We start from the raw sequence: 44,432 nt of genomic DNA on the forward strand, positions 1-44,432 counted from the left end.
TTGAATTGCCATGTTTTTCCTCTTCTCTGCTGATAGGGGACTGCTGTTGCCGCGTGAGCGGATCGACCGCTTCATCGCACGCCTGTAGATACTCGTCGCGCGCCGTGTCGGCAACCGCAATGATGCTAGCACGTGTGACTCATGCTGCTTGACTTAGTTTATTTCATGATCTATTAGTACATCATGATTAAGCTCAACATACACGAGGCGAAGACCCACCTCTCGAAATACCTCGCACGATTGGAAAAAGGTGAGACCATTCTCCTTTGCAAGCGCAACACGCCTATTGCGGAGATCCGCCCGTTGACCCAGCAGCGGAAGAAGCCACGTCCGCTCGGACTTGCGGCAGAGAATTTTTCCGTTCCCGACAGTTTCTTCGACCCGCTTCCTGACGACCTGCTCGATCTATTCGAGGGCAAGGGCGAGTGAGATTGCTGCTCGACACCTGTACTTTTCTCTGGTTGATTGAAGGCGGGGCGCGGCTCTCGCGCGAAGCACGCTCGTTGTTCGCGGCAGCGGAACACGAGGTATATCTGAGTGCAGTGTCGGCGTGTGAGATCGCGCAGAAGAATGAATTGGGGAAGCTTCCCTTGCCAAATTCCGCCGACCTTTTCATCGTTACGCAGCGCAAACTGCGCGGTGTAGAAGCGCTACCGCTTGATGAGGACGCGGCGCTTCAGGTCGCAAAGCTGCCAAGACTGCATCGGGACCCATTCGATCGCATGCTAATCTGTCAGGCGATCGTGCACGGGTTAACGATCCTGACGCCCGATCCGCAGATCTCAAAATATCCGGTGCGCACGGCCTGGTAAGAAGATTAGGACAAATCTCAATATTTCTCGCCGATCTCAGCGAGGTCCTCCTCCGGAATGCAACGCGCGCGCTAAAGTCATCCGGCGCGTCGCGACGCGTAGCTCGCATCCATTCCTGGAATGTCTCGTGTGCCACCGTCAATATCCTCTGACCGTCGCGCTCGTCAGGTTTGAGGTTGCGCGCGGGGTGGTTCGCCGCTAACTGTTACCGCCCTCTTAAACGAACTCGGCCGGTAGCGGCGGATGGCAACTTCCGACGATCGAATTCCCGAGCAGAAGGATCTGCCGCTTCCGTTTCCGGAATTCTCCGGCGATCTGCCGCTGTTGCCCGCGCGCATGGTCAACGAATATCAGTATTGCCCACGGCTTGCATATCTCGAATGGGTGCAGGGCGAGTGGGCGGCGTCCGCCGACACGGTCGAGGGCACGCACGCGCATCGACGGGTGGACAAGCCTGCCAGCAAGTTGCCGCTGCCGGGCGAGACTGAGAACGACAAAAAAATCCACGCGCGTTCCATAACCTTGTCATCCAATCGACTGGGCCTGATCGCGAAGCTCGACTTGATCGAAGGCGAGGGCAATGTCGTTACGCCTGTCGATTACAAGCGCGGCATGCGCCCGAGGCGCATACGATCCCGAGCGCGTGCAACCGTACCCTTAACTACCAAGTAACCAAGCTGACCTGGCTCGCCGTCGGATGAAACCAAGCGCGCTGCTGGGGCGTGATCCGCGCCGTGGTATCGGATTGTCGGCTGTGAGCCAGCACGTAGCCGGCTGGATCAAGCCAGCTCACCCGATCCTCGTTGATGAGCGAGACGACGGGATACGCCGGCGAGCGCGGCGGAAGTTCCCCCACGGCGACGGCCGCGATTTCCGATTGGATTTCAGCCTCGGGGATGCGCCGAGGCCGAACCTCGTCCGCCCATTCGCGAAGCCGCTGCGGATGGTAGATGTCCGCTTCGATCAACGTCCCGTCGCGAGCTTCCAACCACGCGAGGTATTCCGGCAGCCGGGTCTGCCCCTCAAGCCGAGTTGCGGCGCGATTCGTTGCCATCAGATAAGCGACCAAAGGTTCGAGCGTGCCCCACGCGAGCAGCTCTCGAATCCAGATCGCCGACCACGGCAGGCCCGTCGCGGCCCCGCGCAGTTCGCGGGCGACGGTGAGGCGGAGTTCATTGAGCTGCGGCATCGGGAGTGTTCAGCGTGTTGGCGTAAAGGCCGGCGTAAAGCTCCTCGATCAACGCACCCGCGCCGGGCAGATGCACTTCCACGACCTGCAGAGGCCGGCCTCCCGCGTAGTTGGTGTTCTTCTCCGCGATGCTGATCCGCGGCGCGTTGTAGTTCTTGATTGCTGGATTTTCGAAGATCAGCACCAGCAAGTCGTGCCGCGGAACGGGGGACTGGCGCGCACGTTTGATGATCCTTTCGAGGTCGAGAATCGTCGCCTCGAAACCTTCCGGGTCGATCTCAGCGAGCAGCCGTTTCAATTGCCCAAGGCTCACGGGCACCGCGGCCTGTGCGCCGAGATCGGTCAGAGCCTCCCGCGCCTTTGTCGTGTTGAAGTGTCATAACACTTCGCCTCCGCACCCAGGATCGCCTTTACCGTGCCATCCCCGTTCAACGATAGCGCGAGGTTGTCCGACCCCGTGCGGCCCACGATCGTGCCGGCGGCCGGCTCGCCCGTAATCAATCGCATGAGATACTCCTCAGCCTGGTTGTGCAGGCGAAAGAGGAAGATCGGAACCGTCCATTCGTCGTCAGCGTGAACCTGCCCGGCCTCGGCGAGAATCCCGCAGAAGACCTCGCCGAATAGCCTTTGCGGGTCATCAGCGGCAAACTGCCGGGATACTCGACGGGCGGACGTCCACCGCGCGGATCGAGCGTGATGCCGAGGTCTTCGGGAAAAATGCGGCGCGCGTCGGCGTGAGCCCATTCGAGATATTGCGCGATGGTCGGGCGAAGGTTCTGCCAGCGAGTAGCGTCGCGAGCGCGCAGGCGGAAATTTACATAGTTGCCGGCAGCATCGTCCGTCCGGACGGTCTCGAACCAATTATCAAAATCGGTCGATCCGAACGTCGGTTTTACAGATCCGCTACTTGTCATTTCGGATTACACATTCGTCGCTGTGATTGCAACACTAAGCGGACTGTGCCTTTTTGTTAGGCTGCCCACTCGTCGGAACAGGAAGATTCGTTTTGCACTGCGCCGAGCCGCGATCGGCTTCGGTCCGGGCAGACGACAGGAGGCGCTCAGGGAGCCGCCAGGCAACTCGTCGTAACCGTCATTGCGAGCGGCCTTTAGACGCAAAATGACGACTTGTTCAAAAGGGGTATGGGTTGGCTAAGCGACGATCCTCGCCACGCCGCCACGGCGCGGATCGCCCGCGCCGCGGAATTCACGCCCCGCGCGCATTACGGTATGCGCGCCGCCAAAAAACAGATTCAATTCGGGCCAGGTCTCGTGCTCGGGGAAAGCGGCCAGCAGCGGCTTTACTTTTTCAATAGTGAGGCCGCCTTCCAAGCTCAGCTTATCGCCCTCCATATGAATTCGTGAACTGCGCACCGCGGGCTCCACGTCCATATCGAAATCGACGAGATTGATGAGCACCTGCAGGATGGCAGTGCGAATGCGATTTGAACCGCCCGAGCCGGTCGCGATTACGTCGCCGCGCGGCCGCAGCACCAGGCTCGGCGCCATCATCGAACTCATGCGAAGCCCGGCGCGCCAGTTCTTCAAGCCGTGCGGACTCAAGTCGTCTTCGCCAAGCATGTTGTTCAGCATGATGCCGGTGCCCGGCACGATCTCGCCGCAGCCTTCGCCGTTCGAAAGGCTCATGCTCGCCACGTTGCCCTTGCCGTCGATAATGCTGATGTGGGTGGTGCCGCGCATGGCGCGCGGGCGCCCGAGAACCTGCTGACGATATCTCGCCAGATAGTTGGCATCCAGCAGCTTGCGCGGGTCGAGATATCCGTCAGGTTGCAACGCTTCCACTCTCGCGCTGGATGTCGCCCGCATGACTTTGGCGAGCAGGGCCAGGTGTTCGATCGAGCCGAATGGATGAGCGCCTAAGCGCGCCCCATCCAGCAGCTTGAGCGCGAACGCAATGAGAATGCCGCCTGACGACGGCAGCGGATTGGTCATTATTGTCACGTCGCGATAATCGGTGACAAGCGGCTCGCGGAGAATCACCGCGTAGCGCTCGAAGTCGGCGCGCGTGAGCAGGCCACCGCCTTGCTCGCAGTCGCGCGCGATTAAATGCGCGATTTCGCCGCGGTAAAACAAATCGTCGCCCTCGATCGCCAGCGCTTCGAGCGTCTCCGCCAGCTCGGGTTGCCGAATGATGTCGCCTTCCAGCAGTCGGGCATGCGGACCGCTGCCGCCGTAGATTGCGCGCGCGACGGGAGATTCGGTATAGATGGGATGCACCACGCCGGCGTTGTAGGCCAGCAACGCGTTCATGCGCACTCCCTCGCGCGCATAACGGATCGCCGGCGCGCACAGCTCGCGCATGGGCATGGTGCACAAACGCCGGTGGGCTTCGAATACGCCTCTTACCACCCCCGGCGTCGCGCTGGTGCCGCGCCCGATGTGAAACGTTTGCCGCGCGGGGCCAAAATCGATCGCGACCTCACGCGCATCGAGTGCATCCGGCGCGCGCTTTTCGTATGGCGTATGCACGAAAAAATCGAATACCAGCGGCTGCTCATCTGCCGGTTTGGCCAGAAGAAAACCGCCGCCGCCCAAGGATGTCAATACCGGCTCGGCTGCGCAGGCGGCGAAATGAGCGGCGACGATCGCGTCGAACGCGTTGCCGCCCTCGCGCAGTACCACCTCCGCAGCCTGCACCGTGAGTTCGTGACCGGCCGCGATTACGCCGCGCATGTCAGCGCTATCGGGCCGGCAAGTGCGGGTGGGTCAATCGCGCGTGCTGTGGTCATGGATATCATTGATTGTGCCGGATTAGTCTTGCGGGTTGTGGGGCCGGGTTATTGCACACAGGATGCGTGCTTGTGTCGGACGCCGCATTTAAGTACGGTTACCGGCTTTGCGCAACCTCCGCGGTACACTCATGTCGTCGATCGAAAAGCCCGTCTGGAACGGAACGCCGTCGCAGGTCATCAACCTTCCGGCGTTCATCCTGCTGGGGCTGTTCTTCTGGCTGGTGATCCCCGTGTTCATGATGCTGTGGAAATGGCTGGTGGTGAAGAACACCAAGTACGAACTCACGACGGAACGCCTCAAGACGCGATATGGCGTACTGAACAAGCAGATGGACGAGATCGAGCTGTACCGGGTGCGGGATTACCGCTTCGAGCAGCCGTTCTTCTTAAGGATTTTCTCGCTCGGCAATGTGGTCATGCAGACTTCCGATAAATCACACCCGCTGGTGACGATTCGCGCGATCCCGAACGGCGAGGAGTTGCGCGAGCGGATTCGCACGCACGTCGAGGAATGCCGGGCGCGAAAGGGCGTGCGCGAAATAGATTTCGAATGAGCAGGGACCAATGACCGCGTTCGAAATTATCCTTGTGACGGTCGGCGCCGCGTTGCTGCTGCTGGGCGGCGTGTCGGCCTTCGCACTGTTTGGCCGCGCGCTGAAAATCTCCGACCGTTTTGGCGACGAGACTAACGTCGGTACCTTGTGGGGTTTGTTTCTGCTGGGCGTGTCGGCGGGGCTGTGGCTGATGTGGTGGGGGCTGCCGTAAATCCGGCAGCACCGTCTCGGGCCTGTCCGTAGCCAACAGCGCTACATAATCTCGAATACCAGCGACTCGGTCGAAGTCTGCCCGAACATGTCGGTGGAGCGAACCGTCACCGTGTGCACACCTGGCATCAGCGTTCCGGGCAGTTCCATCTCCCAGATATGCGAGGACGGCGCCACCCCGGTGATCGATCGCGGTCAGCTGGCGGGCATGACCAAAGTCGTCGCGTCGGTGAGATCAGCGGCGGGTCCAGCACGATGCGCATCTGCTTTTCCGCGCCCTGACTGGCCGACTTGAGGCGCGTCCGGTATTCGTTGCCGTCGAACGAAATGATGTAATAGCCGTTCGGATTGCCGTCCTGCATGGAGGCTTCGCGCACGCCGCGTTCGTCGCGCGCACCGGCCCAGGGGCTTGCGCGTTTACACTGATCGCGCCGAAAATGCAGAGTATCGCGAGTTTCTTCATGGGACATCGGGTTGGCGACTGCTGGTTCGAGAGCAGCGTTCGAAATTCGCCAGTCAACGTAGCGGTTACTCCTTTCAAAAAGATTAAGCCGTAACGACGCCGACGTGCTCACCCCCGCGACGATTGAACGCAGCCGCGATCTATGCTGTCTGCAAATACCGGCGATGACGCGCCGCCGACGCCAATGTAACTGATCGATGAACCTGATACGCCTGTGCAACCTCGCTGACCTGACCGCTACCGGCGCGAAGTCGTGTCGATTGACACACGACGGCGCCGCGCGCGAGTTATTCGTGGTGCGCAAAGGCGCTGAAGTCTTCGCGTACGAAAATCACTGCCCGCACACAGGCGGTCCGCTGGACTGGATGCCGGATGAGTTCCTAGACGAAGACGGCGAACTGATCGTGTGCGCCACGCACGCGGCCTTGTTCCGCATCCACGATGGCCGCTGTATTGCCGGTCCGTGCGCGGGCGGGCGCCTGACACCGGTCCCTGTTGCGGTCGCAGAGGACGCGGTGTTTCTAAACGAAGGAGGTAGTCTTTAATGGACATGCGGACGCGCACCGGCCGCCACGCTATTCAGGTCTCGAACTTGAGCAAGCGCTTCGATGATACAACGGTGGTGGACGACATCAGCTTCGAGGTGGCGCACGGTCGCACGTACGCGCTGCTGGGCGCCAATGGCGCCGGCAAGACCACGACTTTAGCCATGTTGCTGGGCCTGCTGATTCCCACGGCAGGCGAGATTTACGTGCTGGGCGTGGACATGCTGCGCGACCGGTATCGCGCGCTGCCGCGTATCAATTACGCGTCGCCGTACGTGGATCTGCCCCAGCGGCTGACCGTACGGCAGAATCTCAAAATTTACGGGCGGCTTTACGGCGTACCGCAACTCGGGCTTCGTATCGAAGAACTGGCGGCGGAGCTGGATCTGGAATCATTTATCGACCGCGCCTACCGCAATATGTCTTCCGGCCAGAAGACGCGCGTGGCGCTGGCGAAAGCCCTGCTGAATCGTCCCGAGGTGCTGCTGATGGACGAACCCACCGCCTCGCTGGACCCCGACACCGCCGATCGCATCCGCGCGTATCTTGAGTCTTATCAGCGCACCACTGGCGCGACCGTGCTGCTCGCCTCGCACAATATGCTGGAGGTTGAGCGGCTTTGCGATCAGGTGTTGATGATGCGCGCCGGGCGCATCGTCAATCGCGGTACGCCACAGGAGCTGGTTGTCCATTACGGTCGCCACTCGATGGAAGAGGTGTTTCTGGACGTGGCCCGGCACGAGGTCCTGACATGAGCGGCACCGTCACCCGCGTCAGCACCATGGTGCTGCGCTACGTGTATCTGTTGCGCGGCTCCTGGCCGCGCATTCTGGAACTGGCCTACTGGCCGACCGTGCAGATGATTCTGTGGGGTTTCATCACGCAGTTTTTTATGAGCCACAGCGACTGGGTGGCGCAGGCCAGCGGCGTGCTGCTGTCCGCGGTGCTGCTGTGGGACATGCTGTTTCGCGCGCAGCTTGGCGTGACGTTACCGTTCTTCGAAGAGCTTTATTCGCGCAACCTGGGGCATTTGTTCGTGAGTCCATTGCGGCCGACCGAGCTGATCCTGTCACTGGTCGGAATCAGTCTGATCCGCACTGTGATCGGCGTCGGTACGGCGGTGCTGCTCGCCATCCCGCTGTATCATTTTTCCCTGTTCAGCCTGGGTTTGCCGCTGATCGCTTTCTTCGCCAACCTGCTGGTGCTGGGATGGGCGATCGGCATCATGATCGCGTCGCTGGTACTGCGCTTCGGTCTGGGCGCCGAGAGCCTGGCGTGGGTCGCGATCTTCGCGCTCGCGCCCGTGAGCGGGATCTATTACCCCATAGCCACCTTGCCGGACTGGCTGCTGCCGGTCTCTTACGCCCTGCCGTCGAGTTACGTTTTCGAGGGCATGCGCGCGGTGTTGATGGAGGAGCGTTTCCCGGTCGATCTGCTGATTTACGCAATCGCGTTAAACACGGTTTATCTTGTCGCGGCCATCTGGCTGTTCCAGACGCTGTTTCAACACGCGCGCCGCGACGGGCAGCTTTTGCACATCGGGGAATAGCGCGCGGCGCGATATGCGCTTCGAGATGGTGGGGTTTCGTTTGCCCCGCGCGTTTGGCATCATGCACGCAAACCGCCGTTTATACGCGGGCAACCTCAAACGGCACGGGCATAAAACAACAATGATCGAAGCGGTTTTCCAGGCGGTGCCCATCCTCCGCATCTTCGACGTCGACAAGGCGAAAGAATTTTATGTCGGGTGGCTCGGTTTTAAGGTCGACTGGGAGTACCGCTTCGAGGTGAACTCACCGGCTTACATGCAGGTCTCCAAAAAAAGCCTCGTGCTGCACTTGAGCGAACATCACGGCGACTGCTGTCCCGGCTCCACGGTGCTGGTGCTCACCACCGAAATCGATTCACTGCACCGCGAAATCATGGCCAGGGATTATCCGTACCAGCGACCCGGCATCGAGATGGCGCCGTGGAACGCGAAAGTGATGGAGGTCATCGATCCGTTCGGCAATCGGCTGCGATTCAACGAAGATATCGAAGATGAACAACCGGCCGGATAAAAGTATCCTCGCGCCGGACCGCTCGTTAACGCGATCGATGCCGCGAACAATCGCATCAACGAGGTTCATCAATGGCCGATAATGCCGGCAACACCGTCTCGACCGTCGTTCCAACGATGCGCTACCGCAACGCCCGCGCCGCCATCGACTGGCTGTGCCGCGCATTCGGGTTCGAACAGCATCTGCTCGTAGCGGGCGACAACGGCGCGATCGCGCATGCGCAGCTTACGTTTGGTAACGGTATGATCATGCTCGGCTCCGCCAGCGACGATGGTTTCGGCATGCTCGTCAAGCCGCCGATCGAAGCCGGCGGCGTCAACACCCAAAGCCCGTACGTGATCGTCGACGACGCCGACCGACACTATGCGCGGGCCGTGGCGGCGGGCGCGGAAATCGTCATCGACATCAAGGACGAGGACTATGGCGGTCGTGGCTACACCTGCCGCGATCCGGAGGGGCACATCTGGAATTTCGGCACCTACGACCCGTGGGCAGCAAAGCATTCATAAATGCTTGTAGACATCGACGCTCGCGGCGGCCTGCGTTGCACTAGGTCAGCTCGGCGCCGCGGCACGTGTACCACCGTTAACACCTCTTGGTCTCGGCAATCGAGATCGTTAGACCGTTCCGAAAAAGGAGGAAATACATGGCAAGTCTGGATTCGATCTCCACGACCTGGGCGCCGCGTATCTTAAGCATTCTGCGCATCGTCACCGCCTTTCTGTTCATGCAGCACGGGCTGCAAAAGCTGTTCGACTTTCCCGCCCCGCCGGGTTTTCCGGTCGAACTGATGTCGCTGATCGGGCTCGCGGCAATACTGGAAATCGTCGGCGGTGTGCTTATGTTGATCGGCCTGTTCACGCGGCCGGTGGCGTTCATTCTCTCCGGCGAGATGGCGTTCGCCTACTTCATGGCGCACGCGCCGGAAGGATTCTGGCCGATACTCAACGGCGGTGAACTGGCCGCACTCTACTGCTTCGTGTTTCTTTATTTCGCCTTCGCGGGGGGCGGCGCCTGGAGCGTTGACAGTCAGCGACGCGGCGCCATCTGAAGCTCGTTGCTACGGCGCGGATTCGCCGTCTTCGCGCTGCCCGCGCCGCGACGCGAGCCGGTCGGCCCGACGCGTGGTCTCCGGCAATCGAAAGCGCGTGGTACAGCGCATGACATAGTCGATCGCCGAATTCAGACTGACCTTGTGCCCGATGGTGACGTAGACCGGCCTGACGTGCACCCGCGTGCGCAAGGCCGAACCGATGATCTCGTCGTGATGCAGGATCGGCGTCCAGCCGCCGCGCGCCTCCGGCACCGTATCGTGCGTGCCGATAAGCATTGACTTGGCCACACCGATGGTCGGCCGGTCGGTTACCACACCTACGTGACTGGTGAAACCGCAGCGGCGCGGATGCACGATGCCCTGACCATCGCATAGCAGCAAATCCGGTTCGGTGTTCAGTTGCGCCAGCGCATCCAGCACGGCCGGAATCTCGCGAAATGAGAGCAGCCCGGGCACGTAGGGAAAACTCGTCGGCCGTCGCGCCACGGCCTGTTCGATTGGTTCAAGTGCCGGAAACGACAGTACCACCACCGCGGCGCGCGTGGTCTTCCCGCCGTCCTCAAAACCCGCATCCACGCCGGCGACGCTCTTGACGATTCCGAAACGATCCTCCCGTATGACGTGACCCCGCAGGCTTTCCTGAATCGCGCGCGCCTGGGCCGGCGTTACGTCCCAGGCATGCTGATGCTGAACAATCACGGTGGCGAATCTAGATGCTGCGAGCAGTCACACCTGGCCAAAGCGCATCGAGCCGCCCAGCCAGCGTTGCAGCAATGGCTCGATATGCGGCGAGCGCGCCGCGATCATGCGCGCGGCGGTCGCGCTGACCTCCGGCAACATGTCCTGATCGCGCGCGAGGTCGGCGATACGCAATTGCGGCTGGCCGGTCTGGCGCGTGCCCAGCAGCTCGCCGGGGCCGCGCAAATCGAGATCGATGCGCGCAATCTCGAAGCCGTCGTTCGTGCGGCGCAGCGCATCCAGCCGCTCGCGCGCCAGCGCCGCCAGTGGCGGCCGGTATAACAGGACGCAACTGCTCTCGGTATCGCCACGGCCCACCCGTCCGCGCAGCTGGTGCAGTTGCGCGAGACCAAGACGTTCCGCGTTTTCAATGATCATCAGCGAAGCGTCGGGCACGTCCACCCCCACCTCGATCACGGTGGTGGCGACCAGCAGGTCGATGCCGCCCGCCTTGAGCCCCGCCATCATCTGCTGTTTGTCCGCTGTCTTTATGCGCCCGTGCAGCAGCGCCACCCGCAGGTGTGGGAGGGCTTCGACCAGTTGCGCGTGCGTATCCTCCGCGGCGCGGCATTGCAGGACTTCCGACTCCTCGATGAGGGTACAAACCCAGTACGCCTGACGACCCTGACCACAGGCGCGGCTGATGCGCTGGATGATCTCGTCACGGCGCGTATCCGCAACCGCGACGGTGGTAACGGGCGTGCGGCCCGGCGGCAGTTCGTCGATCACGGAACAGTCCAGATCGGCATATGCGGTCATCTGCAAAGTGCGCGGGATCGGTGTGGCGGTCATGATGAGCTGATGTGGCAGGCGCGCATCCTGGCGTCCCTTGTCGCGCAACGCGAGACGTTGATGCACGCCGAAGCGATGCTGTTCGTCGATTACGACCAGCGCGAGATTCCTGAATTTCACACCTTCCTGAAACAGCGCGTGCGTGCCGATCGCCACGGGCGACTCGCCACTGGCGATGGCCGCGAGCGCATGGTCCCGGCTGGACGCCGTAAGCCTGCCGGACAACCAGGCGATGTTCAGTCCCAGCGACGTCAGCCAGGCGGTAAACGTTCGATAATGCTGTTCCGCCAGCACCTCGGTGGGCGCCATGATCGCGGCCTGATAACCCGCCTCCACGACCGCGAGGCAGGCGACGGCGGCAACCACGGTCTTGCCCGCGCCGACATCGCCCTGCAGCAGCCGCAGCATCGGGTACGGGTGAGCCAGGTCGCTTGAGATTTCGTCGATCACGCGCCGCTGGGCCTCGGTCAGCACGAATGTCAGACGGGAAACAAAGGCGTCGCGCAGAGCGCCCTGGGCGCGAATAGCAGGCGCCGGTAGTTCCCGCGCGCGCGCGCGCAGCCGTAACTGGCTCAACTGATGGGCGAGCAACTCCTCGAACACGAGTCGTCTCTGCGCCGGATGCCGCCCTGCCGCCAGTAGCCCTACATCGGCGTCGGGCGGTGGCCGATGCACGTACAACAACGCAGCCTTGAGACTCAGACCGCCGCATTCGCGCGGCACGTCGTAGACGAGATCGGCCCGCCGCGGCGCGGGTTCATCCAGTCGCCGCAATACCTGCGCCACCAGCCTGCGCAAAGCGGGCTGGCCCAGGCCCTCGGTCACGGGATAAACAGGCGTGAGACGGGTTTCCACCGGCTCTTCACCCGCGACTACGTGCCGGTATTCCGGGTGCACCATTTCCAGCGAATAATTGCCACCGCGCGCTTCGCCGAAGCAGCGCAGGCGGGCGCCGCGCGCCAGCGCCTGCTGTTGGGCGCGGCCGAAATGGAAGAATCTCAAACTTATTACACCGCTGCCGTCGTTGAGTTGCACGATCAGCATGCGTCGGCGACGGGTCAGCACTTCCGCGTGTTCCACCGTGCCCTCGATAACGGCTTCATCGCCGTGGTTCAGGTTCGAGATCGCTGTGACGCGGGTTCGATCCTGGTAGCGCGCGGGCAGGTGAAACAACAGTTCCGAAACCGTGTGGATATTCAGGCGCGCCAGCTTTTTCAGCATGGCCGGGCCGACTCCGGCGAGCTGAGTCAGCGAGCCTGCGACGAGCGCATCGGCTTCGATCGCGGTCATCCCATGCGGCGCCTCGGCCCACCGGTTCAAGTCTACTGCACGGGTCTACGATGCAGGCGCCCGGCATTTAACCCGCGGCTAGCCCAGCACCATAATCGCGTCCATTTCCACCGCCGCGCCTTTGGGCAGCGCCGCCACGCCCAGCGCGGCGCGTGCCGGATAGGGTTCGCGAAAATGCTCGCTCATGGCTTCGTTGACCAGCGCGAAACGCGATAGATCGGTCAGGTAAACATTGAGTTTCACGATGTCGTCCAGGCTGCCGCCCGCGGCTTTGGCCACCGCCGACAGGTTATCGAACACTCGACGGATCTGCGCCGCAAAATCGCCCTCAACCAGCGCCATGGTGCGCGGTTCCAGCGGAATCTGCCCCGAGAGATAAACTGTGTCCCCGACCTTTACCGCCTGCGAATAGGGGCCGATCGCCCGCGGCGCAGATTCGGTCGCGATGATTTCTCGGCGCATGCATGTCTCCTTAAAGTAGTTGTTGATAGCGGCGGCGGTCACCAATCCACGCCACCAGGGTTCATCGCTAAACGCGCAATAAGCTGGGAGCCATGAGCTCCGCGCGACCAAGGCTTCGCCGGAAGCAAAGTGACGACGCGCCGCCCGGCTAGCCTCTGGCGCGCTGCACCCTGTACACCTCCGGCGTATTGCGTACGACGCGCATGATGCGCGCCAGGTGCTTGCGATTCTGAATTGTCACCACGAAGATGATGGTGGTGGTGATGCCGTCGCGTTCCTCGAACGACACGTTCTCGATGTTGCAGCCCTCATCGGAAAGCTTGGCCGCAAGCACCGCGAGCACGCCGCGCTGATTTACGGACTGCACGCGGATCGCGGTGGTGAAATCGCGGGCTGGCGCCGGGGACCAGAATACATGTATCCATTTGTCCGGCTTGTCACGATGCACGGCCACGTTGCGGCAGGAATCGCGATGGATTACCAGCCCGCGCCCGGCGCTCATCACGCCGACGATAGGATCACCGGGGATGGGCAGACAACATTTGCCGAAACTGACCACCATACCCTCGGTGCCCTGTATCGCCAGCGACAGGCCGGCCTCGGAACGAGCTTCGTCCGGCGGCCGGTCAGCCGTGTCGACCAGGCGCCGGGCCACCAGTTGCGCCATGCGGCCGCCGAGACCGATGTCTTTCAAGAGCGCATCGAGGCTGTCGAGCCCGAGGTCTTTCAACAACAGTTCGATGTTCTGCCTGGCGATGCCGGCGATATCGAGCCGGTAAGCCGTGAGCGCGGTTTCCAGCAGCCGGCGACCCAGGCGCACGGCCTCTTCATGCTGCTGGTTTTTGAGAAAGTGACGAATACTCGCCCGCGCTTTGGCGGTCACCACGAAGTTAAGCCAGATCGGATTGGGCTTCGCGCTGGGCGCGTTGATGACTTCCACCGTCTGGCCGTTTTGCAGCGCGGAGTTCAGCGGCGCCAGACGGCGGTCGATCTTGACCGCGACGCAGGTGTTGCCTACATCGGTGTGCACCGAATACGCATAGTCCACGGCGGTCGCGCCGCGCGGCAGTTCACGAATTTCGCCCGCTGGCGTAAACACATAGACTTCATCGGGGAACAGGTCCGCCTTGATGCCTTCCAGGAATTCCAGTGAGTTGCCCGCACTCTGCTGGATCTCCAGCACGTCCTTGAGCCATTGGTGAGCGCGCGCGTGCGCCTTGATGCCGGAATTGTCGCCAGATTTGTAAAGCCAGTGTGCGGCAATACCGACGCGCGCCACACGATCCATCTCTTCTGTGCGAATCTGGGTCTCGATAGGGATACCGTGCGGACCGAACAGCACGGTGTGCAACGATTGATACCCGTTGACCTTGGGGATCGCGATGTAGTCCTTGAAGCGGCCGGGCACCGGCTTGTATAAATTGTGGATCGCGCCCAGCGTGCGATAACACGTATCGACATTTTTTACCACCAGACGCAGCGCGAACACGTCGAACACCTGGCTGAACGACAAATGCTTCTGCCGCATCTTTTTGTAGATGCTGTACAGGCTTTTTTCGCGACCGAGCACGCGGCTCTCGATGCCGGCTTCCAGCAGACGGTTACGCAAGGTGGTCTCGATCCTGGCCAGCAGCTCCTTGCGGTTGCCACGGCTGCGCCTGACGGCGGTATCGAGCAGACGGTAACGGTTCGGGTACAAGGCCTCGAATCCGAGCTGCTCGAGTTCGCCGCGCAAGGTATTCATGCCCAGCCGTTGCGCGATCGGCGCGTAGATCTCCAGGGTTTCACGCGCGATGCGTCGCCGTTTATCCGGCGGCATCACCTGCAAGGTGCGCATGTTGTGCAGACGATCCGCGAGCTTGACCACGATCACGCGCAGATCGTTGACCATGGCCAGCATCATCTTGCGGAAGTTCTCCGCCTGCGCCACGGCGCGGGATTCGAACTTGAGATGCGTCAGCTTGCTGACCCCGTCGACCAGTTCGGCTACGTCCTGCCCGAACTCGCGCGCGACCTGCTCCTTCGCGGTGGGGGTGTCCTCGATGACATCGTGCAGGATGCCGGCGATGATGCTGTCGGCATCCATGCGCATGTCGGCCATGGTGTGCGCCACGGCCAGCGGATGGTAGATGTAGGGTTCGCCTGTGAGTCGGGTCTGACCTGCGTGCGCCTGCGCCCCGAACAGGTACGCGCGCTGCACCCGCTCTATCTGCGCGGGTTCGAGATAGGATTCCAGCAGCGCGCAGAGATGGCCGACCTGAAAGCGTGTCGGGTCATCGATGGCCCGGTCGGCGGGTGCGGATATGACAGCGTCAGCCATTACGGCCGCGACCGGCGGGATTCAGTGCCCCGGTTGCTCGTGCTCGTCACGCACGGGCTTGAAAGCGCGTACTTTTTCCGCGTCCCCGAAACCCGGCTCATCGACAATATCGTCCTCGCCGATGTACACCCGGCTGCGGCGCGTCTCCAGGTCGTGCTCCCAGCCCTCCATTACGGGCTGATCCAGCACCTCGGGACCGATCAGTCCTTCCGCGATCTCACGCAGCGCTACGACCGTGGGCTTGTCGTTTTGGAACTCGACGTATGACTCCACGCCGCGGGCAAGCTGGCGCGCCCTGCGGCTGGCCATCAGCACCAGCTGAAAGCGGTTATCGACTTTCTCCAGGCAGTCTTCTACGGTAATACGAGCCATATTAACCTCAAAAAAGCATTGACATCGCAGTGTAGAGCATCATCCGATGCTAAGCCAGCAAAGTCCCCAGCAGCTCAAGGCGTGCGATAGCCTGCGATACGAGCCGCTGGCGGCTGGCCAGCACTATTACCTTCAGCGTTTCTACCGCCTGGTTGAAATCATCGTTGACGACCAGGTAATCGAACTCGTCGTAGTGACGCATTTCCTGCACCGCGGCGCGCATGCGGCCAGTGATGGTTTCCTCGCTGTCCTGCGCGCGCGCGCGTAGCCGCTGTTCCAGGGCCTGCCGCGAGGGCGGCAAAATGAAGATCGACAGACAATGAGGCAGGTTCTGGCGCACCTGGCGGGCGCCCTGCCAGTCGATTTCCAGTATGACATCGAGTCCTTGCGCGAGCTTGTGCTGCACGCTCGCGCGCGCGGTGCCATAGCGCCGATCGAACACCTGCGCGTACTCGAGAAATTCGCCGGCGTCGACCATGTCCTGAAATCTGGCGTCATCTACAAAATGGTAATGCACGCCCTCCTGCTCGCGCGGACGGCGCGGACGGGTCGTGTGGGATACCGAAACCACCACGCCCACCAGTGACTCCGAAAGTGCGCGCACCAGACTGGTCTTGCCCGCGCCGGAAGGTGCTGCGACTATCAATAATGTGCCGGGCAAGTTGCCGGTGGGGGGGGCTGTATTTGGCATCGGTCAGGGCGAATGGCGACGCCGGTTGTTCGTGGCGCCCGCCTGAGTTATTAGGCGATATCGAGCTTGAGCCTGCAAAGTGCGTCTACAGGGAAACGCGCCCGATCAGGGCATTGTGGAGTCCGTAGCGCCTGAAGTATCGCCTGAGGTGTCACCTGAAGTATCGCCCGAGGCGGCCTCCTCAGTTGGGGACGTGGAACTGGGCTGCCCGCCCATGTACAGCACAAAAAAAGTGCTGTAGAGGGCAAAAATCAGCGTTACCGAGAGCAATACCTGCATGCAGACGATGGTCACCTTGCGGTTGCGCGTCATCAGTATCGTCACCAGACAGGCGAGCGCAATACCGAAACTGCCTATGAGTATCGGCGACGCGTTACGTATGCTTTCCAATGCCTGCATATAATCCTGCTTTGCCGCTCAGGCGCCAATCCCGAACTTAATCTGCTGCGCGCTGGTGCGCCCTATCGCCACTGAAAATTAAAGGCCCAGCGCTCCATAAAATGGTCGGAGTGAGAGGATTTGAACCTCCGACCCCTGCCTCCCGAAGGCAGTGCTCTACCAGGCTGAGCTACACTCCGATTTGTTCAATATGTTCAGAAACTGCGGTTAACCGAAAAGCGGGCCAGGGCAATGAGCGCCTGTTTGTACGCTGAGTCCGGCAACTCGGCGAGTTCGTCAATGGCATTATCCGCCGCTTGCCGGGCAACCGTCTCAGTGTATGCAATGGCTCCGGTGGATTCAACGGCTTCCAGCACCGCGTCGATGCGCTCCGCGCCGCCACGTTCGATAACCTGACGCACCACCCGCGCCTGCGAAGGCGTACCCTGATGCATGACATAGATCAACGGCAGGGTCGGTTTGCCATCGGCGAGGTCCGCGCCGCCGTTCTTGCCCATCTGCTCGGCCGAGGCGCTGTAGTCCAGCGCGTCGTCGATCAGCTGAAATGCGGTGCCGAGGTGCATGCCGTAGGCCGCCAGTGCGCGTTCCTTAGGAGCGCTCGCTTCGCCGAGTACGGCGCCGGTCTGGCTGGCGGCCTCGAACAGCTTGGCTGTCTTGCTCTCGATCACCTCCATGTAGCGCGCCTCGGTGGTGCCAGGATCACGGCAGTTGAGCAACTGCATGACTTCGCCTTCGGCGATGGTGTTGGTGACGCGCGCCAGAATCCGCATGATGCGCAGGCTGCCGACTTCCACCATCATCTCGAACGCGCGGGAATAGAGAAAGTCGCCTACCAGTACGCTGGACTCGTTACCCCAGATCGCATTGACCGTCTCCTGTCCGCGGCGCAACTCCGAGGCGTCGACCACGTCGTCGTGCAGCAAGGTCGCGGTGTGAATGAATTCGATAATCGTGGCCATGTCGATGTGACGCTGGCCGCGATAGCCGCAGGCGCCGGCCGCCAGCAGCACCAGCATCGGCCGCAGGCGTTTGCCGCCGCTGTTAACGATGTAATGGCTCAACTGATTGATCAACACCACCTGCGATTGCAGCCGCCGGTGAATGGTATCGTTAACTGCGGTCATATCGCGCGCGACCAGGGCGTTGACCTGTTCCAGATTCATGAGGGTATCGTTGCGGGAATTCTTTAGCATGCTAGGGTCGCCCGCCGGCGTCGTCAACCTCCTGTATTTGACCCCTTTGCGCCAAGCCGATACACTTCGCCATCTTTTTTTTAGCATAAATCGAATATCAAACTATGCATGCCGTAATCAAGACCGGTGGCAAGCAATACCGGGTTACACAAGGCGACGTTCTGCGTGTCGAAAAGCTGACATCTGACGTCGGCGCCACCGTGGACTTCGAGCAGGTGCTAATGGTTACCGACGGAGACGACATCTCTGTCGGGACGCCGTTTATCGACGGCGGCAAGGTAACCGCAAAGGTCAGAGCGCACGGGCGCGGCGACAAGATTAAAATCGTGAAATTCCGTCGCCGCAAACATTACCGGCGGCAGATGGGTCACCGGCAGAGCTACACCGAAATCGAAATTACCGGCATCGGCGACTAGGAGCGCAGGCAAGTATGGCACACAAAAAAGCGGGCGGCAGCACGCGCAACGGCCGCGATTCGGAATCCAAGCGTCTGGGCGTAAAACGCTTCGGCGGCGAACAGGTGCTGTCCGGCAACATACTAGTGCGACAGCGGGGTACGCGCTTTCACCCCGGTGTAAATGTCGGCCTGGGCCGCGATCATACCCTGTTCGCCACCGCCAGCGGGCAGGTGCGATTTGAAACCAGAGGAGCCCGGCAACGCAAATATGTGAGCGTTGTCGCTGGCTGACCCTTCGCCATGGAAGATTTAAGAAAAGCCCCGCCTGGCCGGGGCTTTTTTGTGTACGCAGGGTTGAGACAGCGACATCGGGCCCATCAAACCGCATGAAGTTCGTCGATGAAGCAAACATCGAGGTCCGGGCGGGTGACGGCGGTAACGGCTGCGTCAGTTTCCGCCGCGAAAAATTCATTCCGCGCGGCGGGCCCAACGGCGGTGATGGTGGCGACGGCGGCAGCGTGTACCTTCATGCACTGCGCGCACTCAATACCTTGGCGGACTTCCGGCATGCGCGTCTGTTCAGCGCGCCGCGCGGGCAGGGCGGCATGGGCAAGGATCGCACGGGCAGACAGGGAGATGACCTGGTCATTGACGTACCGGTCGGCACGCGTGTAATAAACGCGGAGACGCAGGAACTGATCGGTGATTTGACGCGCGACGGGGAGCGGTTGCTGGTCGCACAAGGCGGTCGCCGCGGCCTCGGCAATACGCGCTTCAAAAGCTCCACCAACCGCGCGCCGCGACAGTCCACGCCAGGGCAGCCGGGCGATGCGCGGATGTTACATCTGGAGTTGCAGGTGCTGGCGGACGTGGGTCTGCTCGGTCTGCCCAATGCTGGCAAATCCAGCCTCATCGCCGCCGTCTCCGCGGCGCGCCCGAAGATCGCCGATTATCCATTCACTACGCTTTATCCGCATCTGGGGGTGGTGCGAATCGCGCCCATCCGCAGTTTTGTCATGGCCGATATTCCCGGTCTGATCGAAGGCGCCGCCGATGGCGCGGGGCTGGGCATAAGGTTTCTGAAGCATCTTGCCCGCACCCGGCTGTTACTGCACGTTGTCGATGTTGCGCCGCTGTCCGGACAAAACGAGCCGGCGAAGGCAGTGTCGGCAGTCGCCGCGGAGCTGGATAAATTCGATCCGTCGCTCGCCACCAAAGAGCGCTGGCTGGTCTGCAATAAGATAGATTTGTTGTGTTCCAAACGGCGCGAGACCATCAAGCACGACCTGCGCGAGCGGCTGGACTGGCGCGGCCCGATGTTTATGGTATCGGCCGCCACGCGGGAAGGGACCGATGAGCTGACCTTGCGTGTGATGAATTATCTGGAGGAGCACCACGCTGAATCGCAAGCAGTTAGCTGAAGCGCCCCGCTGGGTAATCAAGATCGGCAGCTCGCTGATCACCGATAACGGTCGCGGCCTGAATCTTGCGGCCATCCATTCCTGGTCGGAACAGATCGCGGCCTTGCGCAAGGCCGGCAAAGACGTTGTGCTCGTATCGTCCGGCGCGGTTGCCGAAGGTATGAGCCGGCTTGGCTGGCGCCGGCGCCCGCAGGCGCTGCACCAGTTACAGGCCGCGGCCGCGGTCGGTCAGATGGGTCTCGTTCAGGCGTATGAATCGCATCTTCAGAGTCACGGCATTCACAGCGCCCAGGTTTTGCTCACGCGTGAGGATCTTGCCGACCGGCGCCGCTACATCAACGCGCGCACCACCTTGCGGACCCTGCTGAGTCTGCGTGTCATTCCCGTGGTCAACGAGAACGACACCGTGGCCACCGACGAGATCCGTTTCGGCGACAATGACACCTTGGCCGCACTGGTAACCAATCTGGTCGAGGCGCAACTGCTGATAATCCTTACCGATCAGCAAGGACTTTACGATCGCGATCCGCGCTCGTACCCGATTGCCAAGCTGATCGACACAGCGCAGGCCGCCGATCCGTCGCTGGAGGCCTGTGCGGGACCGAGCGCCACCGACATCGGCCGCGGCGGCATGGTAACCAAACTGTACGCCGCGCGGCGTGCCGCGCGCTCCGGCGCGGCGAGCGTGATCGCCTGCGGGCGCGAACCCCGCGTGCTCGAACGTCTCGCCGGCGGCGAAACATTGGGCACACTGTTGCTGCCCAGCCGCGAACCGCTGGCCGCGCGCAAGCAGTGGATCGCCAATCAGCTCGAAGTACGGGGCGCGCTGGTGCTGGACGACGGCGCGGCGCGCGTGCTGCGCGAACGCGGCAGCAGCCTGCTATCGATCGGCGTCACCGACGTACGCGGTGCATTTGTAAGAGGGGATATGGTGGCCTGCATCGATGCGCAGGGAGAGGAGGTCGCGCGCGGCCTGGTCAACTACGACGCTGGCGATGCACGTCAGATCATGCGCAAGCCGAGTCACGAAATTCAATCAGCGCTGGGCTACGTCGCCGAGCCGGAACTGATTCACAGGGATAATCTGGTGTTGGTTTAACGGCGTGTATGCCTAATCGTGGCGCAGCGCCCGTTATATCTCCGCGGTGACGCCGGGCCAGGATTGCCCTAGACCTGCATTGCCTTGATACGCGCGTGCAAACGGCTTTTGTGGCGAGCAGCCTTGTTCTTGTGAATCAGACCTGACGTCGCGGTCGAGTCAATGATCGGCACGGCGCGTTCGTAGCTGCTCTCCGCGGCCGCCTTGTCGCCCTTGGCGATCGCCTTGACCACATTCTTGATGTAGGTGCGTACTCTGGACATCTGACTGACATTGCGTTCGCGCCGCTTTACAGCCTGCCGTGCGCGCTTCTTGGCTGTTGCTGAATTTGCCAACCTGATTTCCCTTAATGTTTGAGTCTAAAAAAAGTAGCGTAATATGCCGCGCGCGTGGCCCATTGTCAACGCGGCGGCAATGCGTGACGGGTGCGGCCGACTTGTACCCGCGCGCGGGTTGCCTGTATCTTCGCCTGCGCACAACCCTCGCCTGGATGCCGCCCTGACCCAGAGACTGTTCAAATCCACCGCCACTGTTGGTGGGATGACTTTCATATCCCGCATTTTCGGCTACGCGCGCGACGCCGTGGTGTTCATCTCGTTTGGCGCCGGCGGCGGTACGGACGCGTTTTTTGTCGCGTTCCGCATTCCCAATTTTCTCCGGCGACTGGTTGCCGAAGGCGCGTTCGCGCAGGCGTTCGTACCAATCTTCTCGGAATACCGGGAGCATCGCGAAGCGGCCGCGCTCACGGAACTGGTGGATCACGTCGCCGGCACGCTGGCGGTAATCCTGATGCTGATCACCGCGACCGGCGTCATCGCGGCGCCGCTGCTGGTATCGATGTTCGCGCCGGGGTTCATGGACAACCCGGAGCGACACGCACTGACCGTGGACTTGTTGCGCGTCACCTTTCCGTACATTTTTTTCATATCGTTAACCGCGCTGGCGGGCGGCATTCTGAATAGCGTCGGCCGCTTCGCCGTGCCGGCGTTCACGCCGGTATTTTTGAACCTGTCCCTGATCGCTGCTAGCGTGTGGCTCGCGCCCATCTTCGAGCGGCCAATCACCGGCCTGGCGTGGGGCGTCTTTATCGCCGGTGTGGTGCAATTGGCGTTTCAGCTTCCATTTCTGTATCGGCTGAATCTGCTGCCACGTCCGCGGCTCGCGCGCGCTCATGAGGGTGTGCGACGCATTCTGCGCCTGATGGGGCCGGCGATTTTCGGTTCGTCGGTGGTGCAGATCAACGTATTGTTCAACACCATGATCGCATCGTTCCTGGCCGTCGGCAGCATTAGCTGGCTGTACGCGTCCGACCGCTTTGTGGAGCTGCCGCTGGCGCTGCTGGGCGTGGCCACCGCCACCGTCATTCTGCCGCGCTTGTCGCAACAGCATACGCGCCAGTCGGGACCGGCGTTCAGCCAGACGCTGGACTGGGCGCTGCGCATCTCCGTGCTGGTCGCGGTGCCCGCCACGGCCGGGCTGGTGCTGCTCGCCGGACCGATAATTGCGACCCTCCTTCAATACCGCGAATTCACGGCCATCGATACGGGGATGTCCAGCATGAGCCTGATCGCCTATGGCGCCGGGCTGCCGGCGTTCATTTTGATCAAGGTGCTGGCGCCAGGGTTTTACGCGCGGCAGGATACGCGTACGCCGGTGCGCATTGGCGTGATTGCGGTGCTGTCCAACATGGCGCTCAATGTGCTCATCGTGGCGCCGTGGATTTATTTCGATATCCCGGGCCCGCATGCGGGGCTGGCGGCCGGTACGACTTTATCGGCATACCTGAATGCCAGTCTATTATACCGCCGGCTGCGCGGTGACGGCGTTTATCGCGTGCAGCCGGGCTGGGCCGGGCTGACGCTCAGGGTAATCGCGGCGACGGCGGTGATGGGGGGCGTGCTGTTCATGATGACACCAGCGCCGGGGGCATGGAGCGAATGGGCGGCGATTCAGCGCGGCGTGCATTTGTGCACCCTCATCGCGCTGGGTGCGGCTGCGTACGTACTAAGCCTGGCGCTGCTGGGCGCCAGGCCGCGACAGTTCGCGGGCGCGGCCTGATGGAGCTGATCCGCGGTCTGTACAATCTGCGCGCGGCGCCTGGTGGTTGTGTGGCGACCATCGGCAATTTCGATGGTGTCCATCTGGGGCATCAGGCGGTATTGACAAAGCTTGCCGCCCGCGCCGCGGACGGGCAATTACCTTCCGTGACAATCATCTTCGAGCCGTTGCCGCGCGAGTTCCTGCATCCGCCCTCGGCCCCGGCGCGTTTGACCCGTTTGCGCGAGAAGCTGATGGTATTGCGAGAACACGGAATCGATAGTGTGCTGTGCCTGCGTTTTGACGCGGCACTGGCGGCTATGACTGCCACCGAGTTCATCGACCGGATACTGATCCAGGGATTGGGTATACGCTACCTAGTGCTGGGCGACGACTTTCATTTCGGCAAGAATCGGGAGGGGAATTTCGATACGCTGCGCGCCGCCGGCAGCGCTTACGGCTTCGAAGTGGCCAGCATGCCCACGTTTCAGGTCGAGGGCGAACGGGTGAGCAGCACGCGCATCCGGCAAGCGCTCAAGCGTGGCGATATGAGGACGGCCGAGGCTTTACTGGGCCGGCACTATTGCTTGTGCGGACGCGTTCGGCGCGGCGATGCACTGGGCCGGACGCTGGGCTTTCCGACCGCCAACCTGGCGCTGGGCTGGCCGTTGCCGCCAGTCCACGGCATCTACGCCGTGGACGTGTTCGGGCTTGAGCGGGAACCGCTCCCCGGCGCGGCCAGCATCGGCAGCAGACCGGCGGTCAACGGCACGGAGTATCGCCTGGAAGTTTATTTGCTCGATTTCAACGAAGATATCTACGGTCGCCATTTGCGAGTGGAGCTATTGCGCAAAATCAGAGGCGAAGCGCATTTCGATTCGCTTGACGCGCTGAAAACCCAGATCGCGAGCGATGTAGCGGCAACCAGGCAGTTCTTCAACAGGCGGTAAATTCGCAACAACGGGCGCGCACTAAACGTCCGTTCCCAAAGCGGGTAAACTTCTGCTCTTTTTTGGCATCGATAACAACCTCGTGACGGATTACAAACACACCCTCAACCTGCCGAAAACCGACTTTCCGATGCGCGGCAATCTCGCGCAGCGGGAGCCGGAAATGCTGAAAAGCTGGGCGGTGATGGATTTATACGCCAGGATTCGAGAGTCTTGCGCGGGTCGGCCGAAGTTCATCCTGCACGATGGCCCACCGTACGCCAACGGCGATATTCATATCGGTCACGCGGTCAACAAGATCCTCAAGGACATCATCGTCAAGAGCAAAACCCTGAGTGGCTTCGACTCTCCGTATGTGCCGGGCTGGGACTGCCACGGGCTGCCCATCGAGTTGCAGGTAGAGAAGAAAGCCGGCAAGACAAGCGCGAGGATTGACGCCAGAGCGTTTCGCGCGGCCTGCCGGAAGTTTGCCGGCAGGCAGGTCGATGGACAGCGGCGCGATTTTATTCGCCTGGGCGTATTCGGAGAATGGAACAATCCGTACCTGACGATGGATCATCGCTATGAAGCCGGTATCGTGCGCGCACTTGGGCAGGTTATTGCGCGCGGCCATGTGTTCAAGGGCTTCAAGCCGGTGCACTGGTGCGTGGATTGCGGCTCCGCGCTGGCCGAGGCCGAAGTCGAGTATGAAAACAAGACTTCGCACGCCATTGACGTACGATTCAGAGCCGCGGACGAGGCTGCTTTTCTGGATAGATGGCCGCTGGACGATCGAGGGCACGGGCCCGTGTCGGTGCTAATCTGGACGACCACGCCCTGGACGTTGCCCGCCAATCAGGCAGTCGCGCTGCATCCGGGGTTTTCTTACGCGCTGGTGCAACTGCAAGACGAGCGAGTGGTACTCGCCGTGCCACTGCTAGCTCGCGCGCTCGAACGCTATGGCAGGGAACGCGGGGAAATACTCGGCCGCGCGCAAGGCAAGGCGCTGGAGCATCTGCGCTTACAGCATCCGTTCTACGCGCGACAAGTGCCGGTGGTGCTGGGCGAGCACGTCACGACCGAAGACGGCACCGGCGCGGTGCACACGGCGCCCGGTCACGGCCAGGACGACTATATCGTCGGGCGGCGTTACGGCCTGCCGATTGACAATCCGGTCGGCGGCGACGGCCGCTTTCTGCCCGGCACCGAGTTGTTTGCGGGCGAGCCGGTCGAACAGGCCAATAAACACATTATCGAAGTGCTGAAAGCGCGAGGCGCGCTGCTACATCAGGCGATGCTCACGCACAGCTACCCGCACTGCTGGCGTCACAAGACGCCGATCATCTTCCGCGCCACGCCGCAATGGTTTATCGGTATGGAGCAACAGCGCCTGCGCGAACAGGCGCTGACTGCGGTCGGCGAGGTGCGCTGGATACCGGGCTGGGGCCAGGCGCGTATCGACGGCATGGTGCGCAATCGTCCCGATTGGTGCATCTCGCGGCAACGCAAGTGGGGGGTGCCGATCGCGTTGTTTACACATCGCGAAACCGGCGAATTGCACGCGGACACACCGAAGCTCATCGAGGCCGCCGCGGCGCGGATTGAGGCTGGCGGCATCGATGCATGGTTTGACCTGGACGCGAGCGACCTTCTGGGTGATAGTCACACCGAATACGAAAAAGTTACCGATACGCTGGACGTATGGTTCGATTCCGGCGTAACGCATGCCTGCGTGCTGGAGCAGCTGCCAGAGCTTGGATTTCCGGCCGACTTATACCTTGAAGGCTCTGATCAGCATCGTGGCTGGTTTCAGTCCTCGCTGCTGACCTCGATCGCCATGCGCGGAAACGCGCCTTATCGTCAAGTGCTCACGCACGGCTTTACGGTGGACGCGTCTGGTCAGAAGATGTCCAAGTCGCGCGGTAACGTCGTTTCGCCGCAGACGGTCATGAAAACCCTGGGTGCGGATATTCTGCGCTTGTGGGTGGCGGGCACCGATTACAGCGGCGAGATGGCGGTCTCCGACGAGATTCTCAAGCGCACGGCCGACGCATATCGACGCATTCGCAACACGGCCCGCTTTCTGCTCGCGAACCTGCACGGCTTCGATCCCGCGCTGCATCAGGTTCCGCCGGAACGCATGTTGGCGCTGGATCGCTGGGCGGTCGATCAGGCGCTACTGTTGCAGCGGCAGATACGCCAGGCGTTCGAGGAATATCAGTTCCATCTTATTTATCAGCAGGTGCACCGTTTCTGCGCGGTGGAGATGGGCGGGTTTTACCTCGACATCATCAAGGACAGGCAGTACACGGCGCAGGCTGACAGCGCGATCCGCCGCTCCGCGCAGACCGCGATGTATCACATCAATGAGGCGCTGGTGCGCTGGCTGGCCCCGATCTTGAGTTTTACCGCCGAGGAGATCTGGCGATCGATGCCCGGCGCGCGCGCCGAATCCGTTTTCTTGAGCGCCTGGCACGATGGCTTGTTCTCCCTGGGTGATGACGCCGTGTTTGACCACGCCGAATGGACCCGGCTGATCGAAATCCGCGACGCCGTCGGCAAGCAACTGGAGAGCTTGCGCAACGCCGGCGAGATCGGCGCATCGCTGGATGCCGATGTCACGCTCTATTGCGACGGTACAATGCTGGAACTGCTGAAACGTCTGGAAGACGAGTTGAGATTTCTGCTGATCACGTCATACGCGCGCGCGCTGCCGCTGCATCAGCGCCCGGCCGAGGCGCGGGAAGCGCGGCTTGCGAGCGGCGCCACAATTGATATCCGGGCATCGCCGGTCTCACATTCAAAATGCGTACGCTGCTGGCACCGCCGCGAAGACGTGGGACAACACGCGCAGCACCCGCACTTGTGCGGCCGTTGCGTCGCCAACGTTGCCGGCGCGGGCGAGCAGCGAAAGTATGCGTAAGTGATGGCTGGAATGGCACGGAGGCTAACGCCATCTAACCCGTAAATTTTTGGATAATTATCAGCATGCTTAAATGGACATGGCTCTCGATGCTGGTGGTTGTGATCGACCAGATCACCAAGTGGATGGCAAGCACGTGGATGGAACCTCACGTAGCACATCCGGTGCTTTCCTGGTTCAATCTGACGCTCGTACATAACACGGGGGCGGCGTTCAGTTTCTTGAGCGACGCGGACGGCTGGCAGCGCTGGTTTTTTATCGTGCTTTCGATTGCTGTGAGCGTGGCGATCGTTATCTGGCTGAAATGCCTGCACTCCAGCGAACACTGGACCGCGGCCGCGCTCGCCCTCATATTGGGCGGCGCGCTCGGCAATGTGATCGATCGCATCGCCCATGGTCATGTAGTGGATTTTATCCAGTGGTATTACGGCCAATGGTATTGGCCGACCTTCAACATCGCGGATTCTGCGATATCGGTCGGCGCCGCTATCCTGCTTATGCACGGTGTATTTTTTGCCAGCCGGGAGGAACGCGGGTAACGCTGAGGTCTCAATTCCGCCCGTCATCAATTAAAAGGGGTCATCGTGAACGGTTTTTAATCAACGGCGATCAGCGATACACTAAATGCTCGGGAATCATGTCATTCTGAGGCTGAAAGCCGAAGAATCTTCCGTTCGCCAAGGAAAACCAGATGTTTCACGCCGAGAGCAGTCGCTGTGCTCAGGATAACAGCTTGTTTGTAATGTGCTTATGCGAGCCTCAATAGTCCTCAAACGTTGTAGCCTAATTTTATGCAGATATTACTTGCCAACCCCCGCGGCTTCTGTGCCGGCGTAGACCGCGCCATCGATATCGTCGAGCGCTCGCTGGAGCTGTTCGGGGCGCCGGTTTACGTGCGTCACGAAGTCGTCCACAACAAGTTTGTGGTCGACGGCCTGCGCACCAAAGGCGCGGTATTCGTGGACGAGCTGGAAGAAGTCCCCGACGGCGCCACCGTGATCTTCAGCGCGCACGGCGTCTCGCAGGCGGTGCGCCGCGAGGCCGCGTCGCGCAATCTCACGGTGTTCGACGCGACCTGTCCGCTGGTAACCAAAGTGCACATGGAAGTCAGCCGCTATTCCAGGGAAGGACGCGAGACCGTACTCATCGGCCACCAGGGTCATCCGGAAGTCGAGGGCACCATCGGTCAGTACGAAAACGCGAAGCTGGGCGCGATCTATCTGGTGGAATCGGCTGAAGATGTCGAAAGTTTACAGGTGAAGAATCCGGAGCAACTGGCGTTCGTGACGCAGACCACCCTCTCGATGGACGAGACCAGCGACATCATCGACGCGCTGCGCGCCAGATTTCCCGATATCATCGGACCTTATAAAAAGGACATCTGCTACGCCACGCAGAACCGGCAGGATGCGGTCAAGCAACTGGTGGACAAGTGCGACCTGATGCTGGTGGTCGGCTCGCCCAACAGTTCGAACTCAAGTCGCCTGCGCGAAATTGCCGAGAAGAAAGGCGTGGAAGCCTATCTGGTCGAAGGGCCGGAAGCCATCGAAGACGCCTGGCTGGTTGGCAAGCAATCCGTCGGTGTCACCGCCGGCGCCTCCGCGCCCGAGATCCTGGTCGAGCAGTTGATCGAGGTACTGAAGAGCAAAGGCGCAAACGTGGTGCAAGAGCACGACGGCATCCGCGAGCAGGTGGTGTTTATGATGCCGAAGGAGCTGCGCTAGAACCGCAAGACGAACGGCGACAGCGATTCGATTTGACCGCGCCCCGTCATGCTGACGCTCTCACCGTCGATCGGGCGACGACCGCACCATATCCTTCCCTTTAGGGTGGTATCGTCGGTTAATCCAAGGCACCGCCGCGGAGCGAACGAACTGGCGAAAGATTGGACGGGGTACCGGAATTCACTGGGAAGACCTTGACGAAGACGTTAGCGTAGAAGGTCTGATTGCCGGGCGCCGTTCCGGTGAGAGTCAGGAATCCTTCAGGCGCTGGCTTGAAAAACGTACGGTCACTTAACCCATCATTAGATCTCGCCCGAGGACGCCGGGCGGCCACTGTATAAGTCCGCTCCCTCCGCGCTGAAAGTGCTGGTCGAAAGAGTCGTAGCTTTATTGCACGACAAGTACGCAAGCATCGTGCAGGAGCACAACGGCGTCCGCGAGCAAGTCGTGTTCGTCATGCCAAAGGAACTGCGCTGACTCCGCGACAAGGGTGGCGGCACTTCGCATCTTCCTGGCCCCCGACTAAAAGCCGATCTTGCGCCATCTATCGCGGCTCGAGTTGTCTCCGACGATGGTATTGGTGGCCGATGTCCATACGCCGCCGGTCTGACGCGCGAAGTGTTACCTGCCAATTTACCGTTGGGAGGCAACCTTCTCCAGAACCAAACACATGCAATTCCGCGGATCCCTCCACTTATCGCTGACGATCCGCCCGCTCTCCTCCTCAAAGCGAAAGGTCGGCCTTTTGCCGCCCGTCTTAGCTTTGCAGCCGCTTGCATACCTTCCGTGAGACAGCGGCCGGACGGACTGCTATCTAAGGCCGATGAACGGAAACAAGCGTTTTCTCCTCGGCTTCACGCTCGTGGAACTGGTCGTGACTATTGCCATCTCCGCCATCTTGCTCACCACCGCGATCCCGAGCTTCCAGGCACTTATTCAAACCAACCGCATGGCCGCTAACGTCAACGAGTTTATTGGCGCGTTAAACCTCGCCCGTAGCGAGGCCATTAAGCGCGGCGTCGACGTGACGGTGTGCAAAGGAACGGCGGCGGGTTGTAATCCTGACGCTGATTGGGAAAACGGCTGGATTGTATTTTCCGACCTTAACGGGAACATTACCATAAACGCTGGCGACGAAGTGCTGCGCGTCTACCCGGCGCTGGATGCCGGTTATACCTTCTACGGCAACAACAATGTGACGAACCGCGTCACTTACAACCCGAAGGGCATGTGCGCCATGGGCACCTTGGTCATGTGTGACGCTCGTGGCTTCGATGAGGCTCGCGCAGTAGTCATCGCGCGCACCGGGCGCGCTCAGACTATCGCAGCCACAGTGTCTACACAGACAACGTGCGCGGCATCTGGTTAAGAAATCAGATGATAACCGACGGGGGAGAAAACTCGGCGATCGCACGTCGCATGCAAAGTAAAGGCTTCACGCTCATCGAGGTTCTTGTCGCACTCGCGATCGTGTCGATCGGTTTGCTGGCAATCGCCGCATTGCAGGCGACTGGGCTGCGCGTCAACCACGGTGCATACCTGCGCACCCAGGCCAGTTATGTCGCATACGACATTGCCGATCGCATGCGCGCAAACTTGGCGGCGGCGGTCGCCGGAAATTATCAAGTCAACGCCAATACTCCACCGACAGCCCCGGTCGCCCCGGCGGCCCCTGGTTCTGGCTTCGATTGCATAACGAACTTCACCGGCACCTCGGTGGCGAATACTTGCGGCCCAGCCGAGCTGGCTCAGGCGGATTTGTTCGAGTGGTACGCAAGCGTTGCGGGGCGCGCAGGCCCGCCGATAGTGCCTGCCCTGTTACCCGCCGGCGAAGCGACAATCGCTTGCGCCGACACTCCTTGCACGCGTGGCTCACTACACACCATTACCGTGCGCTGGGACGGCGACCGCACGGGGGCCGCAGGGCGGAACTGCCCACCACAGGACAATGACGACCTGCTTTGCGTGCGCATCGTTGTGCAGCTATGACGCGACACGGCGCGAGCCGCGACCAACACGGCTTTACCCTGGTCGAGATGATGATCGGGATGGTCCTCGGGCTGCTGCTGCTGGCGGGCGTGATCAATATCTTTCTGAGTGGTAGGCAAAGCTATCAAATGCAGGAGGGTTTCTCGCGCCTGCAGGAAAACGGCCGCTTCGCAATGGACGTCCTCGCGGTTAATCTGCGCCACGCGGGGTTCAAACCCAATGCGCTGGGCGTCGATGACTTCGCGTTTCCGGCAAGCGCCACGGCGATTGCGCCAACGGTTGCAACCTTCGCAACAGCTTCCCAAGTTGTAGCGGGCACTGACAGCAATGCGAATACGGCCGACCTCATTCGGGACGGCACCGACACACTCAGCTTTCGCTTCCAGGGTACGGGTGCCGGCGTACCCTCGCCGCTAACCGATTGTTTGGCCGCAACGCCGGCCGCTGGTGCGCTGGGTATTAACACCCTCTACGTGCGCACACCGGAGAATCAGCTCCACTGTCGCGATGGCGCGGGCCAGGATCAGCCGATGCTGGACGGTGTAGAAGGTATGCAGGTGCTTTACGGCGTAGACACCGACGGCGATCCCGATCGCACCGCGAACCGATACGGTACCGCCGCAACGTTGACCACCAACGGTGATTGGGCCCGCGTCGTGAGCGTGCGCGTGGCGTTGCTGCTAAGCACCGTTGAGGACGTCACCAACGCCCCGGACACGACTACGTACATCCTGCTTAACAATGCCGCGGTAGGACCGTTCAACGACCGCGTGCGCCGTCACGTGTTTACCACTACGGTCGCTCTGCGGAACCTGCTCCCGTGATCAATCCATGAATAAACCCATACGGAACTCAAGCACGCAACCACAATCCGGCGCCGTGCTGGTCGTCAGCCTCATCATGCTGCTGGTCATGACTATCATCGGCATCGCCGCCATGCGAACCACCGTGCTGCAGGAAAAGATGGCGGGCAACGTGGGCGACCTCAATCGCGCCTTCGAGGCCAGTGAGGCCGCGCTGCGCCAGGGCGAGCGTTGGGTGAATGATCTAGTGGCGAGACCCGACACCACGACATCATGCGCCGCGCCCTGCGAGGTTGTATGGGACAAGGTTGATGCGACCCTGAATCCGATCGAGGCCACAAGCACCTGGGATTCGGACAACGTACGCGCTTACGCGGGAACAATCCCCGCGGTCGCGGCTTTACCCGAGTACTACATAGAACATGACGAATTCCTTAAAGATAACCTGAACGTCGGCACGGCGAACGACAACGTGGGACGCGACCTTTACCGCATGACGGCGCGCGGCGTCGGCAGCGCCGCTACGACTCAGGCGATCGTGCGCACGGCCTATGCGCGAAGATTCTAAAAAAATAGGTGGTGTGGGCCGGCGTCGAATAGAAATCGCCGACGCGCGGACGGGGAAGAGATTGCCATGACATACTTTAAAACGGTCAGCACCGTATCAAGCAGCGCGGCGCTGGCCGCCGCCCTCGGCTACGCCGCCTCCGTGGCGGCGCTGCCCTTAAATTTAAGCAACGGCCCACTTTTCCTGGGCGGCAACGTGGAGCCGAACATCGTCTTCAACCTGGATGATTCCGGCTCCATGCAGTTCGAATACCTGCCTGGGGCGGGATTTCACGACGTCAGCACATTCATGTTTCCCCGCCCGAGCGCGCCTTATGGCGGCGGCACCTATACCAATTACGTGCCGAACTTCTTCGACAAGAACCTGCACAATTTCTACATGCGCTCCGCGCACAACAACTTCGCCTTTTACAACCCCAACGTCACCTATCTGCCCTGGTTGAATTCAGACGGCTCGGAGATGCCGAATGCCAACCCTGCAGCCGCCTACTACAATCCCAGGATCACGAGCCAGGGAACGCTCAACCTGACCGCGCAGCAGACCCAGAGCGCTTTATGGTTTGGGTATTGCGGCCCGAGCTCCTCCGGCAACTGCCTCAACACGGGTGTGTACGCATCGAGCAATATCAATGACGCCTATTATCAGGCGGCGAATGAACTCAATTACTCTGGCGGCCCCACGCAGTCGCATACGTACTGGCCCATCACCTACTACAACTACACCAGCGGCGCGGTAACCGAGCGCGGCAGCTATGCAAGAGTGGAGATCACGACCACCACGTCAGCGGGGGCAACGTTCGCGTATACCGATCCAATAACGGGCCTTGCGATGACCCGCACCCGCGACCAGGAAATCCAGAACTTTGCGAACTGGTTTCAGTACCATCGCTCGCGCATTCTCATCTCTCGCGCGGGCATCGGTCGGGCGTTTGCCGAGCAAGGTCCGGGCATGCGGGTGTGGTTCGCGGCCATTAACCAAGGATCGAAAAGCATCGACGGACAGACCAGCCCGGGCGCGATGGTTAAGGGTGTGCGTCCCTTTTCCGGCACCGATCGCGATGCCTTTTTTACCGAACTTTACGATCACGTCATTCCCGCCGCGGGCACGCCCCTGAGACGCGCCGTGGATAACGTCGGCAAGTACTTCGAGCGCACTGACAACAGCGGCCCTTGGAGCGCGACACCTGGCACAACCAGTAGCGCGGCTCATCTAGAATGCCGCCAGAGCTATCAAATTCTGATGACCGACGGCTATTGGAACGACGATCCGGCACCGACATCCGGTGCAAGAGCTAATGTCGACAACACGACAGTACCCGTAGCAGCAACCATAAAAAATGACCCTTTATTACCTTCTAAGTCGTATAGGTACGTGGCAGCCGCCCCTTATAAGGACGTTTGGGCACATTCGAATCCCAATGGCGGCACTCTAGCCGACGTGGCCATGTATTATTGGGGACGTGACTTGCGGACTAGCATCGCCAACGACGTCACTACGAATCCGCTCGACCTCGCTTTCTGGCAACACCTGACTACCTTCACCGTCGGCTTGGGCGTCTCTGGCACCCTTGATCCAGCCACAGACTTTCCGGCGCTCATCAACGGTACAAAGCAGTGGCCGAATCCGGAACCCAGCACCGCCGGCTCGCAAAATCCCGAAAAAACAGACGACCTCTGGCATGCCGCCGTCAACGGGCATGGACAGTTTTTCAGCGCGTCCGATCCGAGCACCTTCGCGCAGTCTTTGAGTGATTCGATCTCCGCGATCAAGGACCGCAACGGCTCAGCAGCCTCGGTCGCGCTCAACTCGGGGTCGGTTGTCAGCAACACCAAGCTTTATCAGGCGCGCTTCGATAGCGGTGACTGGAGTGGTCAATTGGTTGAATACGCGGTGCACGACGGCGTCGATCACTCCTACGGCTGCACCGAAGATGATCCAAAAGGCAAAGTATGCCCGGACCAAGTGTGGGATGCGGGGGAAATTATCGATACACAAAACTGGAATACCGGCCGCAAGATCGTCACGTACAAACCTTCAAACCGCGACGGCGTCGTGTTCCGCTGGCCCGCAAATTCGGCCTCGCCAGCGGCGAACGAACTGGACTCGACGCAGGTTGGCGCACTTAACGACAATCCCGCTACCATTGCCGTTGACAATGATTCGAAAGGCCAGAGTCGGTTGGAGTATCTACGCGGGCGCATTGTCACCGAATTTCGCAATCGCTCCAGCGTGCTAGGCGACATCGTTTATTCCGCGCCCGCCTACGTGGGCGCACCGTCGTTTGTCTATCCAAAGACTTGGGGGGTGGGGGCGCCGGAGACGTCCTACGCTTCCTTCCGGGCGGCGAACGCCAGCCGCATACCCACATGCTCTACGTCGGCGCCAACGACGGCATGCTGCACGCCCTCGACGCCAGCAGCGGGGCTAACGGCGGCAACGAGCGATTTGCTTACGTGCCGAGCGCGGTATTTCCTAACCTGAGCAAACTCACGAACCGCTCTTACAGCCACCAATATTTCGTGGACGGGTCACCCACGGCGGTCGATGCCTTCGTCAGTGGCGCGTGGAAAACCATTCTCGTCGGCGGTCTGCGCGCTGGTGGGCGCGGCGTTTACGCGCTGGACGTAACGCAGCCCGTAACATCATCGACCGCGGAGTCGAGCGTCGCCGACCGCGTTCTGTGGGAGTTCAATCACACCGACACCGACGGCGCGGATCTTGGATTCACCTTTGGCGAAATCAACATCGTCCGCATGAAGAACGGCAGTTGGGCGGCCGTATTCGGCAACGGTTACAACAGCACTAACGGCAGAGCGGTGTTGTACATCGTCGATCTGGCCGACGGCAGCGTCATCAGGAAGATCAACACGCTCGCGGGCAACACCACTCAACCCAATTGGCTGGCCGCTCCCGCGCCCGTGGATATCAATGGCGACTCCATTGTCGACTACATCTATGCGGGAGACCTGCTTGGCAATATGTGGAAGTTCGACGTTTCGTCGCCTAACGCCCTTTCCTGGGGTGTCGCGTACGCAGGAGTGCCACTCTTTCAGGCCAGAAACGCGACCAATCAACTACAGCCGATCACGGAGCGGCCGCAGATAGGCATGCATCCAATGGGGCTGCCTACACAAGAGGGTGTCATGGTGTATTTTGGCACGGGCAAGTACATCGAAACGACCGATAACTCCCCAACCGGCCAGAACACCCAAACCTTCTACGGTATCTGGGACAAGAATCAGTCCACGCTGACTCCTTTCACGCGTGCGCACCTGTTGAAACAGCAGATCATCGATGAGTCGACGGTGCACGGCTACAACGTGCGAGTAACAACCGACAATAAGATCGCATGGCACGGCACGAGCGGTAATCCGGCGGATTCTCCACCGACCACGCACTTAGGCTGGTATATGGATCTTCTGAATACGGAGGGCGGTAACGCAAATAATGGCGGCGAGCGCCAGGTGTCCAACCCCATTCTGAGAAACGGGCGGATTATCTTCCCGACCTTGGTCCCGACCGCGATCGTCAACGCGTGCGACTTTGGCGGTAGCGGTTGGCTTATGGAACTGGACGCGGTCAGCGGTGCACGGATGGCATTTTCACCATTCGATTTGAATAACGACGGCAAGTTTGACAACAACGATTATGCGGACGTTAATGGGGACGGCGTTGGTGACACGCAGGTCAGTGGCAAACAGTCCGATGTGGGCATCATTCCAACGCCGGGCATAGTGGCGGGAGTGGATCCAGTGGAATATCAATACACCCCCGGCTCGACCGGCGAAATCGAATCTACGCGGGCGAACGCGGGCAACAAGGATCTTGGTCGCCAGACCTGGCGCCAGCTTCGCTGATCTTATTTGTTGAGGGACGCATTATGGTTTTCAGAGCATGGTGCATCGTTAGTTTCCTCGCCGCTATTTGCGCGGCGCCCGCGCACAGCCAGTTTTCGCAACGCGAGGAACTCGGCTACGAACGAGTGGGCACGATAGAACACATTGACCGAGCCGGCAGGATCGTTCGCATCGATGGTCACTCTTACATATTGCCTGCCGATCTCGTGGCCGATCCAAACGTCGAATACCGCGTCGGAGATGAGGTTGGCTACTCCGTTTCTCCACCTGGCCCCAAGGCTAGCTCTGCAACGCTCAAGACCATGATATTGGTGACGCACTAGTCAAGAACTGGATCTAGGATTTTCGAGGAAACATGATTATGAGTATGGCAAAGATTCAAGCGCGTGGTTTCACCCTGGTTGAGCTGATGATCGCCGTCGCGATAGTTGCTATCCTGGCCGGCATTGCATACCCCAGCTATGTGAATCAGCTACAAAGCAGTCGTCGCGCCGAAGGGCAGGCCTTGGTAATGGAGATCATGGCTGCGCAGGAACGATATTACAGTTCGAACAACACCTACACCTCTGACCTTGCACAGCTCGGCTATACCTTGGTCAGTGGAAACCTTGATCCCGACGGAGGCTGGTACCGGATCACCGCGGCGGCCTGCGGCACGGCTGCGCTCAACGCTTGCGTGAATCTCTCCGCCACTGGGCAGGGAGCACAAGTTGACGACGGAACCTTGACCTTGAACTCGCGCGGAGAAAAAACGGGGCATTGGTAGATTCCCGGATCATGCCTAATGCACCCCGCGCGCGAGTTTCCCTAGATCAATCTTCTCAATCTTCCCAGCCAGCGGCGTAGCTCTTCAGAACGGTTTGCAGTACGTCCGCTGCATCGTTAGCAACAGCTTTCCAACCTTGCTCTCATCCGCTAGTCGGACTGCTGCAGCGTGGACGCAATTTACTGAGCAGGTCGGATTTACCGACCAATGGCTGTCTGGCCGACGTGGCGGGCGGCATGTTTTCGGCGACGAAGCGGACATTTACAGCACCAGAGGTGGGTGCGTTCAACTAATTCGCGAGCGATTCGCTAAACAAATGGGGAGGTTCTCGATATGATCCATATCTGCAACTGCACCGCTCGATCACGAGTTCACGCTAGGCGATGATGCGACGTATACTCACCTGTGGTCGGCGTAACAAAACGGAGAGGGATGCCTATCAGTAGAAATAGATCCAGCTTTGATAGAATCGGGCACGCGTCATTGAAATAGCAATATGAATGCATTGTCGGCAACGAGTTTGCCCGCCTTCTTGAAGCTCGTGGCTGGAAGTTACGCCGAGTCGCCGGTTGCCCGTTCACTGTTTACGCTTGGTGACGCTCGCGAAAACCTTTTCTGTCGCGCAATGGCGGATGAACACGGCCACAAGCATGTTCACCGCATACCGGGCGAATTCCACTCCGGGCTGTTTTCCAGGCTGTCGGTAAGTCAGGTCGCGAAACGCCTGGGATGTTAGCCACCACGACCGCACTGGTTTAATATGCCCACGTGGAGAGTCGACCCGCACTCGTATATGTCTGAGTTGGATGGTCTTAAAGAGGAGCTCGCCTATCTTAAGCTCTGGCTCTCGGCATCATGATCGTTACAACAATTAGCTTGGTCGGATGGCTACTCAGCAATTTCGGATCCGCGCATTGGCTGATTTTCGTTAGCGGCATCGTTGTCTTGCTGTCACTCGGCGTAGGGTGTTTAGCTCTCCATCGCCGCATAGAGGGCCGCATTCAAGAGGTCCGGAGGCTCAAGTAATGGAAATTTTAATGTCTATTGTTCTGATCGCCGCCGGCGGTCTTTTCACGTATCTCGCGCTTGACGCGGTTCGTCGCGCGAAGTAAGCACATCATTCCGCGTGCTCGTACTGCGCGCGTCCAGTTGTTTGCATCGCGTTGATCGAACGCGGTATCCGCTATCGCGCATCGTCCAATCTTATCGTTCGGATGGTTCGTTTCGGTTCACCAGAATTTGTATCGACCGCGATCACTTTGATCTTCCATACGATCGATCAGCGCGTCCCTGTCGGTGAGATCGATATCCGGCTGGGCGCACCCTCGAACCGTCGCCCACTGACACTTGAAGGTTTCCGTGCGGCACCCTTCATTTAGAAGCAAATTGTCGCAAACCGCATCCTCGATAATCTGCGTAACAGTAACGCGCGTCCAGGCTGCGCGCCGCTTGAGCCCGTGCGTGAGTTCTTCGTCCAGATTGCGCGTGATTTTCATATTGATGAGCATATATGGATAAGCATAAATCTGTAAAACTGCTTGCTCAGTGTACTTAGGACGCGAACCACGCGCGCGCGTTGCCGATTGAAACGATAACTTGAGGAATAGCACATGACTGATCGTGAGCGTCGCACGACTCTCAAACTCATGACCTTCAACATTCTGCGCGACGGCATTGGCGAGGGCGGTAATCGGCGTGAGCGCATCGCCGCGCTCATCGCCAGACACAATCCAGATGTTCTGTGCATGCAGGAAGGCGGGGACGATGCTTGCTGGGGGGGTATGGCGGATGAACAGGGGTTCAAGCATGTGCAGAACATTCCCGGCGAGTTTCAGCCCGCGCTCTTTTCAAAGCTGCCGGTCAAACAGACCGCCACGCACAGCGGCGTAAAGTATGTTTATTTTCAGGTCGATCTGGGCCGCTTCACCCTGGGCATTTACAGCATCCATCTCATGCACTGGCCGCCGGCCGAGGGCGAGAGGATCGCGGCGTTGCGTAAATTGCTGGCTTTAATGCAGGTACAAGGCGATGCGTTCATTTGCATCGCCGGCGATTTCAACTCGCGTGCGCGCGGCGAGCAAGGTCTGGATTTCGGCGTGCAGCGCATCGCCGCATTCAACAAATGCGTTATCGGTCCAGAAGACTGGACCCGAGCTACTGACCTTATGGTAATGGCGGGTTTTATCGACTGTTACCAACGCAAGAACCAGGCGCCCGGCTACAGTCTGCATCCGTTGACCGACGGTGCTTCACAAAAAGGCACGCCGATTCGCAAAGACCAGCTCATCCGGATCGGCGACGGGTTGATGATGCCCCCAGTAGTTCGCATCGATTATGTCTTCGCGAACCCGGCGCTGGCGGAACGCCTCACACTCTGCGAGCTGGACGAGTCGGACGAAGCTCTGCAGGCATCCGATCATCTGCCGCTGGTTGCCACGTTCAAGCTTTGATCAACTGCTCATCTTCAGCCACGCCCCGGGCAACCACACTTGCACGCCGGGATCTAAAGCGAGAAAATGACTATGATCGTGACCATAGTTAAAAGAGCTCCGATGAAAACAATGAAGGCCTCTGAATTCAAGGCTAAGTGCCTTGCCGTGATGGATAAAATCGCCGCCGACGGCGATTGCCTGGTGATCACCAAGAATGGCAAGCCCGTGGCGGAACTGCGGCCCTTTACCGGCGAACGCGTTCAATCTCCCTTCGGCATTCACAAGGGGAAAATCGAAATCCTGGGCGACATTATGGAGCCGATCGATGTCGATGAGTGGGAAGCGCTTAAGTGATCCTGCTGGATACCCACGCCCTGATCTGGATGGATGCTGACGATCCCAAGCTGGGCGTGAAGGCGCGCCGGGTGATTCAAGCGGCGTGGAAAGATGGTGAAGTCGTGGTCAGCGTAATCACATTTTGGGAATGCGCTTTGCTGTATTCAAACAACCGAATTCGCTTGCCCGCGACGCCACAGGATTGGCGCGCCGACCTACTGGCTGCGGGTCTCCTCGAACTGCCGCTCGACGGCTCGATCGCGATATTAGCCGCGCAGCTTCAGGGCCTGCATAAAGATCCAGCCGACCGCTTCATTGCCGCCACTGCCATGAGATTTGAAGCAACTCTGGTGACAGCCGATGCGCGACTTCTGCGATGGCGGCAAGTCCCAAAGTCGCAAGACGCAGCCCAATAGTCCCACATAATCAGCCTTTGCATCGAACGTCAGCGCGCCGCTTTACCGCAACTGTAATACGCCATGTTGTGCTCCAGGCGGGCGTCGATGCCGTTACTGCGCAAATAATGCTCCTGCGTCCAGAACGCGACGCGCTCGCGCAGCAACGTGGCGTCGCAGCTCCGATCGCTGGATTCGCCGGCCACGTCCTGAAGGAAATGGACGAGTTCGTGCACGATTACCGAGCGCGTGCGAATGTCGGACAGCCTGCGTCCTTTTTGGATGAGCAATCGGTCCCGATCGTAAATGTAAAGCCCGACGGTGGGACATTGACGGCCGGGACAAACGTAGCGGCGGATCTCGACCGCCGGCGCCAGACTGATCTGCGGACAGTGGTCCGGCGGCGTGTACTCCGCGTATTGCGCGGCCACTAGCAGCAATTCCAGGCATAGCTCTTTCACTGGCACGGGCTCCAAAACGGGCGATTAATTCAAGCATCGGGATTGTCCGTTATGCGCGACGATTTACTTTAAGAAGCCTCTGATCAAACGCTGTCACGCTGTCATCTCCAGCGGAGATATCTTGTAACTGACTGATTTAGACGCGTCTTCGCGGCGCAAGATTTCTCGCGGAGTTTATCCTGAACGCCAGCGAAGGGCTTCGAAATGCAGTTGTTCAGTGCTTTCTTAATGGGAAAGATTGGCAAAAACGCCGGCAATGCGCGACTGAATCGCTTCGGCGGCGGCTTTCGGGTCATCGGCATTGCGGATCGGGCGTCCGACGACAATGTAATCGGCGCCATTCAGAAACGCGTCCTCCACATCGACCACCCGTTTCTGATCGTCCGCATTGGTCACCGGCCGGATGCCTGGCGTGATCACGAGCAGCCGGTCACCAAGCTTTTCTCTCAATGCGCGCGCTTCAAGACCAGAGGATACGACGCCGTCGCAGCCGATCTCCAGCGCGCGGCGGGCTCTCGACAGCACCAGCGCGTTCACGTCGCATCGGAACCCGAGGTCGTCCAGATCGGCCTGGTCGAGGCTGGTCAACGCCGTAACCGCGAGGATTCGCGTGTTGCCCTTCTCCGCGGCCGCCGCCTTCAGCATCGCGTCGTTACCGTGCACGGTTGCGAAATACGCGCCGCGGTTCCTCAATCGCCGGACCGCGGCGCCCACCGTCTGAGGCACATCGAAAAACTTGAGATCCACGAACACCTTCTTGTCTTGCGTGGCGAGCCAGTCGATGAGATCGAAATAACCATCGGCCATGAACAGCTCCAGGCCGACCTTGTAGAAGCGCACGGTGTCGCCGAGGCTTTCAACCGTATTTCTCGCGAACTGCGCGCTTGCAACGTCAAGCGCGTGAATGAGGCGTTCCCGGACCGGAATATTTTTCCGCGAGAGGTAATGCAATTTTTTGTTAATGGATTCGTTCATGTTTGCTGCATGCAGGTCATCGAACAATCAGGGCGCGGTGTATCCATGCACCCGGCGGCGGCATCGCAGGCCGGACCGCGAAATCCTAAGGCGCAGGATTCGAGTGTACCGCATTCGACAATGCGGCTGGCGAGCATGAAATCGCGCACGCTCTGGACTAAACTCCATCAACCTTAACGCTTACGGAAAATCATATGAGTCTCCAATCCGCGCTTGCGCAGCCTGTGGCAAAACCGTCACGCATAAATCGTGGGGGGCGCATTCCGGATGCCGACGATCCTGCTGGCCGCGATTCTGGCGGCGGTTGCCGGCTGCTCGACGTATGGCGACAGAGTCGCGCCCGTGCCGCTACCCGAAGCGCAGCCAGGGCACGTGGATGTCGATGGCGTCAAGCTACTTGCCCAGGCATATGTCGAGCCCGCGACTGCAAAGTCGGCGCTCGGCTTCGACGCGCGATCCGCGGGTCTGTTGCCGGTGCGCTTCGTGATCGACAACCAGGCGGGCAAGCGGGTTGCCGTGTCTCCAGGGCAGACGTTTCTCATCGACGCCCAGGGTCAGGCGTGGCCGTTGCTGACTGCCGATCAGGCATACGAAAGGGTGAAAGGTGAGGTCGATGTTGGCGAAACGGTCGCCGGCGCGGCGAAGCCCGCGGGGCTGCTGGGCGCCGCGTGGGCGCTGGTCGGGGCTGCTGTGGGAGTGGTCACCGGCGAGAACGTGGGCACCGCTGCCGCGGCAGGTGCAGCCGCCGGCGTGGCGCTGGGCGGCGTGGGCGGCGGCGCCTACGCCAATCGCGAAGTCGGCCGCAAGATCAGTGACGATCTGGCGCGCGAATCGCTACGTAACCGGCGCGTGCAGCCGGGCGAACTGGCGTACGGTTATCTATTCTTTCCGGGCAAGAACGAGGCGAGTTCCGCCACGCAACTGCGTCTGGGCCTGCGGATCGGCGATGAGAAACGCATCGTAAAATTGCCGCTTCAGTGATAGTCAATTGCAGCGCACTGCTTAGCGCCTGCCCCAAAACGTCTCCTGTCATTCTGAGCGGAGCGAAGAATCTTCATAAGTAGCCTCTCGGAGATACGAGATTCTTCGGTCGCAATGCGCCTTCAGAATGACAGTAGCCAGTTTAGACTGGCTTCTTGATGCGCAGCGGTTTGGCATCGCACGACGCTGGGGAACGCGACTCGTATTCACCATCCAGCGCTCCGCCGTGACCTGTCGATCCCGTGTCGAGATCATATTCCGCGCCGTTCGCGACGTAGCCGCCGCGCACCGGGTCAGCGGCCAGCAATAGCGGCGTGTCGAGATCATTCCAGGCGAATCCTCCCAGGCCCGCCGCGAAGTGGGCAGCGAACCCCATCGCCAAACGGGTTTCCACCATGCCGCCCATCATGAGATCAATTCCGGCGGCCTTTGCTATCGCGACGATCGCCATGCTTTCCACGACGCCGCATTTCGCGAGCTTGATATTGATGACTTGCGCCAGACTGTCGCGCGCGATGCGCAACGTATCTCGTGCACTACGGCAAGACTCATCAGCCGCGATCGGCACGCCGGCCTCGCGCGCCAGCCGGCCCATACCCTCCCAATCCTCGCGGGCTACCGGTTGCTCCAGTAAGTCCGGCTCGATGTTATGCGCGCGCAGCACTTTCAGAAGCTCAAGCGCCTGCTCAGGTGTATAGCCTTCGTTGGCATCCAGGATCAGCCGGCAGAGCGCATGGCCGCGCCGTATGGCACGCACACGCTCGACGTCTTCGGATGGATTAAGCCCCACTTTAGTTTTGAGTGTGGTAAAGCCCCGGTGCTGATACTGCGCCGCCAGCCGCTGCGCCTCGTCCGCGGCGCAGATCGGTATAGTGATATCGGTGGTGAGACGACTTTGGCAGCCACCGAAGAAACAAAACAGCGGCACGTCCCAGTATCGACACAGCGCGTCGATCAGCGCCATCTCCAGACCTGCGCGCACTGAGGCATATTCGGGCAACTCGTCGGCCAAATCCCGCGCGATCCGGCGCCATTCGCCGGCATCGCGCCCGATCAGCTTGCGCGCTTGTTCGCTTAGTAATCGAAACGCGGTCGCCTGATCCTCGGTCGTGACCTGCGGCAGGGTCGGCGTCTCCCCCCAACCGGTGCTGCCGTCGTCGAGCTCCAAGCGGATAGCGACGTTGGCGATGTGATCCAGACGCGACACCGCGATCGTAAACGGCGCCAGTAATGGAACGTTCAGCAGCCGTATTTCAACCCGCGCGATTGACGGCAAGTCTTATTCCTCAGCGCTGTGTCTTAAGGGATCGGTAACTTTCTGCTGAACGCGGCGATGCCGACAGAATTATTGGCAGTGGAAGTGCGTGCAATCCAGCATCGTGTTTCGTACGCCGTAACATTTTCGCCGCAAGGCCAGTGTCTTTGGATATTTAGAAGCGCTTGCGACACGGAACAGTGGCGCGCACTGCTGCATCGCAACTGCTCGTCGCCCAAAATACGCCACTCATGCGGAAGTCGATGGATCACTGGAGCGACACTCTAGTAAATTCTCACCCGATCGCCGCAAGCCTCCGAGCGGTGGTCGGACATGTAAACTCCGTTTGAAGCCCCGCTCTTTTCGCGGGGCTTTTTTATTGCCCGCGTCTTATGGAAAGCTCAATCCGCGATTCATTCTTCAACCACGCCAGCAATTCCAGGTTTGCGAGACAAGGTTGTTATTGTGACTGAAATGCCGCCGCTAGGGGCGCTCTAAATCCGTCCCATTCTGAATTCTGCCGGACGCCGCAAATACTCGGCACGTTCATGGTGCCGGCGAGAGGAATCGAACTTTCGACCTTTCTGCCGACGGCAAGGGCGGCGTTTATGTGTATCGGTCGCAAGACTCGTCTGAAAGCTGGCAGGCGAAAAGCTGAACGTGAGCGGCAACATGCCGACGCCTGCAACCAGGCAAGCGATATATGGGAGCGCGCTAGGCCAGCGAGCGGCGACCATCGGTATTTACGGGACAAAGGCGTTAATTGCTATGGCATCCGCAGCGCCGCCGATCGGCTGGTGAACCCCGATGGGGGATACGGAGGGGACGCTTCACTCCTGGGCAGGACCCGCTGGCGAGAAGTCGAAGGCATGGTGTTTGTTTGGTGAGATTAAGCAGAAGTACTACCTGACACCACGTCAGCAACCCACACCGACCAGATTAAGCGGAACGGGAAGTTAAGGACCTTGGGCCGGGACAGACGCATCCCAGGGCGAACGTTGCGCAGCATGCTACCTGGACAGCTCACCATCGCCGATTAGCTGAAAGCAACGGGCGATGGGACAGGCGCGGTGAAGCGGAACTCCGCGTGATTCAGCCAGCGAGCGGACCCCGCCGGGCTTCTCCTCTCTGCGGGGTTTTCAGTTTCAGGCCGCGAGGCATTCAACGAACTTCAGACTCAAGACCCGC

General features: G+C 60.3%; 51 protein-coding genes, 1 tRNA gene and 1 pseudogene. 32 read left to right on the forward strand and 21 right to left on the reverse strand.

Annotated features, from left to right (window positions below):
* The first annotated feature begins 183 nt into the window (after nt 1–183).
* The 3 genes and pseudogenes from H0V34_06445 (at nt 184) to H0V34_06455 (ending at nt 1,473) form a co-directional block, all read left to right on the forward strand.
* Entirely contained in the window at nt 184–429 is a 246-nt protein-coding gene (locus H0V34_06445; GenBank protein ID MBA2491349.1) for a type II toxin-antitoxin system Phd/YefM family antitoxin, read from the forward strand.
* Nucleotides 426–812 carry a type II toxin-antitoxin system VapC family toxin gene (locus tag H0V34_06450; protein MBA2491350.1) on the forward strand — a complete coding sequence of 129 codons (387 nt, stop codon included), beginning with the start codon at nt 426–428 and terminating at the stop codon, nt 810–812. Before H0V34_06445 ends, H0V34_06450 begins: the two co-directional genes overlap by 4 nt.
* A 243-nt stretch (nt 813–1,055) precedes the next feature.
* Nucleotides 1,056–1,473: pseudogene (locus H0V34_06455) on the forward strand (Dna2/Cas4 domain-containing protein).
* Here H0V34_06455 and H0V34_06460 read toward each other — a convergent pair.
* The 5 genes from H0V34_06460 to H0V34_06480 all read right to left on the reverse strand — a co-directional run bounded on the left by H0V34_06460 (nt 1,474) and on the right by H0V34_06480 (nt 4,694).
* Complete coding sequence (locus tag H0V34_06460; GenBank protein ID MBA2491351.1) at nt 1,474–2,001, reverse strand: hypothetical protein; 528 nt, start codon at nt 1,999–2,001, stop codon at nt 1,474–1,476.
* Nucleotides 1,985–2,314: a hypothetical protein gene (locus tag H0V34_06465; protein ID MBA2491352.1), complete on the reverse strand. Its 330-nt coding sequence runs from the start codon at nt 2,312–2,314 to the stop codon at nt 1,985–1,987. Before H0V34_06465 ends, H0V34_06460 begins: the two co-directional genes overlap by 17 nt.
* Nucleotides 2,315–2,343: 29 nt before the next feature.
* Nucleotides 2,344–2,508, reverse strand: a complete 165-nt coding sequence (locus tag H0V34_06470; GenBank protein ID MBA2491353.1) for a hypothetical protein — start codon at nt 2,506–2,508, stop codon at nt 2,344–2,346.
* Complete coding sequence (locus H0V34_06475; GenBank protein MBA2491354.1) at nt 2,499–2,915, reverse strand: hypothetical protein; 417 nt, start codon at nt 2,913–2,915, stop codon at nt 2,499–2,501. Before H0V34_06475 ends, H0V34_06470 begins: the two co-directional genes overlap by 10 nt.
* A gap of 237 nt (nt 2,916–3,152) precedes the next feature.
* Entirely contained in the window at nt 3,153–4,694 is a 1,542-nt protein-coding gene (locus tag H0V34_06480) for a gamma-glutamyltransferase (protein MBA2491355.1), read from the reverse strand.
* Nucleotides 4,695–4,881: 187 nt separating this feature from the next.
* Here H0V34_06480 and H0V34_06485 point away from each other — a divergent pair, with 187 nt between their 5' ends.
* Together H0V34_06485 and H0V34_06490 are read left to right on the forward strand one after the other, a co-directional pair.
* Nucleotides 4,882–5,307, forward strand: coding sequence for a PH domain-containing protein (locus H0V34_06485; protein MBA2491356.1), 426 nt, complete (start codon nt 4,882–4,884; stop codon nt 5,305–5,307).
* Between the two features lie 10 nt (nt 5,308–5,317).
* Nucleotides 5,318–5,518: a hypothetical protein gene (locus H0V34_06490; GenBank protein ID MBA2491357.1), complete on the forward strand. Its 201-nt coding sequence runs from the start codon at nt 5,318–5,320 to the stop codon at nt 5,516–5,518.
* A gap of 127 nt (nt 5,519–5,645) precedes the next feature.
* Here the strand turns inward: H0V34_06490 and H0V34_06495 are convergent, their stop codons facing one another.
* Nucleotides 5,646–5,987 carry a calcineurin-like phosphoesterase C-terminal domain-containing protein gene (locus H0V34_06495; GenBank protein MBA2491358.1) on the reverse strand — a complete coding sequence of 114 codons (342 nt, stop codon included), beginning with the start codon at nt 5,985–5,987 and terminating at the stop codon, nt 5,646–5,648.
* Between the two features lie 190 nt (nt 5,988–6,177).
* Here H0V34_06495 and H0V34_06500 point away from each other — a divergent pair, with 190 nt between their 5' ends.
* The 6 genes from H0V34_06500 to H0V34_06525 all read left to right on the forward strand — a co-directional run bounded on the left by H0V34_06500 (nt 6,178) and on the right by H0V34_06525 (nt 9,636).
* A complete protein-coding gene (locus H0V34_06500) occupies nt 6,178–6,525 on the forward strand; it encodes a Rieske (2Fe-2S) protein (protein ID MBA2491359.1) in 348 nt (115 codons plus the stop codon).
* A gap of 5 nt (nt 6,526–6,530) precedes the next feature.
* Nucleotides 6,531–7,280: an ABC transporter ATP-binding protein gene (locus tag H0V34_06505; GenBank protein MBA2491360.1), complete on the forward strand. Its 750-nt coding sequence runs from the start codon at nt 6,531–6,533 to the stop codon at nt 7,278–7,280.
* Nucleotides 7,277–8,074, forward strand: a complete 798-nt coding sequence (locus H0V34_06510) for an ABC transporter permease (protein MBA2491361.1) — start codon at nt 7,277–7,279, stop codon at nt 8,072–8,074. Before H0V34_06505 ends, H0V34_06510 begins: the two co-directional genes overlap by 4 nt.
* A gap of 121 nt (nt 8,075–8,195) precedes the next feature.
* The gene (locus H0V34_06515) at nt 8,196–8,585 is read left to right on the forward strand and encodes a VOC family protein (GenBank protein ID MBA2491362.1); all 390 of its coding nucleotides are present in this window, start codon (nt 8,196–8,198) and stop codon (nt 8,583–8,585) included.
* Nucleotides 8,586–8,656: 71 nt separating this feature from the next.
* Nucleotides 8,657–9,094, forward strand: a complete 438-nt coding sequence (locus tag H0V34_06520) for a VOC family protein (protein ID MBA2491363.1) — start codon at nt 8,657–8,659, stop codon at nt 9,092–9,094.
* Between the two features lie 137 nt (nt 9,095–9,231).
* Nucleotides 9,232–9,636, forward strand: coding sequence for a DoxX family protein (locus tag H0V34_06525; protein ID MBA2491364.1), 405 nt, complete (start codon nt 9,232–9,234; stop codon nt 9,634–9,636).
* Between the two features lie 9 nt (nt 9,637–9,645).
* On the opposite strand, the gene nfi is transcribed toward H0V34_06525, so the two are convergent.
* From nfi to ispB, 9 genes are all read right to left on the reverse strand, one after another.
* Nucleotides 9,646–10,338 (reverse strand): deoxyribonuclease V, encoded by a 693-nt coding sequence (nfi, locus tag H0V34_06530; protein ID MBA2491365.1) that lies wholly within the window; start codon nt 10,336–10,338, stop codon nt 9,646–9,648.
* A gap of 27 nt (nt 10,339–10,365) precedes the next feature.
* Nucleotides 10,366–12,459, reverse strand: a complete 2,094-nt coding sequence (gene recG / locus H0V34_06535; GenBank protein MBA2491366.1) for an ATP-dependent DNA helicase RecG — start codon at nt 12,457–12,459, stop codon at nt 10,366–10,368.
* Between the two features lie 78 nt (nt 12,460–12,537).
* Complete coding sequence (locus H0V34_06540; protein ID MBA2491367.1) at nt 12,538–12,921, reverse strand: RidA family protein; 384 nt, start codon at nt 12,919–12,921, stop codon at nt 12,538–12,540.
* A 148-nt stretch (nt 12,922–13,069) separates the two neighbouring features.
* Entirely contained in the window at nt 13,070–15,241 is a 2,172-nt protein-coding gene (gene spoT, locus H0V34_06545) for a bifunctional GTP diphosphokinase/guanosine-3',5'-bis pyrophosphate 3'-pyrophosphohydrolase (GenBank protein MBA2491368.1), read from the reverse strand.
* A gap of 21 nt (nt 15,242–15,262) precedes the next feature.
* Nucleotides 15,263–15,613, reverse strand: coding sequence for a DNA-directed RNA polymerase subunit omega (gene rpoZ, locus H0V34_06550; GenBank protein ID MBA2491369.1), 351 nt, complete (start codon nt 15,611–15,613; stop codon nt 15,263–15,265).
* Between the two features lie 49 nt (nt 15,614–15,662).
* Nucleotides 15,663–16,274 carry a guanylate kinase gene (gene gmk, locus H0V34_06555; protein ID MBA2491370.1) on the reverse strand — a complete coding sequence of 204 codons (612 nt, stop codon included), beginning with the start codon at nt 16,272–16,274 and terminating at the stop codon, nt 15,663–15,665.
* Nucleotides 16,275–16,409: 135 nt separating this feature from the next.
* Entirely contained in the window at nt 16,410–16,703 is a 294-nt protein-coding gene (locus H0V34_06560; GenBank protein ID MBA2491371.1) for a hypothetical protein, read from the reverse strand.
* 102 nt (nt 16,704–16,805) lie between these two features.
* Nucleotides 16,806–16,882, reverse strand: a tRNA-Pro gene (locus H0V34_06565).
* A 15-nt stretch (nt 16,883–16,897) separates the two neighbouring features.
* Complete coding sequence (gene ispB, locus H0V34_06570) at nt 16,898–17,866, reverse strand: octaprenyl diphosphate synthase (protein ID MBA2491372.1); 969 nt, start codon at nt 17,864–17,866, stop codon at nt 16,898–16,900.
* A gap of 134 nt (nt 17,867–18,000) precedes the next feature.
* Between ispB and rplU the strand changes: the two genes are divergently transcribed.
* The 4 genes from rplU (at nt 18,001) to H0V34_06590 (ending at nt 20,813) form a co-directional block, all read left to right on the forward strand.
* Nucleotides 18,001–18,312 (forward strand): 50S ribosomal protein L21, encoded by a 312-nt coding sequence (rplU, locus tag H0V34_06575; GenBank protein MBA2491373.1) that lies wholly within the window; start codon nt 18,001–18,003, stop codon nt 18,310–18,312.
* Between the two features lie 14 nt (nt 18,313–18,326).
* Nucleotides 18,327–18,584 carry a 50S ribosomal protein L27 gene (gene rpmA, locus H0V34_06580; protein ID MBA2491374.1) on the forward strand — a complete coding sequence of 86 codons (258 nt, stop codon included), beginning with the start codon at nt 18,327–18,329 and terminating at the stop codon, nt 18,582–18,584.
* Between the two features lie 95 nt (nt 18,585–18,679).
* Nucleotides 18,680–19,714 (forward strand): GTPase ObgE, encoded by a 1,035-nt coding sequence (gene obgE / locus H0V34_06585; GenBank protein ID MBA2491375.1) that lies wholly within the window; start codon nt 18,680–18,682, stop codon nt 19,712–19,714.
* Nucleotides 19,692–20,813, forward strand: a complete 1,122-nt coding sequence (locus H0V34_06590; protein MBA2491376.1) for a glutamate 5-kinase — start codon at nt 19,692–19,694, stop codon at nt 20,811–20,813. The genes obgE and H0V34_06590 overlap by 23 nt, the downstream gene beginning before the upstream one ends.
* A 68-nt stretch (nt 20,814–20,881) precedes the next feature.
* On the opposite strand, the gene rpsT is transcribed toward H0V34_06590, so the two are convergent.
* Nucleotides 20,882–21,148 carry a 30S ribosomal protein S20 gene (gene rpsT / locus H0V34_06595; protein ID MBA2491377.1) on the reverse strand — a complete coding sequence of 89 codons (267 nt, stop codon included), beginning with the start codon at nt 21,146–21,148 and terminating at the stop codon, nt 20,882–20,884.
* Between the two features lie 79 nt (nt 21,149–21,227).
* Between rpsT and murJ the strand changes: the two genes are divergently transcribed.
* The 12 genes from murJ to H0V34_06655 all read left to right on the forward strand — a co-directional run bounded on the left by murJ (nt 21,228) and on the right by H0V34_06655 (nt 35,643).
* The gene (gene murJ / locus H0V34_06600) at nt 21,228–22,871 is read left to right on the forward strand and encodes a murein biosynthesis integral membrane protein MurJ (protein ID MBA2491378.1); all 1,644 of its coding nucleotides are present in this window, start codon (nt 21,228–21,230) and stop codon (nt 22,869–22,871) included.
* Nucleotides 22,871–23,800, forward strand: coding sequence for a bifunctional riboflavin kinase/FAD synthetase (ribF, locus tag H0V34_06605; GenBank protein ID MBA2491379.1), 930 nt, complete (start codon nt 22,871–22,873; stop codon nt 23,798–23,800). Before murJ ends, ribF begins: the two co-directional genes overlap by 1 nt.
* Nucleotides 23,801–23,882: 82 nt before the next feature.
* Complete coding sequence (ileS, locus tag H0V34_06610) at nt 23,883–26,702, forward strand: isoleucine--tRNA ligase (GenBank protein MBA2491380.1); 2,820 nt, start codon at nt 23,883–23,885, stop codon at nt 26,700–26,702.
* A 65-nt stretch (nt 26,703–26,767) separates the two neighbouring features.
* A complete protein-coding gene (locus tag H0V34_06615) occupies nt 26,768–27,241 on the forward strand; it encodes a lipoprotein signal peptidase (protein MBA2491381.1) in 474 nt (157 codons plus the stop codon).
* A 252-nt stretch (nt 27,242–27,493) separates the two neighbouring features.
* A complete protein-coding gene (gene ispH, locus H0V34_06620; protein ID MBA2491382.1) occupies nt 27,494–28,426 on the forward strand; it encodes a 4-hydroxy-3-methylbut-2-enyl diphosphate reductase in 933 nt (310 codons plus the stop codon).
* 88 nt (nt 28,427–28,514) lie between these two features.
* Complete coding sequence (locus tag H0V34_06625; protein ID MBA2491383.1) at nt 28,515–28,721, forward strand: DUF2442 domain-containing protein; 207 nt, start codon at nt 28,515–28,517, stop codon at nt 28,719–28,721.
* 528 nt (nt 28,722–29,249) lie between these two features.
* On the forward strand, nt 29,250–29,795 hold the full coding sequence (locus H0V34_06630; protein MBA2491384.1) for a GspH/FimT family pseudopilin: 546 nt from the start codon (nt 29,250–29,252) through the stop codon (nt 29,793–29,795).
* A gap of 8 nt (nt 29,796–29,803) precedes the next feature.
* Nucleotides 29,804–30,415 carry a type IV pilus modification protein PilV gene (pilV, locus tag H0V34_06635; GenBank protein MBA2491385.1) on the forward strand — a complete coding sequence of 204 codons (612 nt, stop codon included), beginning with the start codon at nt 29,804–29,806 and terminating at the stop codon, nt 30,413–30,415.
* Nucleotides 30,412–31,239, forward strand: coding sequence for a PilW family protein (locus tag H0V34_06640; GenBank protein MBA2491386.1), 828 nt, complete (start codon nt 30,412–30,414; stop codon nt 31,237–31,239). The genes pilV and H0V34_06640 overlap by 4 nt, the downstream gene beginning before the upstream one ends.
* Nucleotides 31,240–31,246: 7 nt before the next feature.
* Nucleotides 31,247–31,786: a pilus assembly protein PilZ gene (locus H0V34_06645; GenBank protein ID MBA2491387.1), complete on the forward strand. Its 540-nt coding sequence runs from the start codon at nt 31,247–31,249 to the stop codon at nt 31,784–31,786.
* Nucleotides 31,787–31,852: 66 nt separating this feature from the next.
* Complete coding sequence (locus tag H0V34_06650) at nt 31,853–34,267, forward strand: hypothetical protein (protein ID MBA2491388.1); 2,415 nt, start codon at nt 31,853–31,855, stop codon at nt 34,265–34,267.
* Nucleotides 34,153–35,643 (forward strand): hypothetical protein, encoded by a 1,491-nt coding sequence (locus H0V34_06655; GenBank protein ID MBA2491389.1) that lies wholly within the window; start codon nt 34,153–34,155, stop codon nt 35,641–35,643. The genes H0V34_06650 and H0V34_06655 overlap by 115 nt, the downstream gene beginning before the upstream one ends.
* Before the next feature lie 2 nt (nt 35,644–35,645).
* On the opposite strand, the gene H0V34_06660 is transcribed toward H0V34_06655, so the two are convergent.
* Complete coding sequence (locus H0V34_06660) at nt 35,646–35,825, reverse strand: hypothetical protein (protein ID MBA2491390.1); 180 nt, start codon at nt 35,823–35,825, stop codon at nt 35,646–35,648.
* Nucleotides 35,826–36,010: 185 nt separating this feature from the next.
* Between H0V34_06660 and H0V34_06665 the strand changes: the two genes are divergently transcribed.
* Nucleotides 36,011–36,409, forward strand: coding sequence for a type IV pilin protein (locus H0V34_06665; protein MBA2491391.1), 399 nt, complete (start codon nt 36,011–36,013; stop codon nt 36,407–36,409).
* Nucleotides 36,410–37,638: 1,229 nt separating this feature from the next.
* Here H0V34_06665 and H0V34_06670 read toward each other — a convergent pair.
* Nucleotides 37,639–37,905 carry a hypothetical protein gene (locus H0V34_06670; GenBank protein ID MBA2491392.1) on the reverse strand — a complete coding sequence of 89 codons (267 nt, stop codon included), beginning with the start codon at nt 37,903–37,905 and terminating at the stop codon, nt 37,639–37,641.
* A gap of 114 nt (nt 37,906–38,019) precedes the next feature.
* Between H0V34_06670 and H0V34_06675 the strand changes: the two genes are divergently transcribed.
* The 3 genes from H0V34_06675 to H0V34_06685 all read left to right on the forward strand — a co-directional run bounded on the left by H0V34_06675 (nt 38,020) and on the right by H0V34_06685 (nt 39,593).
* Nucleotides 38,020–38,859: an endonuclease/exonuclease/phosphatase family protein gene (locus tag H0V34_06675; GenBank protein ID MBA2491393.1), complete on the forward strand. Its 840-nt coding sequence runs from the start codon at nt 38,020–38,022 to the stop codon at nt 38,857–38,859.
* 102 nt (nt 38,860–38,961) lie between these two features.
* Nucleotides 38,962–39,195, forward strand: a complete 234-nt coding sequence (locus H0V34_06680) for a type II toxin-antitoxin system Phd/YefM family antitoxin (GenBank protein MBA2491394.1) — start codon at nt 38,962–38,964, stop codon at nt 39,193–39,195.
* Nucleotides 39,192–39,593: a type II toxin-antitoxin system VapC family toxin gene (locus H0V34_06685; protein MBA2491395.1), complete on the forward strand. Its 402-nt coding sequence runs from the start codon at nt 39,192–39,194 to the stop codon at nt 39,591–39,593. The genes H0V34_06680 and H0V34_06685 overlap by 4 nt, the downstream gene beginning before the upstream one ends.
* Before the next feature lie 29 nt (nt 39,594–39,622).
* Here H0V34_06685 and H0V34_06690 read toward each other — a convergent pair whose 3' ends face one another.
* Together H0V34_06690 and pyrF are read right to left on the reverse strand one after the other, a co-directional pair.
* Complete coding sequence (locus H0V34_06690) at nt 39,623–40,033, reverse strand: hypothetical protein (GenBank protein ID MBA2491396.1); 411 nt, start codon at nt 40,031–40,033, stop codon at nt 39,623–39,625.
* A gap of 225 nt (nt 40,034–40,258) precedes the next feature.
* Entirely contained in the window at nt 40,259–41,008 is a 750-nt protein-coding gene (gene pyrF / locus H0V34_06695) for an orotidine-5'-phosphate decarboxylase (protein ID MBA2491397.1), read from the reverse strand.
* Between the two features lie 267 nt (nt 41,009–41,275).
* Between pyrF and H0V34_06700 the strand changes: the two genes are divergently transcribed.
* Nucleotides 41,276–41,989 carry a hypothetical protein gene (locus H0V34_06700; protein MBA2491398.1) on the forward strand — a complete coding sequence of 238 codons (714 nt, stop codon included), beginning with the start codon at nt 41,276–41,278 and terminating at the stop codon, nt 41,987–41,989.
* 142 nt (nt 41,990–42,131) lie between these two features.
* Here the strand turns inward: H0V34_06700 and H0V34_06705 are convergent, their stop codons facing one another.
* Nucleotides 42,132–43,265 (reverse strand): dipeptide epimerase, encoded by a 1,134-nt coding sequence (locus tag H0V34_06705; protein MBA2491399.1) that lies wholly within the window; start codon nt 43,263–43,265, stop codon nt 42,132–42,134.
* Between the last annotated feature and the right edge of the window lie 1,167 nt (nt 43,266–44,432).

Source organism: Gammaproteobacteria bacterium, from assembly GCA_013696315.1.
In the GTDB taxonomy this organism is placed as follows: Bacteria; Pseudomonadota; Gammaproteobacteria; order JACCYU01; family JACCYU01; genus JACCYU01.

Bases quoted from the DNA above. Each gene is read 5' to 3' on its own strand.
- H0V34_06445 (MBA2491349.1), top strand. From the start codon at position 184: ATGATTAAGCTCAACATACACGAGGCGAAGACCCACCTCTCGAAATAC.
- H0V34_06460 (MBA2491351.1), bottom strand. From the start codon at position 2,001: ATGCCGCAGCTCAATGAACTCCGCCTCACCGTCGCCCGCGAACTGCGC.
- H0V34_06470 (MBA2491353.1), bottom strand. From the start codon at position 2,508: ATGCGATTGATTACGGGCGAGCCGGCCGCCGGCACGATCGTGGGCCGC.
- H0V34_06475 (MBA2491354.1), bottom strand. From the start codon at position 2,915: ATGACAAGTAGCGGATCTGTAAAACCGACGTTCGGATCGACCGATTTT.
- H0V34_06480 (MBA2491355.1), bottom strand. From the start codon at position 4,694: ATGCGCGGCGTAATCGCGGCCGGTCACGAACTCACGGTGCAGGCTGCG.
- H0V34_06485 (MBA2491356.1), top strand. From the start codon at position 4,882: ATGTCGTCGATCGAAAAGCCCGTCTGGAACGGAACGCCGTCGCAGGTC.
- H0V34_06490 (MBA2491357.1), top strand. From the start codon at position 5,318: ATGACCGCGTTCGAAATTATCCTTGTGACGGTCGGCGCCGCGTTGCTG.
- H0V34_06495 (MBA2491358.1), bottom strand. From the start codon at position 5,987: ATGTCCCATGAAGAAACTCGCGATACTCTGCATTTTCGGCGCGATCAG.
- H0V34_06500 (MBA2491359.1), top strand. From the start codon at position 6,178: ATGAACCTGATACGCCTGTGCAACCTCGCTGACCTGACCGCTACCGGC.
- H0V34_06505 (MBA2491360.1), top strand. From the start codon at position 6,531: ATGCGGACGCGCACCGGCCGCCACGCTATTCAGGTCTCGAACTTGAGC.
- H0V34_06510 (MBA2491361.1), top strand. From the start codon at position 7,277: ATGAGCGGCACCGTCACCCGCGTCAGCACCATGGTGCTGCGCTACGTG.
- H0V34_06515 (MBA2491362.1), top strand. From the start codon at position 8,196: ATGATCGAAGCGGTTTTCCAGGCGGTGCCCATCCTCCGCATCTTCGAC.
- H0V34_06520 (MBA2491363.1), top strand. From the start codon at position 8,657: ATGGCCGATAATGCCGGCAACACCGTCTCGACCGTCGTTCCAACGATG.
- H0V34_06525 (MBA2491364.1), top strand. From the start codon at position 9,232: ATGGCAAGTCTGGATTCGATCTCCACGACCTGGGCGCCGCGTATCTTA.
- recG (MBA2491366.1), bottom strand. From the start codon at position 12,459: ATGACCGCGATCGAAGCCGATGCGCTCGTCGCAGGCTCGCTGACTCAG.
- H0V34_06540 (MBA2491367.1), bottom strand. From the start codon at position 12,921: ATGCGCCGAGAAATCATCGCGACCGAATCTGCGCCGCGGGCGATCGGC.
- spoT (MBA2491368.1), bottom strand. From the start codon at position 15,241: ATGGCTGACGCTGTCATATCCGCACCCGCCGACCGGGCCATCGATGAC.
- rpoZ (MBA2491369.1), bottom strand. From the start codon at position 15,613: ATGGCTCGTATTACCGTAGAAGACTGCCTGGAGAAAGTCGATAACCGC.
- H0V34_06560 (MBA2491371.1), bottom strand. From the start codon at position 16,703: ATGCAGGCATTGGAAAGCATACGTAACGCGTCGCCGATACTCATAGGC.
- ispB (MBA2491372.1), bottom strand. From the start codon at position 17,866: ATGAATCTGGAACAGGTCAACGCCCTGGTCGCGCGCGATATGACCGCA.
- rplU (MBA2491373.1), top strand. From the start codon at position 18,001: ATGCATGCCGTAATCAAGACCGGTGGCAAGCAATACCGGGTTACACAA.
- rpmA (MBA2491374.1), top strand. From the start codon at position 18,327: ATGGCACACAAAAAAGCGGGCGGCAGCACGCGCAACGGCCGCGATTCG.
- obgE (MBA2491375.1), top strand. From the start codon at position 18,680: ATGAAGTTCGTCGATGAAGCAAACATCGAGGTCCGGGCGGGTGACGGC.
- murJ (MBA2491378.1), top strand. From the start codon at position 21,228: ATGCGTGACGGGTGCGGCCGACTTGTACCCGCGCGCGGGTTGCCTGTA.
- ribF (MBA2491379.1), top strand. From the start codon at position 22,871: ATGGAGCTGATCCGCGGTCTGTACAATCTGCGCGCGGCGCCTGGTGGT.
- H0V34_06615 (MBA2491381.1), top strand. From the start codon at position 26,768: ATGCTTAAATGGACATGGCTCTCGATGCTGGTGGTTGTGATCGACCAG.
- ispH (MBA2491382.1), top strand. From the start codon at position 27,494: ATGCAGATATTACTTGCCAACCCCCGCGGCTTCTGTGCCGGCGTAGAC.
- H0V34_06630 (MBA2491384.1), top strand. From the start codon at position 29,250: ATGAACGGAAACAAGCGTTTTCTCCTCGGCTTCACGCTCGTGGAACTG.
- pilV (MBA2491385.1), top strand. From the start codon at position 29,804: ATGATAACCGACGGGGGAGAAAACTCGGCGATCGCACGTCGCATGCAA.
- H0V34_06640 (MBA2491386.1), top strand. From the start codon at position 30,412: ATGACGCGACACGGCGCGAGCCGCGACCAACACGGCTTTACCCTGGTC.
- H0V34_06645 (MBA2491387.1), top strand. From the start codon at position 31,247: ATGAATAAACCCATACGGAACTCAAGCACGCAACCACAATCCGGCGCC.
- H0V34_06650 (MBA2491388.1), top strand. From the start codon at position 31,853: ATGACATACTTTAAAACGGTCAGCACCGTATCAAGCAGCGCGGCGCTG.
- H0V34_06655 (MBA2491389.1), top strand. From the start codon at position 34,153: ATGCTCTACGTCGGCGCCAACGACGGCATGCTGCACGCCCTCGACGCC.
- H0V34_06665 (MBA2491391.1), top strand. From the start codon at position 36,011: ATGGCAAAGATTCAAGCGCGTGGTTTCACCCTGGTTGAGCTGATGATC.
- H0V34_06670 (MBA2491392.1), bottom strand. From the start codon at position 37,905: ATGAAAATCACGCGCAATCTGGACGAAGAACTCACGCACGGGCTCAAG.
- H0V34_06675 (MBA2491393.1), top strand. From the start codon at position 38,020: ATGACTGATCGTGAGCGTCGCACGACTCTCAAACTCATGACCTTCAAC.
- H0V34_06680 (MBA2491394.1), top strand. From the start codon at position 38,962: ATGAAAACAATGAAGGCCTCTGAATTCAAGGCTAAGTGCCTTGCCGTG.
- pyrF (MBA2491397.1), bottom strand. From the start codon at position 41,008: ATGAACGAATCCATTAACAAAAAATTGCATTACCTCTCGCGGAAAAAT.
- H0V34_06700 (MBA2491398.1), top strand. From the start codon at position 41,276: ATGCCGACGATCCTGCTGGCCGCGATTCTGGCGGCGGTTGCCGGCTGC.